The organism is Allobosea sp. TBD101, from assembly GCF_059817965.1.
Genome location: NZ_CM187543.1, coordinates 4,387,948 through 4,443,609, shown reverse-complemented (window position 1 = coordinate 4,443,609; position 55,662 = coordinate 4,387,948). Strand labels below are relative to the sequence as shown.

General features: G+C 66.4%; 54 protein-coding genes and 1 tRNA gene (2 of these 55 cut by a window edge). 43 read left to right on the top strand and 12 right to left on the bottom strand.

Going from position 1 to position 55,662, the window contains the following annotated elements:
• The 5 genes from AC6RIC_RS21650 to AC6RIC_RS21630 all read left to right on the top strand — a co-directional run.
• Window positions 1-823: the 3' portion of a carbohydrate ABC transporter permease gene (locus AC6RIC_RS21650; protein ID WP_454659041.1), read on the top strand. 53 nt of this gene lie to the left of the window's left edge; the window shows 823 of its 876 coding nt (coding positions 54-876); the start codon falls outside the window, past its left edge; it ends in the stop codon at window positions 821-823.
• On the top strand, window positions 820-1,656 hold the full coding sequence (locus AC6RIC_RS21645) for a carbohydrate ABC transporter permease (RefSeq protein ID WP_454658079.1): 837 nt from the start codon (window positions 820-822) through the stop codon (window positions 1,654-1,656). The genes AC6RIC_RS21650 and AC6RIC_RS21645 overlap by 4 nt, the downstream gene beginning before the upstream one ends.
• A gap of 226 nt (window positions 1,657-1,882) precedes the next feature.
• Window positions 1,883-2,851, top strand: coding sequence for a transaldolase (gene tal / locus AC6RIC_RS21640; protein WP_499733862.1), 969 nt, complete (start codon window positions 1,883-1,885; stop codon window positions 2,849-2,851).
• Between the two features lie 7 nt (window positions 2,852-2,858).
• Entirely contained in the window at window positions 2,859-3,569 is a 711-nt protein-coding gene (locus AC6RIC_RS21635) for an SDR family NAD(P)-dependent oxidoreductase (RefSeq protein ID WP_499733861.1), read from the top strand.
• A gap of 110 nt (window positions 3,570-3,679) precedes the next feature.
• Window positions 3,680-4,279 carry an HdeD family acid-resistance protein gene (locus tag AC6RIC_RS21630; protein WP_454658076.1) on the top strand — a complete coding sequence of 200 codons (600 nt, stop codon included), beginning with the start codon at window positions 3,680-3,682 and terminating at the stop codon, window positions 4,277-4,279.
• Between the two features lie 13 nt (window positions 4,280-4,292).
• On the opposite strand, the gene AC6RIC_RS21625 is transcribed toward AC6RIC_RS21630, so the two are convergent.
• The 5 genes from AC6RIC_RS21625 to amaB form a co-directional block, all read right to left on the bottom strand.
• Window positions 4,293-4,787 (bottom strand): hypothetical protein, encoded by a 495-nt coding sequence (locus AC6RIC_RS21625; RefSeq protein WP_499733860.1) that lies wholly within the window; start codon window positions 4,785-4,787, stop codon window positions 4,293-4,295.
• Between the two features lie 95 nt (window positions 4,788-4,882).
• On the bottom strand, window positions 4,883-6,559 hold the full coding sequence (locus AC6RIC_RS21620) for a thiamine pyrophosphate-binding protein (protein WP_499733859.1): 1,677 nt from the start codon (window positions 6,557-6,559) through the stop codon (window positions 4,883-4,885).
• On the bottom strand, window positions 6,552-7,742 hold the full coding sequence (locus AC6RIC_RS21615; RefSeq protein ID WP_499733858.1) for a CaiB/BaiF CoA transferase family protein: 1,191 nt from the start codon (window positions 7,740-7,742) through the stop codon (window positions 6,552-6,554). Before AC6RIC_RS21615 ends, AC6RIC_RS21620 begins: the two co-directional genes overlap by 8 nt.
• 142 nt (window positions 7,743-7,884) lie before the next feature.
• Window positions 7,885-9,081, bottom strand: a complete 1,197-nt coding sequence (locus tag AC6RIC_RS21610) for an acyl-CoA dehydrogenase (protein WP_454658072.1) — start codon at window positions 9,079-9,081, stop codon at window positions 7,885-7,887.
• A 150-nt stretch (window positions 9,082-9,231) separates the two neighbouring features.
• Window positions 9,232-10,752, bottom strand: coding sequence for an L-piperidine-6-carboxylate dehydrogenase (gene amaB, locus AC6RIC_RS21605; RefSeq protein WP_499733857.1), 1,521 nt, complete (start codon window positions 10,750-10,752; stop codon window positions 9,232-9,234).
• A gap of 165 nt (window positions 10,753-10,917) precedes the next feature.
• On the opposite strand from amaB, the gene AC6RIC_RS21600 reads away from it, so the two are divergent.
• From AC6RIC_RS21600 to AC6RIC_RS21590, 3 genes are all read left to right on the top strand, one after another.
• Window positions 10,918-11,832 carry a LysR family transcriptional regulator gene (locus tag AC6RIC_RS21600; RefSeq protein WP_454658070.1) on the top strand — a complete coding sequence of 305 codons (915 nt, stop codon included), beginning with the start codon at window positions 10,918-10,920 and terminating at the stop codon, window positions 11,830-11,832.
• 93 nt (window positions 11,833-11,925) lie between these two features.
• The gene (locus AC6RIC_RS21595) at window positions 11,926-13,149 is read left to right on the top strand and encodes an NAD(P)/FAD-dependent oxidoreductase (RefSeq protein WP_499733856.1); all 1,224 of its coding nucleotides are present in this window, start codon (window positions 11,926-11,928) and stop codon (window positions 13,147-13,149) included.
• Window positions 13,150-13,162: 13 nt separating this feature from the next.
• On the top strand, window positions 13,163-13,669 hold the full coding sequence (locus AC6RIC_RS21590) for a DinB family protein (RefSeq protein ID WP_499733855.1): 507 nt from the start codon (window positions 13,163-13,165) through the stop codon (window positions 13,667-13,669).
• Here the strand turns inward: AC6RIC_RS21590 and AC6RIC_RS21585 are convergent.
• Window positions 13,666-14,223: a GNAT family acetyltransferase gene (locus AC6RIC_RS21585; protein ID WP_499733854.1), complete on the bottom strand. Its 558-nt coding sequence runs from the start codon at window positions 14,221-14,223 to the stop codon at window positions 13,666-13,668. The genes AC6RIC_RS21590 and AC6RIC_RS21585 overlap by 4 nt on opposite strands.
• Before the next feature lie 175 nt (window positions 14,224-14,398).
• On the opposite strand from AC6RIC_RS21585, the gene AC6RIC_RS21580 reads away from it, so the two are divergent.
• From AC6RIC_RS21580 to AC6RIC_RS21565, 4 genes are all read left to right on the top strand, one after another.
• Entirely contained in the window at window positions 14,399-15,031 is a 633-nt protein-coding gene (locus AC6RIC_RS21580) for a LysE family translocator (protein WP_499733853.1), read from the top strand.
• Between the two features lie 9 nt (window positions 15,032-15,040).
• Entirely contained in the window at window positions 15,041-15,607 is a 567-nt protein-coding gene (locus AC6RIC_RS21575) for a chromate transporter (protein ID WP_499733852.1), read from the top strand.
• Window positions 15,607-16,146, top strand: coding sequence for a chromate transporter (locus tag AC6RIC_RS21570; protein WP_499733851.1), 540 nt, complete (start codon window positions 15,607-15,609; stop codon window positions 16,144-16,146). Before AC6RIC_RS21575 ends, AC6RIC_RS21570 begins: the two co-directional genes overlap by 1 nt.
• Before the next feature lie 140 nt (window positions 16,147-16,286).
• Window positions 16,287-17,495: a M20 family metallopeptidase gene (locus tag AC6RIC_RS21565; protein WP_499733850.1), complete on the top strand. Its 1,209-nt coding sequence runs from the start codon at window positions 16,287-16,289 to the stop codon at window positions 17,493-17,495.
• 189 nt (window positions 17,496-17,684) lie between these two features.
• Here AC6RIC_RS21565 and AC6RIC_RS21560 read toward each other — a convergent pair whose 3' ends face one another.
• Both AC6RIC_RS21560 and otsB read right to left on the bottom strand, forming a co-directional pair.
• Complete coding sequence (locus AC6RIC_RS21560; RefSeq protein ID WP_499733849.1) at window positions 17,685-19,526, bottom strand: glycoside hydrolase family 15 protein; 1,842 nt, start codon at window positions 19,524-19,526, stop codon at window positions 17,685-17,687.
• Between the two features lie 6 nt (window positions 19,527-19,532).
• Window positions 19,533-20,324: a trehalose-phosphatase gene (gene otsB / locus AC6RIC_RS21555; protein ID WP_499733848.1), complete on the bottom strand. Its 792-nt coding sequence runs from the start codon at window positions 20,322-20,324 to the stop codon at window positions 19,533-19,535.
• A 290-nt stretch (window positions 20,325-20,614) separates the two neighbouring features.
• Between otsB and AC6RIC_RS21550 the strand changes: the two genes are divergently transcribed.
• The 6 genes from AC6RIC_RS21550 to AC6RIC_RS21525 all read left to right on the top strand — a co-directional run bounded on the left by AC6RIC_RS21550 (window position 20,615) and on the right by AC6RIC_RS21525 (window position 28,395).
• Window positions 20,615-22,180, top strand: a complete 1,566-nt coding sequence (locus AC6RIC_RS21550) for an alpha,alpha-trehalose-phosphate synthase (UDP-forming) (protein WP_499733847.1) — start codon at window positions 20,615-20,617, stop codon at window positions 22,178-22,180.
• A gap of 182 nt (window positions 22,181-22,362) precedes the next feature.
• Window positions 22,363-24,630: a phosphoenolpyruvate--protein phosphotransferase gene (ptsP, locus tag AC6RIC_RS21545; protein WP_454658058.1), complete on the top strand. Its 2,268-nt coding sequence runs from the start codon at window positions 22,363-22,365 to the stop codon at window positions 24,628-24,630.
• 58 nt (window positions 24,631-24,688) lie between these two features.
• Window positions 24,689-25,774 carry a peptide chain release factor 1 gene (prfA, locus tag AC6RIC_RS21540; protein ID WP_454658057.1) on the top strand — a complete coding sequence of 362 codons (1,086 nt, stop codon included), beginning with the start codon at window positions 24,689-24,691 and terminating at the stop codon, window positions 25,772-25,774.
• Between the two features lie 74 nt (window positions 25,775-25,848).
• Complete coding sequence (locus AC6RIC_RS21535; RefSeq protein ID WP_454658056.1) at window positions 25,849-26,097, top strand: hypothetical protein; 249 nt, start codon at window positions 25,849-25,851, stop codon at window positions 26,095-26,097.
• Between the two features lie 65 nt (window positions 26,098-26,162).
• Entirely contained in the window at window positions 26,163-27,002 is an 840-nt protein-coding gene (prmC, locus tag AC6RIC_RS21530; RefSeq protein ID WP_499733846.1) for a peptide chain release factor N(5)-glutamine methyltransferase, read from the top strand.
• A gap of 379 nt (window positions 27,003-27,381) precedes the next feature.
• Entirely contained in the window at window positions 27,382-28,395 is a 1,014-nt protein-coding gene (locus tag AC6RIC_RS21525) for a DUF4167 domain-containing protein (RefSeq protein ID WP_499733845.1), read from the top strand.
• Between the two features lie 70 nt (window positions 28,396-28,465).
• Here the strand turns inward: AC6RIC_RS21525 and AC6RIC_RS21520 are convergent, their stop codons facing one another.
• Window positions 28,466-29,251 (bottom strand): MOSC domain-containing protein, encoded by a 786-nt coding sequence (locus AC6RIC_RS21520; RefSeq protein ID WP_499733844.1) that lies wholly within the window; start codon window positions 29,249-29,251, stop codon window positions 28,466-28,468.
• An 80-nt stretch (window positions 29,252-29,331) separates the two neighbouring features.
• Window positions 29,332-29,649, bottom strand: a complete 318-nt coding sequence (locus AC6RIC_RS21515) for a DUF2293 domain-containing protein (RefSeq protein ID WP_454658052.1) — start codon at window positions 29,647-29,649, stop codon at window positions 29,332-29,334.
• Window positions 29,650-29,823: 174 nt separating this feature from the next.
• On the opposite strand from AC6RIC_RS21515, the gene clpB reads away from it, so the two are divergent.
• Complete coding sequence (gene clpB, locus AC6RIC_RS21510) at window positions 29,824-32,442, top strand: ATP-dependent chaperone ClpB (protein ID WP_499733843.1); 2,619 nt, start codon at window positions 29,824-29,826, stop codon at window positions 32,440-32,442.
• Window positions 32,443-32,579: 137 nt separating this feature from the next.
• Here clpB and metW read toward each other — a convergent pair whose 3' ends face one another.
• Window positions 32,580-33,206 carry a methionine biosynthesis protein MetW gene (gene metW / locus AC6RIC_RS21505; RefSeq protein WP_454658050.1) on the bottom strand — a complete coding sequence of 209 codons (627 nt, stop codon included), beginning with the start codon at window positions 33,204-33,206 and terminating at the stop codon, window positions 32,580-32,582.
• Between the two features lie 180 nt (window positions 33,207-33,386).
• On the bottom strand, window positions 33,387-34,556 hold the full coding sequence (metX, locus tag AC6RIC_RS21500) for a homoserine O-acetyltransferase MetX (RefSeq protein ID WP_454658049.1): 1,170 nt from the start codon (window positions 34,554-34,556) through the stop codon (window positions 33,387-33,389).
• Window positions 34,557-34,726: 170 nt separating this feature from the next.
• Between metX and AC6RIC_RS21495 the strand changes: the two genes are divergently transcribed.
• The 24 genes from AC6RIC_RS21495 to ureG form a co-directional block, all read left to right on the top strand.
• Window positions 34,727-35,560 carry a chorismate mutase gene (locus AC6RIC_RS21495; RefSeq protein ID WP_454658048.1) on the top strand — a complete coding sequence of 278 codons (834 nt, stop codon included), beginning with the start codon at window positions 34,727-34,729 and terminating at the stop codon, window positions 35,558-35,560.
• A gap of 27 nt (window positions 35,561-35,587) precedes the next feature.
• Window positions 35,588-36,688: a histidinol-phosphate transaminase gene (hisC, locus tag AC6RIC_RS21490; RefSeq protein ID WP_454659040.1), complete on the top strand. Its 1,101-nt coding sequence runs from the start codon at window positions 35,588-35,590 to the stop codon at window positions 36,686-36,688.
• A gap of 5 nt (window positions 36,689-36,693) precedes the next feature.
• A complete protein-coding gene (locus AC6RIC_RS21485; RefSeq protein ID WP_499733842.1) occupies window positions 36,694-37,632 on the top strand; it encodes a prephenate/arogenate dehydrogenase family protein in 939 nt (312 codons plus the stop codon).
• 91 nt (window positions 37,633-37,723) lie between these two features.
• Window positions 37,724-37,799: transfer RNA gene (locus AC6RIC_RS21480), tRNA-Thr, on the top strand.
• 360 nt (window positions 37,800-38,159) lie between these two features.
• Window positions 38,160-38,549: a c-type cytochrome gene (locus AC6RIC_RS21475; RefSeq protein WP_454658046.1), complete on the top strand. Its 390-nt coding sequence runs from the start codon at window positions 38,160-38,162 to the stop codon at window positions 38,547-38,549.
• 430 nt (window positions 38,550-38,979) lie between these two features.
• Window positions 38,980-39,795, top strand: coding sequence for a cytochrome c oxidase subunit II (locus tag AC6RIC_RS21470; RefSeq protein WP_454658045.1), 816 nt, complete (start codon window positions 38,980-38,982; stop codon window positions 39,793-39,795).
• Window positions 39,796-39,857: 62 nt separating this feature from the next.
• Window positions 39,858-41,633 (top strand): cbb3-type cytochrome c oxidase subunit I, encoded by a 1,776-nt coding sequence (locus tag AC6RIC_RS21465; RefSeq protein ID WP_499733841.1) that lies wholly within the window; start codon window positions 39,858-39,860, stop codon window positions 41,631-41,633.
• Complete coding sequence (locus AC6RIC_RS21460) at window positions 41,630-42,352, top strand: cytochrome c oxidase subunit 3 (protein ID WP_499733840.1); 723 nt, start codon at window positions 41,630-41,632, stop codon at window positions 42,350-42,352. Before AC6RIC_RS21465 ends, AC6RIC_RS21460 begins: the two co-directional genes overlap by 4 nt.
• A gap of 15 nt (window positions 42,353-42,367) precedes the next feature.
• Complete coding sequence (locus AC6RIC_RS21455; RefSeq protein WP_499733839.1) at window positions 42,368-43,090, top strand: heme-copper oxidase subunit III family protein; 723 nt, start codon at window positions 42,368-42,370, stop codon at window positions 43,088-43,090.
• 7 nt (window positions 43,091-43,097) lie between these two features.
• Complete coding sequence (locus AC6RIC_RS21450) at window positions 43,098-43,433, top strand: cytochrome C oxidase subunit IV family protein (RefSeq protein ID WP_499733838.1); 336 nt, start codon at window positions 43,098-43,100, stop codon at window positions 43,431-43,433.
• A gap of 131 nt (window positions 43,434-43,564) precedes the next feature.
• On the top strand, window positions 43,565-44,128 hold the full coding sequence (locus AC6RIC_RS21445; protein WP_499733837.1) for a PRC-barrel domain-containing protein: 564 nt from the start codon (window positions 43,565-43,567) through the stop codon (window positions 44,126-44,128).
• Window positions 44,129-44,595: 467 nt separating this feature from the next.
• The gene (urtA, locus tag AC6RIC_RS21440; RefSeq protein ID WP_499733836.1) at window positions 44,596-45,891 is read left to right on the top strand and encodes an urea ABC transporter substrate-binding protein; all 1,296 of its coding nucleotides are present in this window, start codon (window positions 44,596-44,598) and stop codon (window positions 45,889-45,891) included.
• A gap of 108 nt (window positions 45,892-45,999) precedes the next feature.
• Window positions 46,000-47,601, top strand: coding sequence for an urea ABC transporter permease subunit UrtB (gene urtB, locus AC6RIC_RS21435; protein ID WP_499733835.1), 1,602 nt, complete (start codon window positions 46,000-46,002; stop codon window positions 47,599-47,601).
• Window positions 47,598-48,737, top strand: a complete 1,140-nt coding sequence (urtC, locus tag AC6RIC_RS21430; protein WP_499733834.1) for an urea ABC transporter permease subunit UrtC — start codon at window positions 47,598-47,600, stop codon at window positions 48,735-48,737. The genes urtB and urtC overlap by 4 nt, the downstream gene beginning before the upstream one ends.
• A 5-nt stretch (window positions 48,738-48,742) precedes the next feature.
• Entirely contained in the window at window positions 48,743-49,507 is a 765-nt protein-coding gene (urtD, locus tag AC6RIC_RS21425; protein WP_499733833.1) for an urea ABC transporter ATP-binding protein UrtD, read from the top strand.
• A 185-nt stretch (window positions 49,508-49,692) separates the two neighbouring features.
• On the top strand, window positions 49,693-50,388 hold the full coding sequence (gene urtE / locus AC6RIC_RS21420; RefSeq protein ID WP_499733832.1) for an urea ABC transporter ATP-binding subunit UrtE: 696 nt from the start codon (window positions 49,693-49,695) through the stop codon (window positions 50,386-50,388).
• Window positions 50,389-50,435: 47 nt separating this feature from the next.
• On the top strand, window positions 50,436-51,272 hold the full coding sequence (locus tag AC6RIC_RS21415) for an urease accessory protein UreD (RefSeq protein WP_499733831.1): 837 nt from the start codon (window positions 50,436-50,438) through the stop codon (window positions 51,270-51,272).
• Window positions 51,273-51,280: 8 nt separating this feature from the next.
• On the top strand, window positions 51,281-51,583 hold the full coding sequence (locus AC6RIC_RS21410) for an urease subunit gamma (RefSeq protein WP_499733830.1): 303 nt from the start codon (window positions 51,281-51,283) through the stop codon (window positions 51,581-51,583).
• 14 nt (window positions 51,584-51,597) lie between these two features.
• Window positions 51,598-52,179 (top strand): HupE/UreJ family protein, encoded by a 582-nt coding sequence (locus tag AC6RIC_RS21405; protein ID WP_499733829.1) that lies wholly within the window; start codon window positions 51,598-51,600, stop codon window positions 52,177-52,179.
• A 4-nt stretch (window positions 52,180-52,183) separates the two neighbouring features.
• Window positions 52,184-52,489, top strand: coding sequence for an urease subunit beta (locus AC6RIC_RS21400; RefSeq protein WP_499733828.1), 306 nt, complete (start codon window positions 52,184-52,186; stop codon window positions 52,487-52,489).
• Window positions 52,489-54,201, top strand: a complete 1,713-nt coding sequence (gene ureC / locus AC6RIC_RS21395; RefSeq protein WP_499733827.1) for an urease subunit alpha — start codon at window positions 52,489-52,491, stop codon at window positions 54,199-54,201. The genes AC6RIC_RS21400 and ureC overlap by 1 nt, the downstream gene beginning before the upstream one ends.
• Before the next feature lie 14 nt (window positions 54,202-54,215).
• Window positions 54,216-54,713, top strand: a complete 498-nt coding sequence (locus AC6RIC_RS21390; protein WP_499733826.1) for an urease accessory protein UreE — start codon at window positions 54,216-54,218, stop codon at window positions 54,711-54,713.
• The gene (locus AC6RIC_RS21385; protein ID WP_499736641.1) at window positions 54,685-55,365 is read left to right on the top strand and encodes an urease accessory protein UreF; all 681 of its coding nucleotides are present in this window, start codon (window positions 54,685-54,687) and stop codon (window positions 55,363-55,365) included. Before AC6RIC_RS21390 ends, AC6RIC_RS21385 begins: the two co-directional genes overlap by 29 nt.
• Window positions 55,362-55,662, top strand: partial view of an urease accessory protein UreG gene (ureG, locus tag AC6RIC_RS21380; RefSeq protein WP_454658028.1) — the beginning only. It continues 320 nt past the right edge of the window; 301 of the gene's 621 nt are visible here — the first part of the coding sequence; its start codon is at window positions 55,362-55,364; its stop codon lies beyond the right edge, outside the window. The genes AC6RIC_RS21385 and ureG overlap by 4 nt, the downstream gene beginning before the upstream one ends.

The window sequence follows — 55,662 nt, the reverse complement described above, 5'->3', positions numbered from 1 at the left end:
CCGCGCGATGTGGGGGGCGATCATGCTGGCGCCCTATGTGCTCGTCTTCGCCGTCATGGTGGTCTATCCGGTGGCCTATGGCCTCTGGCTCGGCCTCAACTGGAATTCCTACCGGGCGCTCTTCGCCGACCCGATCTTCATCCGCACCGTCGTCAACACGATCATCTTCCTGTTCGTGGCGGTGAACCTGAAATTCCTGATCGCGCTCATGCTGTCGGGTTTCTTCGTGCAGCAGCGGCCCTGGATCCGCATCGTGCTGGTGCTGTTCATCCTGCCCTGGGCGGTGCCGTCGATCCCGACCATCCTGTCCTTCCGGGTGATGCTGAATCCCGAGAACGGCATGCTGAACCAGCAGCTCTTCCAGTGGTTCGGCATCATGGAAGGACCGGGCTGGCTCACCGATCCCACGCTCGCCTTCATCTCATCGATCTTCGTCCATATCTGGAAGTCGCTGCCGTTCTGGACACTGATCCTGATCACCGGCCGGCTCGCCATCGCGCAGGACTTGTATGAGGCCGCGAGCGTCGACGGCGCCAATCGCTGGCAACAGTTCCGCTTCATCACCTGGCCGTCGCTGGCGACGCTCTACGTCACCTCGACCATGCTCTCGATGATCTGGACGCTGGGCGACTTCAACAGCGTCTACCTGCTCACGGGCGGCGGGCCGGGCGATCTCAACCACGTGCTGGCGACGCTCGGCATCCGCTACATGCGCAACAACAATCTCGATCTCGGCATCGCCTCGATCATCGTCGCCATGCCGCTGATCCTGCCGATGGTCTTCGTGATGGTGAAGCGCCTGTCGAAGGGGCCGGACGCATGAAGAAGTTCCTCGACGAAGGTAAGCTGCTCCTGATCGCGGTCCCCGTCCTGGTCTGGACGCTGCTGCCGATCTATCACCTCTTCGTGCTCTCGATTTCCAACCAGGAATCGATGCTGGCCGGCAAGCTCTGGCCCGACCAGCCGACGCTGCAGAACTTCCAGATCGTCTTCGCCCAGCAGCACTACTACCTGCACAATTTCTGGCGGCAGATGTTCAACAGCTTCTTCATCGCGGTGGCGACGGGGCTGATCACACTCTTCGTCGCGACCTTCGCGGCCTTCGCCATCGCGCGCCTCAAGGTCAGGGGCGGGCGCACCATGATGAACCTCGCGCTGGCGACCTACCTGATCCCGGCCGCCTTCCTCGCCATCCCCATGTACAAGGCGATGGGCTCCTACGGCCTCCTCAACACGCAGGCCTCGCTGATCCTGGCCATGGTCGCGCTGGCTTCGCCCTATGCGATCTGGGTGCTGAAGCAGGCCTCCGACAAATTGCCGAAGGAGCTCGACGAGGCCGCGGTGATGGACGGCGCCACCTCGATCCAGCTCTTCCGGCTGGTCTACCTGCCGCTGATGAAGCCTTCGATGGTGGTGATCGGCATCTACGCGCTGCTGCTCGCCTGGAACGAGTATCTCTACGCCTTCCTGCTGCTCTCCTCGGAGAAGGCGGTTCCGCTGGCGGTGGGCCTCGGCCTCTTCCTCTCGGCCGACGACGCGCCCTGGAACCTGCTGATGGCGGCGGGCCTGCTCTATGCCATCCCGCCGGCGGTGATCTACTACCTGTTCCGCAAGAACATGGTCGGTGGGCTGACTTCGGGCGCGGTGAAGAGCTAAGGCTGGCGGCGTCCTGCCGTCTTCATCACCGTCATGCTCGCCCTTGTGGCGAGCATCCACGTCTTGACCCCGCCCTCAATCAGCGAAGACGTGGATGGCCGGCACGAGGCCGACCATGACGGGAGCCGAGGCGCATGGCCGAATTGCTTCATTGCTCTCGCAATGGCGCTGAACAGGCGTCACAGTGAATGCGTTACGACAAGAAGAAATGCCGAGGATTGATTTGATGACCGCCTCCAAGCTCGACCAGCTCCGCCAGATGACCACCGTCGTCGCCGACACCGGCGACATCGAGGCCGTGCGTCGCCTGAAGCCTGTCGATTGCACCACCAATCCGACCCTGATCCTGAAGGCGGTGGAGACGCCGGCCTATGCCCATATCGTCGACGAGGCGATCGGCTGGGGCAAGAAGCAGGGCGGCAGTGAGAAGGCGGTCCATGCCGTCTGCGACCGCCTTGCCGTGAGCTTCGGCACGGAGCTGACCAAGATCGTCCCCGGCCGCGTCTCGACCGAGGTCGATGCCGATCTCTCCTTCGACACGGCCGCGACCATCGAGAAGGCGCGCGCCGTCATCGCCGCCTACAAGGAGCGCGGCGTCGAGAAGGATCGCATCCTCATCAAGATCGCCTCGACCTGGGAGGGGCTGCAGGCCGCCAAGGTGCTGCAGGCCGAGGGCATCGACTGCAACCTGACCCTGCTCTTCGCGCTGCCGCAGGCGGTTGCGGCGGCCGAGGCCAACGCCTTCCTGATCTCGCCCTTCGTCGGCCGCATCCTCGACTGGCACGTCAAGGCCGGCGGCGGCCCCTACACCGCCGAGACCGATCCCGGCGTCGTCTCGGTCAAGAGCATCTACGCCTATTACAAGGCCTTCGGCATCAAGACGGTCGTGATGGGCGCCTCCTTCCGCAACACCGGCGAGATCGAGGCGCTGGCCGGCTGCGACCGCCTGACCATCGGGCCTGGCCTGCTCGACGAGCTCGCCGCCGCGACCGGCGACCTGCCGCGCCGCCTCTCGCCCGCCTCCTCGCCGCAGATGGAAGCGGGCGGCAGCCGGAAGCTCGGCTTCGACGAGAAGGCCTTCCGCTTTGCCATGAACGAGGATGCGATGGGCACGGAGAAGCTGGCCGAAGGCATCCGCGGCTTCGTCAAGGACCTGCGCGGCCTGCGTAAGCTCGTCACCGCGAAGCTCGGCTGACCCCGCCATGGCAGAGCGGCGGATCGCCGTCGTCACCGGCGGCGCCAAGGGTATCGGCGCCGCGGTAGCCGAGCGGCTGGAGCAGGACGGCCTCGTTCCCGTCGTCTGGGATATCGTGGCGCCCGCAACGGCCGGGCGCCTGCATCTCGCCTGCGACGTCTCCGACGAGAACTCGGTCACTCAGGCCTTGGCCGCAACCGAGCGCGAGCACGGTCCCATCGCCGTGCTCGTCAACAATGCCGGTTTGACCGGCCCCTCGACCACGGTCGCGGAGACGCCGCTGGCGCAATGGCAGAAGGTGCAGGCGATCAACCTGACCGGCACCTTCCTCTGCTCGCAGGCGGTAGCCGATGTGATGATACCGCGCGGCCATGGCCGCATCGTCAACATCGCCTCGCTCGCCGGCAAGGAGGGCACGCCGACGCTCTCGGCCTACAGCGCCGCCAAGGCCGGCGTCATCGCCTTCACCAAGGCGCATGGCAAGGAACTCGCCGGCACCGGCGTTCTCGTCAACGCGGTCGCGCCGGCCGCGGTCGAGACCGAGCTGCTCCAGCAGATGAGTGCGGAGACGGTCGCGACGATGATCGGCAAGAGCCCGCTGAAGCGGCTCGGGACGGTCGATGAGTTGGCCGAGCTTGTCGCCTGGCTCGCGAGCGCGCGCTGCAGCTTCTCGACCGGCGCGGTCTTCGATCTCTCGGGCGGTCGCGCCACCTACTGACGGCGCGCCTTGCGGTAGATCATTGACGCGGCCTGCGCGCGGGCTTCTGATAGCGGTCTGCACTGACGAGGCCGCCACGGCTGTCGCGGCCCGCCCAACCGGAGTCGGCCATGACCACGCCTGCAGAATCCGCGCCCCGTCCGGGCTCCTCGCTCGCCACCCATCTCGTCCCGCTCCGGCGCAATTCGGGCTGGCTGATGGCGGCCGGCATCGCCCTCGTTATCCTCGGCATCGTCGGGCTCGGTGCTGTCGCGATGCTCAGCCTCGCCAGCGCGATCTGGTTCGGGGCGATGATCCTCGTCGGCGGCGTCGTCGTGCTGATCGACGCCTTCCGGCATCAGGGCTGGAAGAGCCGCGTGCTGCACATTCTCATCGGCCTGCTCTATGTCGCGGTCGGCCTGATGACCTTCGCCAATCCGCTTCTCGCCACGGCCTCGCTGACGCTGCTGGCCGGCGCTGCCCTGGTCGCGACCGGCGTGTTGCGCCTGGTCGTCGCCTTCCAGAACCGGGAGCTGCCGGCTTGGCGATGGCTGGCACTGTCGGGTGCGCTGTCGCTGCTGCTCGGTGGCATGATCCTGGCGCAATGGCCGGGCTCGAGCGTCTGGGTGCTCGGCACCTTCTTCGCGATCGAGCTGATCTTCCAGGGCTGGGCTGCGATCGCGCTGGCGCGTGCGATCCGCTCGACCTTCGACGGCGTGAAATCGCGCTGAATTCGGCTGCGGCCTACTCGGCCGCTTCGGCCGTAACAGCCGGCTTGGCCGGCGTGCTGAGGTCGTTGAAGCGGGCCCGCCCGCCGGCTGCTGCCGACTGCAATTGCTGTTTCCAGCCCTTGGAATCGCTGCCGCCGAGCGCGACAAAATCGGCGGCGCGCGAGGCATCGGCATCACGGCCCTGATAAACCAGCACGCCGCGGGCCGTGACGACGATATCGCCGCGCCGCAGCGTCGGGTCCTTCAGATACCACTGCTTGTCGGCCTGGGGATCGAGCTGGACGACGGGCGGTTTGGGCTTCGAGGACGCCTCCGGCGCCCGCGCACGCGGCGCCCGCACGCGCGGCTCGTCGTCATATTCGTAGATCGGAGAGGCCCGCAGACGCGGCCCGCCACCGAACAGCGCGCGAGCGAGATCGTCGAACAGGCCGGCAGCTTCCGCCGCAGGCGCGGCCGCCATAAGGAGCGCCGCCGCGAGTCCGAACCGCGCCATCCCGTTGCGTGCCATCGCCTTGCCCTCCGCTACCATCAGCTCAACGCTCAATGGTCGCGAAAGGTTCGGTTCAGGTTCACGGACGAGGTTAAGATTCTCGTCCGGGGCGTTTACTTTTTAGCTTGAGCCGCGAAAGCCTCGGCACGGATCGTCGAGAGCGACTTCGCCGGGGTGATCGCCTCGGGATCGAGCAGGCAGTGGATGATCGCGGGCTTGCCGCTCTTCACCGCGCGCTCGAAGGCCGGCGCGAATTCCGAGGTCTTCTCGACGCGCTCGCCATGGCCGCCGAAGGCCTTGGCATAGGCCGCGAAATCCGGGTTCTTCAGCGTCGTCGCCGAGACGCGGCCGGGATATTCGCGCTCCTGATGCATGCGGATCGTGCCGTACATGCCGTTGTCGACGACGACGACGATGACGGGAAGGTCGTATTGCACGGCCGTCGCGAAATCCTGGCCGTTCATCAGGAAGCAGCCGTCGCCCGCAAAGGCGATCACCGTTCTGTCCGGGAAAATCCGCTTGGCGCCGATCGCGGCCGGCACGCCATAGCCCATCGAGCCGCAGGTCGGCGCGAGCTGCGTCGCGAATTTGTTGAAGCGGTGGAAGCGGTGCACCCAGGTCGCGTAATTGCCGGCGCCGTTGCACATGATGGCGTCGTCGGGGAGTTGGCTGCGCAGCCAGCGCACCATCTCGCCGGGGTGGAACTCGCCGGGCACGGGCGCCGGCTGCTCGCTCCAGGCGATATAGGCTTCATGCGCGGCAGCGCCAGCGCCCTTCCAGGCGGGAGCCTTGGGCGGCTCGATCGCCTCGAGCGCGGCGCAGAAGCCGGCGGGCGAAGCATTGATCGCCAGCGTCGGGCGGTAGACCCGGCCAAGCTCTTCCGGATCGGCATGGACATGGACCAGCGGCCGGCCCGGATTGGGAATGCCGAACAGCGTGTAGGACTGGCTCGGCATCTCCGAGAGACGCCCGCCGACCAGCAGGACGAGGTCGCTCTCCTTGATGCGGGCGAGCAGCTTCGGGTTCGGGCCGATGCCGAGATCCCCGGCGAAGTTCGCATGATCGGCCGAGAACAGCATCTGCCGGCGGAACGAGACTGCGACCGGCAGGTCGAAGCGCTCGGCGAAGGCCTGGAAATCGGCGATCGCCTCCGGGCTCCAGCGCGAGCCGCCGAGGATCGCGATCGGCGACTTCGCTGCGGCGAGGCGCTTGGCGAGATCGGCCATCTGCGCCGGGGCAGGGTGCTGCTCGGTGATCTGATAGGGCTCGGCGTCGGCGACGTCGGCGAGGTCGGTCAGCACGTCCTCGGGCAGCGCGATCACGACCGGGCCGGGGCGGCCGGAGGTCGCGACATGGAAGGCGCGGCTGATGATCTCCGGGATGCGCGCGGCATCGTCGATCTCGGTCGCCCATTTGGTCATGGTGCCGAAGACGGCGCGGTAGTCGAGCTCCTGGAAGGCCTCGCGCTCGCGCATGCTGCCGTCGATCTGGCCGACGAAGAGGATCAGCGGCGTCGAATCCTGGTCGGCGATATGGATGCCGGGCGAGGCGTTGGTGGCGCCGGGGCCGCGCGTCACGAAGCAGATGCCGGGCTTGCCGGTGAGCTTGCCGGCGGCTTCCGCCATCATGCAGGCGCCGCCTTCGGCGCGGCAGATGGTGACCTTCATCGAGGCGTCGTGCAGCGCGTCGAGCACGGCGAGATAGCTCTCGCCCGGCACGCAGAAGGCGTCGGTGGCGCCGTGGATCAGAAGCTGGTCGACGAGGATCTGCCCGCCAGTGCGATTAGCCATGCTGCGGCCCTCCCCAGGCCGGGTCGTTCAAGATGTCGTCTGCGTGCTCGCCGAGCCGGGGGCTCGGCCGCCCGGCCACCTGTCGCACGCCGTTCATCACGATCGGCGAGGCGACGGTCGGAATGCTGCCCGCTTTCGCCGCTGCGCTCGGCAGATCGACCTTGACGCCGCGCGCGACGATCTGCGGGTCGGCGAAGACCTCGGCGATATCGTTGATCGGGCCGGCGGGCACACCGACCTTCTCCAGCCCGGCGAGCAGATCGGCCTTGGCATGGCGCTGGCAGAGCAGATGCAGCTTCGCCGTCAGCGCGACGCGGTTCTTCACGCGCGACTTGTTGTCGAGATAGTCGGGATGGTCGGCCAGCGCCGGCTCGCCCAGCACCTCGCAGAGCTTGCGCCACTGCCCGTCATTGCCGGTCGCGATGATGATATGGCCGTCGGCGACCGGGAACACGTCATAGGGCACGATGTTCGGATGGGCGTTGCCGAGCCGCGGCGGCGGGTTGCCGCCGACCAGATAGTTCATCGCCTGGTTGCCGAGCACCGCGACCTGCGAGTCGAGCAAAGCGAGATCGAGCGTCGCGCCCTCGCCGGTGGCGTCGCGCTGGCGCAAAGCCGAGAGGATGCCGACCGAGGCATAGAGCCCGGTATAGATGTCGGCGACGGCATAGCCCGCCTTCATCGGCGCGCCCGCAGGCTCGCCGGTGATCGACATCGCTCCGCCCATCCCCTGGACGAGAAAGTCGTAGCCGGCGCGCGGCGCATAGGGGCCGTCCTGCCCGAAGCCGGTGACCGAACAATAGATCAGCCGCGGGAATTCCTTGCGCAGCGAGGCCGCGTCGAGCCCGTATTTCGAGAGGCCGCCGACCTTGAAGTTCTCGATCACGACGTCAGCGTGGGCGGCGAGACGCCTGACCAATGCCTGCCCCTCGGCTGTGCGGAAATCGGCGGTGATCGAACGCTTGCCACGGTTGGCGGCGTGGAAATAGGCGGCGGAGAGATGTTCGTCGCCGGTACCTTCGACGAAGGGCGGGCCCCATTTGCGGGTGTCGTCGCCCTCGGGCGCCTCGACCTTGACGACATCGGCGCCGAGATCGGCCAGGAGCTGGCCGATCCAGGGACCTGCGAGGATGCGCGCCAGTTCGAGGACGCGCAGGCCGGTAAGCGGTGGGGTCGAAGTCATCAGGCTCGATCCGCGCCGTCATCCCGGCCGGAGCGAAGCGGAGAGCCGGGATCCATGCCTGACCGCCAAACGGCGATGTTCCAGCATGGATCCCGGGTCGACCTGCGGTCGCCCGGGATGACGCGGAGGGGGGTGGTAGGGCTCAGAAGAACGCCTGCAGGCCGGTGATCGCGCGGCCGAGGATCAGCGCGTGGACGTCATGCGTGCCCTCGTAGGTGTTCACCGTCTCGAGGTTCGCCGCGTGGCGCATCACCTGATACTCGATCTGGATGCCGTTGCCGCCGTGCATGTCGCGGGCCTGGCGGGCGATGTCGAGCGCCTTGCCGCAATTGTTGCGCTTGACCAGCGAGATCATCTCCGGGGCCATCTTGCCGTCGTCGAGCAGGCGCCCGACGCGCAAGCTACCCTGCAAGCCGAGGGTGATCTCGGTCAGCATGTCCGCGAGCTTCTTCTGGTAGAGCTGCGTCTGGGCCAGCGGCTTGTTGAACTGCTTGCGGTCGAGCCCGTACTGGCGCGCGCGGTGGAAGCAATCCTCGGCGGCACCCATCACGCCCCAGGAGATGCCGTAGCGGGCGCGGTTGAGGCAGCCAAACGGGCCGGAGAGCCCCGAGACGTTCGGCAGCAGGTTCTCTTCGGGAACGATGACGCCGTCCATGACGACCTCGCCGGTGATCGAGGCGCGCAGTGAAAGCTTGCCACCGATCTTCGGCGCGGAGAGGCCCTTCATGCCCTTGTCGAGGATGAAGCCGCGGATCTGGTTGTCATGCGCAGCCGATTTCGCCCAGACGACGAAGACGTCGGCGATCGGCGAGTTCGAGATCCACATCTTGGATCCCGTCAGCTTGTAGCCGTCGGCGACCTTCTCGGCGCGGGTCTTCATGCCGCCAGGGTCGGAGCCGGCATCCGGCTCGGTGAGGCCGAAGCAGCCGACCCATTCGCCGGAGCCCAGCTTCGGCAGGTACTTCTTGCGCTGCTCCTCGCTGCCATAGGCATAGATCGGGTACATTACCAGCGAGGACTGCACCGACATCATCGAGCGGTAGCCGGAGTCGATGCGCTCGACCTCGCGGGCGACGAGCCCGTAGGAGACGTAGTTGGCGCCGGCGCAGCCGTATTCCTCGGGGACGGTGACGCCGAGCAGGCCGAGCTCGCCCATTTCATTGAAGATCGAACGATCGGTCTTCTCGTCGAGATAGGCGTCATGGATGCGGGGAGCGAGCTTCTCCTGCGCATAGGCGCGGGCCGTGTCGCGGATCAGCCGCTCGTCCTCGTTCAGCTGCTCGTCGAGCAGATAGGCATCGTCCCAGGTGAACTTCGCGAGCTTGTGGCTGCCGGCCATGGTGTTCGTCTCCCTTGAACCTGTTGCGATGTCATCCCGGGCGACCGGAGGGAGACCCGGGATCCATTCCTGAACGGTTCAGGCATGGATCCCGGCTCTGCGCTTCGCTCCGGCCGGGATGACGGCGCGGATGTTGTTAGATCCTACCGATCACGCATCCACGTCGAAGCTGACGCCCTGCGCCAGCGGCAGGGTGGTGCCGTAATTCAGCGTGTTGGTGGCGCGGCGCATATAGGCCTTCCAGGCATCCGATCCGGCCTCGCGGCCGCCGCCGGTCTCCTTCTCGCCGCCGAACGCGCCGCCGATCTCGGCGCCCGAAGGGCCGATATTGACGTTGGCGATGCCGCAATCCGAACCCTCGTCCGAGACGAAGAGTTCGGCCTCGCGCATGTTCAGCGTGAAGATCGAGGAGGACAGGCCGGCGCCGACGGCGTTCTGGATCGCGATCGCCTCGTCGATGGACGAGTACTTCATGACATAGAGGATGGGCGCGAAGGTCTCGCGCTCGACCGGGCCGCACTGCCTGGGCATCTCGACCAGCGCAGGGCGGACATAGAAGCCACCAGCGCCGACATCGACTTTCTCGCCGCCATGAACCTTGCCGCCCTCGGCCTTGGCCTCGGAGAGCGCCTTCTGCATGCCCTGATAGGCGGCCTCGTCGACCAGCGGGCCGACCAGCACGCCGGCCTCGCGGGGATCGCCGATCTTCACGGAGCCGTAGACCTTGGCGAGCTTCGGCACGAGCGCGTCATAGACGCTTTCATGCACGATCAGGCGGCGCAGCGTGGTGCAGCGCTGGCCGGCGGTGCCCATCGCCGCGAAGGCGATGCCGCGCAGCGCGAGGTCGAGATCGGCCGAGGGGGCGACGATCGCGGCGTTGTTGCCGCCGAGCTCGAGGATGGCGCGGGCGAAGCGCGCTGCCAGCTTCTGGCCGACTTCCTTGCCCATGCGGGTCGAGCCCGTGGCCGAGACGACCGGAACGCGATGGTCCTGGACCAGGATGTCGCCGAGCTCGCGGCCGCCGACCAGTACCTCGGAGAGGCCGATCGGAGCTTCCGGCCCGAAGCGCTTCATCGTCTTCTCGACGATGGCCTGCACAGCGAGCGCGGTGAGCGGGGTCTTCTCGGAGGGCTTCCAGACGACGCTGTCGCCGCAGACGAAGGCGAGCGCCGCGTTCCAGCACCAGACCGCGACCGGGAAGTTGAAGGCCGAGATCACGCCCACGACGCCGATCGGATGCCAGGTCTCCATCATGCGATGGTTCGGGCGCTCGGTGGCGATGGTCAGGCCGTAGAGCTGGCGCGACAGGCCGACGGCGAAGTCGCAGATGTCGATCATCTCCTGGACCTCGCCGAGGCCCTCGGAAGTGACCTTGCCGGCTTCGAGCGTCACCAGCAGGCCGAGGTCGGTCTTGGCGGCGCGCAGCTCCTCGCCGAGCAGGCGGACGAACTCGCCGCGGCGCGGCGCCGGCACCTTGCGCCAGGCGAGATAGGCGGACTGGGCCCGGCCGATCGCGGCCTCGGCCTCGGCCGGCGAGGTCTCGCGCAGGGTCACGACGGTCTCACCGGTGATCGGCGAGCCGGCCGAGAGGCCGGCATCGGCATAGGCGCTTTCAGAGACGCCGAGGCGCTTGAGCAGGGCGAGCGTGTCTTTCGGCAGGGATGTGGCCATCTGTGTCTTCCAGCGGTCGCGAGCGGGAGCCAAAGGGCGCGTGCCCTAGGGCGCATGACATAAAAGCGCGGTAACCGGAGGCCGCCGCGCTTGAGGCCGGAACAATGCCCTCTTTCATGGCGTGACGGCAACCGATATGTTCTCACCACTTGATGAGAATTTTTCATGGATGATGCGCTCGTTCCCGGCCGCTTGTCGGTGCCCTCGCTCTCCGCGCTCGCCGCCTTCGAGGCGGCGGCCCGGCATGGCAGTTTCACGCGTGCGGCAGAGGAGCTGAACCTGACGCAGGGCGCGGTCAGCCGGCAGGTCGCGCATCTCGAAAAGGTGCTCGGCGTCAGCCTGTTCGAGCGGGTCAAGAAGCGTGTCAGCCTGACGGCGGCCGGCGCGGCCTATGCCAACGACATCCGCGACGGCCTGTCCCGGCTCGCGGCGGCGACCGTCTCCGCCATGGCCTTTCGCGGTGCGGCCGGCGTGCTCAATCTCGCGACCCTGCCGACCTTCGGCACGCGCTGGCTGATCCCGCGCCTGCCGCGCTTCACCGAGGCCCATCCCGGCATCACCATCAATTTCACCACGCGGCTCGTACCCTTTGACTTCGCCCGCGAGCCGGTCGATGCCGCCGTGCATTTCGGTGCCGAGAACTGGCCGGGCGCGCGGCTTCACCGTCTGATGGGCGAGGAGGTCGTACCCGTCGCCGCGCCCTCGCTGCTGGCGCGCGCCGGCATCACCGAGGCGGCCGACATGCTGCGGGCGCCGCTGCTCCAGCAATCGACACGGCCCCGCGCCTGGGCGAACTGGCTCGAACAGCAGGGGCTGGCGCCGGAGCGCGCCCTGATGGGGCCGCGCTTCGAGCAGTTCGCCATGATCGCGCAGGCCGCTGTCGCGGGGCTCGGACTTGCGATCGTGCCGCGCTTCCTGGTCGAGGAGGAGTTGCGTTCCGGCGCGCTGGTCATCCCGATCGACCGGCCGGTGACCGGCAAGGAGGGCTACTATCTCGTCTATCCCGAGGAGAAGGCCAATCTGCCGACCGTCATCGCCTTCCGCGACTGGCTGCTCGGGGAATGCGCGCCGTCGGGCTAAGCCGCCTCTCGACAAGCGCCTCGCGCTCGTTCATTCATGCGCGAAATTCACCAACCCGGCTTTTCCAGCGAAGCCGGCTGCGCGAGGCCTGCCATGCCGCCCGTCTCCGAAAGCGCCGATGTCGTGATCTGCGGTGGGGCCGCGATCGGCTCCTCCGTCGCCTATCATCTGGCCGCCGATCCCGGCTTCACCGGCAAGGTCGTGGTGATCGAGAAGGACCCGACCTATCGCTTCTCGGCCTCCGCGCTCTCGGCCGCCTCGATCCGCCAGCAGTTCTCCAGCGCGGTGAATATCCGCATCTCGCTCTTCGGCATCGATTTCCTGCGCAATATCGGGAAGCATCTCGCTGTCGATGGCGAGGTTCCGGCCATCGACCTGCATGAGGGCGGTTATCTCTATCTCGCCAGCGAGGCCGGCGCGCCGATCCTCGAAGCCAACCAGAAGCTGCAAGCCTCCGAGGGCGCCGATATCGCGCTCTACGACCCCGCGACGCTGAAGCAGCGCTTCCCCTGGCTCAGTACGGATGATCTCGCCTGCGGCACCTTCGGCGTCAGCGGGGAGGGCTGGTTCGATGGCTGGGCGCTGCTCCAGGCGTTCCGCAAGAAGGCGCGCAGCCTCGGCGTCGAGTACCGGCAGGGCGAGGTTGCCGGCTATGTCACGGAAGGCGGCCGCGTCACTGCGGTCGAACTCGCCGATGGCAGCCGCATCGCCTGCGGCGCCGTCGTCAACGCCAGCGGCACCCATGGCGCCAAGCTCGCGGCGACGGCGGGCGTTTCGATCCCCGTGAAGTCGATGAAGCGCTATGTCTTCTCCTTCACCTGCAAGGGCGATGTCGACGGCTGCCCGCTCCTGATCGACACGACCGGCGCCTGGTGCCGGCAGGAGGGCAAGCGCACGGCGGAAGGTCAGCTCTTCATCGGCAGCTGCTCGCCCCTGACGCCGGAGCAGGATGTCGAATGGATCGAGAACGACCCCGCCGCCGAGGATGTCGACTGGGGCTTCTTCGAGGAGGTGGTGTGGCCCTCGCTCGCCACCCGCATCCCGGCCTTCGAGCAGATCAAGCCCGGCCGCGCCTGGGCCGGCCCCTACGACATGTGCGGGCTCGACCATAACGCGATCATCGGCCCGGCGGTGGGGATGCCCAATCTCTATCTCGCCAATGGCTTCTCCGGCCACGGTCTGCAGCAATCGCCCGCGGTCGGGCGTGGGCTTGCCGAGCATATCGCGCATGGCCGCTATCGCTCGCTCGACCTTGCCGATCTCGGCCACGAGCGCGTCGTTGCGAACCGGCCGCTCAAGGAGGCCAACGTCATCTGACGAGGAGGCCGCCATGATCGATCCGGCTTTCGTCCAGACCATGGCCCGCTACAATGCCTGGCAGAACCGCAGCCTGATGGCGGCGGCGGACGGATTGACCGACGAAGCCCGCAAGCTCGATCGCGGAGCCTTCTTCAAGTCGATCCACGGCACCTTCAACCATATCCTCTGGGCCGACGAGACCTGGCTCAGCCGCCTCATCGGCAGCGAGAAGCCGTCTGTCGGCGGTCGCGACTCGGCGGTCTATTTCGAGGGTTGGGCGCAGTTCTGCGCGCGGCGCCGCATGCGCGACCAGGCCATTCTCGACTGGGCGGAGACCGTCACGGCAGATTGGCTGCGCGGCACGCTGATCTGGTACTCGGGCGCTGCCGGTCGCGAGATGGGCAAGCCGCGCGCCTTCGCACTGGTCCATTTTTTCAATCACCAGACCCATCATCGCGGCCAGATCCACGCCATGCTCACGGCGGCCGGTGTGAAGCCTGACGATACCGATCTCTTCCTCGTCGACGAACCGCGCTAGGCAGGGTCCGCAGCGGGAGAGGCATTCCGGCGTTTGGAGCGCGGGATCGGCTTGTAAGCCACGATCGGGCGATCATTGATTTCGTCGCCCTCATCGTCTTCCCGATCCGGCGGCACGGCTGCGGTGGCGTTCTGGCTGAGCTTCTGGAACAGGCCGAGCCCGATCAGGGCCAATACGGCGAGCAGCATCAGCAAGCCGGGATAGACGACATCGCCCATCGTTTCGCGCGAGGTCTTGGCGATCAGCACCAGCGATTCCAGCGAAAGCGCCACGATCATGATCGACATGAACTTGGTCAGCGATCCCCGCGCTTCGGCCGGGCGGCGCATCTCGCGGTCGGCGATGACCTCCTCCTCGAACAGGAACTTGCCTACATCGGCGACCGCCACCGCGATGATCACGAGGCCGATCCCGTCGAGCATCGTGTCGAGCGCACCCTCGCCGGTCCAGAAGCCCTGCGACGTCCGCCAGACCGCGACGCCGATCAGCACGATCGAAGCACCCAGCAGCGCGAAGGCGATGACCGTGTAGAGAACCCGGCTGAACAGCGTCATGTCTTCCCCCCATCCGCTTGCAGGAGACAACCGCCGGCGAAGCGGCGGGTTCCGTCGCGGCAATGCCGGGAGTACGCGGCGCAGCAACGGCTTGCATGGCCGCTCCCATGGCGCAGCCGATTGCCGGCTATCGCGATCCATGGTCCAAGCGCTGAGTTCCGCCGGAGCGCTTCACATGCCCGAGACGACGACCCTCATCACCTTCTCGCTGATCGCGCTCGGCATGGTGCTGACGCCCGGCCCAAACATGATCTACCTGATTTCGCGCTCGATCGCGCAGGGCAGGGGCGCCGGCCTGATTTCGCTCGGCGGCGTGATCCTCGGCTTCTTCGTCTACATGTTCTGCGCCGCCTTCGGCATCACCGCGCTGCTCTTCGCCGTGCCCTATGCCTATGACGTGCTCAGGCTCGGCGGCGCGGCCTATCTGCTCTGGCTCGCCTGGCAGGCGGTGCGGCCGGGCGGCAGCTCGCCCTTCCATGTCCGCGATTTGCCCCATGACGGGCCGCGCAAGCTCTTCGCCATGGGCTTCCTGACCAGCCTGCTCAATCCGAAGATCGCGATGTTCTATCTCGCGCTGCTGCCGCAGTTCATCGATCCGACCGCCGGCAACGTGCTGACCCAGTCGGTCGTGCTCGGCTTCGTCCAGATCGCGATCAGCGGCAGCGTCAACGCCCTCATCGCGACGGCCGCCGGCAGCATCGCGCTGTTCTTGCGGACGCGACCCTTCTGGTCGTTGGTACAGCGCTGGATCATGGGGACGGTGCTCGCCGGCTTTGCGCTGCGGATGGCGATGGAATCGCGGCGCTAGCAAGTCCGGATGTCGACCCTCGAAACCGCATCGGAAGCCCCTCGACCGAGTCTGACGGACCTGTTCACCGGCTTCCTCAAGATCGGGTTGATGGGCTTCGGCGGCGTCGGGCCGATCGCGCGCCATATCATCGTCACCGAGCGCAACTGGCTCGACGATCGCGGCTATGCCGAATTGATGGGCATCTGCCAGGCGCTGCCCGGCGCCAACACGGTCAATGCGGCGGTGATGCTCGGCGACCGCTTCAGGGGCGGGATCGGTGCCCTGACCTGCGTCTTCGCGCTGATGGCGATGCCGCTCCTTTGCCTCGTCGGGCTCGCCAATGTCTATGGCGCGGTCTCCGGCCACCCGCTGGCACAGATCGCGTTGACCGGCGCGGCTGCCAGTGCCGCCGGGCTCATTCTTGGAACGGCGCTACGGCTGCTGACCAAGGCCGGCCTCGCGCGCTGGGCCTGGGTCATGGCTGCGGCCGCCTTCGTCGCGGTCGGCCTGCTGCGGCTGCCCATGCTGCCGACCCTGCTGGTGCTGGTGCCGCTCGGTCTGGCCGCGGCGACGCTGGGAGCAAGGCGGGCCTGATGGAGCGCGGCGTCTTCTTCCAGCTGATTGTCACCTTTGGCACGATCTCGTTGATGGCGATCGGCGGCGCCAATGCGGTGGTGCCGGAAATCCATCGCCAGGTCGTCGAGATCCTCGGCTGGATGGATGCGCCGACCTTCGCGCGTCTCTTCGCCATCGCGCAGACGGCGCCCGGCCCCAACATCATGCTCGGCAGCATCATCGGCTGGCATGTCGCCGGAACAGTCGGCCTCCTGGTCGCGACGACCGCGCTGCTGCTGCCCTCTTGCCTGCTGGCGCTTGCCTCCAGCCGCGGGCTACAGCGCTTCGGCGGGCATCGCGTAGTTCGGACCATGACGCTGGCGCTGGTGCCGATCGCGCTCGGCCTGATGCTCGCGAGCGGCGTGGTCGCGACGCTGGCCGCCGATGCCGGTCTCGTCGGCTATGCGATCACGGCCGCGACGGCGCTGGTGACCTATCGTTCCAAGGTCAATCCGCTGGTGCCGATGGCGGCTGGCACGTTCGTGTATGTCCTCGCCTGGTGGGCCGGCATCGCCTGAGTTTTCAAGCCGGTCGTCATGCGCCGTCGAGGCCATGCACCGTATGAATGGCATGGCCGTCGTCGTCTGCCGTTGCCGCCGCCGGCAATGGCGATAAGCTCACCCGCATTGTCCCATCCGGAACGAATGCGAGTGAAGCGATGAGCGCCCTGACCCCCGAGGAGAAGAAGGTCACCGAGTGGCTGGCGAGCCGCAAGGAAGGCATGGTCGCGCTGCTGCGCGAACTGGTCGACACCGACTCGGGCTCCTACGACAAGGCTGGTGTCGATCGCGCCGGTGAGGTCGTCGCGCGCTTCCACAAGGCGAACGGCCTCGAGGTCGAGATCGTGCCGGATAGCCGCTTCGGCGACGCCGTTCGGGCGCGCCTGCCCAACCCGGCGGCCAACGACCAGCGCCCGGTCATGCTGCTCGGCCATCGCGACACCGTCTTCCCACAGGGCGAGCCGACGCGCCGGCCCTTCACCATCAAGGGCGGCCGCGCCTATGGCCCGGGTGTCGCCGACATGAAGGCGGGCGTGATGATCTCGGCCTTCGTCGCCGCGGCTTTCGCCGAATGCGGCGGCCTCGCCGCGCCGCTCCTGATGCTGACGACCAGCGACGAGGAGATCGGCTCGCCATCCTCTCGCCCGGTCATCGAGGCTGCCGCACGTGAGTCGCGCTGCGTCTTCAATGCCGAGCCCAGCCGCCTGCCGGCCGGCACCGATTTCGCGAAGGACCAGAAGCAGTCGGTTACCAGCGGCCGCAAGGGTGGAGTCTTCATGCGGGCCGAGTTCACCGGCAAGCCGGCCCATTCCGGCGCGAACTACGAGAAAGGCGCCTCGGCCATTGTCGATCTCGGCCACAAGATCCCGAAGCTGCAGGGCCTGACCGATCTGGAGAAGGGCATCACCGTCAATGTCGGCCTGATCGGCGGTGGCCAGACCGTCAACACCATCGCGCCCAGCGCCTGGTGCGAGATTGACCTGCGCTATGTCACCGCCGCCCAGCGCGACGAGATGGTCGGCAAGATCAAGGCGATCATCGAAGCGCCCGAGGTGGCCGGCACCAGCGCCGTGCTCTCGATCAAGGGCGAGTTCCTGCCGCTGGAGCGCTCCTCGGAATCGGCTGCGCTCTACGACACCTATCGCGAGGCGGCCGCCGCCTTCGGCATCGGCGTCACCGCAGAGTTCACCGGCGGCTGCGCCGATTCCGGCTTCACCGCCGCGCAGGGCACCCCGACCTTGTGCAGCGTCGGCCCGATCGGCGGCATGGCCCATACCCCGGACGAATTCCTCGAGGTCGAGAGCATCGTCCCGGCGGCGCAGGTGCTCGCGCTGGCGGTGATGCGCGCGGCCGCCAGGGTGGAGTGAGGGCAGACTGCTTTTGCCGGGCACGCCATATCCCCTCTCCCCTTGCGGGAGAGGGTTAGGGTGAGGGGTCTCGCGACGCCGATCGTGAGCCGAACATCCTACTGGCAAGTTCGGCGCGCGCCCTCATCCGTCAGCGCTTCGCGCTGCCACCTTCTCCCGCAAGGGGAGAAGGGCGGGTGCCCTCGGACCTCAGAACGCCTCTTCCCAGTCGCGGCTCAACCGCATCGCGCAGTTGATGAGGCCGACATGCGAATAGGTCTGCGGGAAATTCCCCCAGAGCTCGCCGGTCTTCAGGTCGGCATCCTCCGAGAGCAGGCCGAAGCTGTTGCGTCGCTGCAGGATGCGTCCGAACAGCTCCTTCGCCTCCTCGCTGCGCCCGATCGCGTTGAGCGCATCGACATACCAGAAGGCGCAGATCAGGAAGCCGGTATGCATGTAGCCGAAATCGTCCTGCGTGGCGTAGCGCAGCAGTAGGTCGCCGCGCTTCAGATCGCGGCCGATCGCCTCGACGGTCGCGACGAAGCGGGCATCGTCCGGCTTGACGAAGCCGAGCTCGGCCAGCAGCAGCAGGGTGGCGTCGAGGTCTTCTCCGCCGAAGGTCGAGACGAAATGCCCCTTCGTCTCGTTCCAGATCTGCTCGGCGATGGTGGCCTTCAGGCGCTTGGCCTCACCCTTCCAGAATTCCTTGCGATCGGCGCGCCCGAGCGTGCCGGCGATGCGGGCAAGCCGGTCGCAGGCCGTCCAGCACATTACGCTGGAGAAGGAATGCACGGCCTCCTTCTCGCGCAGTTCCCAGGGGCCGGCATCGGGCTTGTCGAAATAGGCGATGGCGAGTTCGCCCATGCGTTCGAGCTGTCCGAACAAGGCCTCCTTGCCCGGCTGAATCAGGCGCCGGTCGAAGAAGGAATGTGTCGCCGCCAGCACGACCGCTCCGTAGCCATCGTTCTGGATCTGCGTCGCCGCACCGTTGCCGAATCGCACCGGCTTGTGTCCGCGATAGCCTGACAGGTTGCGGGCCTCGAACTCGGTGAGCGAGCCGCCGCGCGTGATCGGATAGAGCGGCGGCAGGTGCTCGGCGCCGCTTTCGGAGAAGGTGTCGACGATATTGGTGATGAAGCTGAGATAATCCTCCATCGTCCGCGTCGTGCCGAGTCGGTTCAGCGCATGGACGACGAAATAGGCGTCGCGCAGCCAGCAATAGCGATAATCCCAGTTGCGCTGCGTCCCCGGCGCTTCCGGGATCGAGGTCGTGAGTGCCGCGACGATCGCGCCGGTCTCCTCGAAGGAACAGAGCTTCAGCGTGATTGCGGCCCGGATCACCTCCTTCTGGTACTCGAAGGGGATCGAGAGCGAGCGCACCCAGTCGCGCCAGTAATCGGTGGTCTTGTCGAGGAATTCGCGCGAGGTCGTCTCGATCTCGGCGCGCAACGCCTCGTCCGAGCCGATGAAGAAGGAATAGGATTGGTCGACGGCGAAGGGCGTGCCTTCGACGACATAGGAGAGCGGCGCATTGGTCGTCAGCCGGATCGTCTGGTCGGCGCCGACATAGCGGACATGGTTGGAGCCGCGCGTGATCTCGTCGGGCTCCTCGCCGATGCCGAGGCAAGGCTTGACCAGTACGCGGATGCGCGGCCGGCCGGAGACGCGGCGAACGCGGCGCACCAGCTGCGGCGGTCGAAAGAAGCGCTCGTAGCGCACGAAGCGCGGTGCGAAGTCGAGGATCTCGATCGCATTGCCCTGATCGTCGGAGAGCACGGAGGAGAGGATCGCGGTGTTGTCGAGATAGCCCTGCTCGCAACGGGTCATGCCGACGAGTTCGATGCCGAAGAACCCCTTTTCAGGCTCGTCGTCGCCGTCTTCGCCCCGGTTGTCGATCAGCGAGCAGAACACAGGGTCGCGGTCGAAGCGCGGGAAGCAGCCCCAGACGATGCGGGCGCGGCGGTCGATGAGAGCGGCGATCGAGCAATTGCCGATCACGCCGAGGTCGAGCGAGGCGGAGTGATGCCCCGCGGTCGAGGTCGTAACGGTCATGGTCGGTCAGTCCTGCTTGAAGCTGGCAGCGGAAAGATGGCCGCTTTCGGCGGCTTCGAGAAGGATGTGCCGGAGCGCTGTCGGTGAGGCGAGCCGGCAGGTGGCATGGCTCTCGCGATCCGCGCCGATGCGCACGGAGACGCCGCCCATCGCATTGACGGCCTCGAACCCGCCCTCGTCGGTGATGTCGTCGCCGATGAAGACCGGCTGGCGGCCGGCATAGGTCGGCGTCGCCATCAGCCAGGCGATGGCGCTGCCCTTGCTGGCGCCGGCCGGCACGAGTTCCGCGACGGCCTTGCCTTCCTGCAGGCGCATGCCCGGCCCCATCCGCGCGGCGATGCCACGGATCAAGACCAGGGCCTCTTCCTCCAGCGCGGGGGCTAGGCGCCAGTGCAGCGCGCCGGAGATGCGCTTGTCCTCGACGATGATGCCGACATGGCTGTTGGCGAAGCGGACGAGATCGCGCAGCGCCGCGCGCATGCCTTCATGGGTGTCGGCCTGCGAGCGGATTTCGCCGTCGGCGCGGATCTGGGCGCCGTGCAGTCCGGCGATGTCGAAGCGGTGCGGGGCCAGCATCTCGTCGAGAAAGCCGATCGGGCGCCCCGAGACGAGCGCCAGCGCGCCGCCGAGCTGCGCGCGCAGCACGGTCAGTGCCGGAGCCACCCGCCGGTCGAGATGGACATCCTCCGGCGAGGGGGCGATTTCCACCAGCGTTCCGTCAAAGTCGAGGAACAGAGCGATTTCGCGATCCGCGGAATCGATCTCGTGAGAGCCTGTGGCGATGTGGGGTTCGATCAAGGTCGTCATCATCTCGTATTTGGGCAGAGAAGGAGGCAGAAGAGCGGCCGCGCAGCCAGGGATATCCTTTCCTGTCTTATCGAATGGTCGTCGCCGTGTCGAAAATTGGGGTCGAGGGGTTGTCTCGATCTGTCGAAAGCCTACCATGGTTGTCACGATTTCACCGCACGGCTGCCATCGCGCTGCCATGTGACCGCGTCCGCACCACGGAAACATTACGCTTTCGGAAGCGTTCTGTTCCTGCCGCCGATGGCGAAATGCGGGCGGCCCCTGTCGGAGAATGCTCGTCCATGCGCCTTGTCGTCGTTTCCAACCGGGTCACGATTCCCGATCGTCATGAAAAGGTGATGGCAGGCGGACTGGCAGTCGCCTTGCGCGAGGCGCTGGAGCAGCGGGGCGGCCTGTGGTTCGGCTGGAGCGGGGCTGTGAGCGAGGGCGCTCCGACGCAGATCCGGCAGGTCGAACACGGCAATGTCACCTATGCCGTGACCGATCTCAGCGAGGCCGAGCGCCAGAGCTATTATCTCGGTTTCTCGAACCGGGCGCTCTGGCCGCTGATGCATTACCGGCTCGGCCTCACCGAGTTCCAGCGCAGCGATTACACGGGCTATCTCGGCGTCAACCGCCGCTTCGCCCGTGCGCTCGCAGGGCTGATCAAGCCCGACGACCTCATCTGGATCCACGATTACCACCTGATCCCGCTGGCGGCGGAGCTGCGCCGGCGCGGCATCACCAACCGGATCGGCTATTTCCATCACATCCCCTGGCCGGCGGCCGATGTCATCGGCGCCTTGCCCTTCAGCGCGACCCTGATCCGCACCATGGCCGCCTATGACCTCGTCGGCATGCAGACCGAAGGCGACGCCCGCAACCTGATCGGCGGGCTGGTTTCGCTCTGCGGCGCCCGCTCGGACGGACAACGCGTCAAGCTGGGCACGCGTGAGACTTCCGTGCAGACCTTTCCGATCGGAATCGATGTCGAGGGCTTCCGCAAGCTCGCTGCCGCTTCCGTGCGCCAGGCGGCGACACCCTTGCGCGCTACGCGGGAATCGCTCGGCGAACGCAAGCTCGTCATCGGCGTCGACCGGCTCGATTATTCCAAGGGCATCGTGCAGCGCCTGGAAGCCTTCGGGGAGTTCCTGCGCGACCATCCCGAGGAGCGTGGCCGCGTCAGCCTGTTGCAGATCGCACCGCCCTCGCGCAGCGATGTCCCGGAATATGCCGATCTCGACCGTCAATCCGACGAGGTTGCCGGGCGCCTCAACGCCCAGCTCGGCGAGTTCGACTGGACGCCGATCCGCGTGGTCAAGAAGGCCTATTCGCGCAAGGCGCTGGCCGGCTTCTATCGCCGCGCCCAGGTCGGGTTGGTCACGCCGATGCGCGACGGCATGAATCTCGTCGCCAAGGAATACATCGCGGCGCAGGACCCGGCCGATCCCGGCGTGCTCGTGCTCTCGCGCTTTGCCGGCGCCGCCCAGCAGATGGGCGAGGCGCTGATCGTCAATCCCTTCGATTCCCATGAGGTGGCGGAGGCGATCCGCACCGCGCTCGCCATGCCGAAGACCGAGCGCATCCGCCGCTTCGAGCGCCTCTATGCCGTCATCGCCGCGACCGATATCGACTGGTGGACGCGCCAATATCTCGCGGCATTGGCGGGAGAGGGCGCAGCCAGCGACGCTGCGGCCGTCGAGGGAACACGCAAGGAGCCGCGCCCCGGCGCGCGGCGGGCCAACCGGAACGAGGCATCGGCCGCGTCATCGGCGCCTCCGGAAGCCGGTGTACGCAAGATGTCGGCAGGATCGCGCCGGAAGCGGAGCGCTGCGACAGGCTCTTATCTCGCCCTGGTGCGACCTTGAGACTTGGCACTTGGGTCAGGGAAACGACCGAATTCTTGGGGTGATGCTGCGTGCCCCGTTCGCGGCCCTTGCCGAATAAGGTCTTTGGTCGCTAGAAGGCAGCAGGGTCGGAGCGGGCGACTCAGGTCTGGACAGGCATCGTATCGTCGATGGCTGAGGAGGCGGGCGGAGGGCTGAGATCGATGCGAGGCGCTCTCGGAGGACCGGGCGTTCTGTTGCGCCGTCTCCGCGAGGTCATGGCGGCTTCGATCAGCCCGCAGGAGCGGCTGGACCGGCTCGTCGTGCTGATCGCCGGCAATCTCGTCGCCGAAGTCTGCTCGGTCTACGTCCTGCGCGAGGACGGCTCGCTTGAACTCTACGCCACCGAAGGCCTCAACCGCGAGGCGGTCCACCTCACCACCATGCGAGCTGGCGAGGGCCTCGTCGGCCTGATCGCGAGCGAGGCCGAGCCGCTGGCGCTGTCGGATGCGCAGGCGCATCCCTCCTTCTCCTACCGTCCGGAGACGGGCGAAGAGGTCTATCGCTCCTTCCTCGGTGTGCCGATCCTGCGCGGCGGCGCTGTGATGGGCGTGCTCGTCATCCAGAACCGGGCGACGCGGCTCTACTCCGAAGACGAGATCGAGACGCTCCAGACCACCGCCATGCTGATGGCGGAGATGATCGCGGCCGGCGGCCTGAAGTCGCTGGCGGCGCCGGGCGCTTCGATCGGCCTCGACCGGCCGATCCACGGGGTCGGCGTGGCGCTGGCCGATGGTGTCGGCCTCGGCCATGTCGTGCTGCACGAGCCGCGCGTCGCGATCACCAATCTCATCGCCGAGAATCCGGCGGCCGAGGTCGGCCGTCTCGAAGCCGCGATCGGCGAGATGCGCGCCTCGATCGACGAGCTGGTCGAGCGCGGCGACGTCGCCCATACCGGCGAGCATCGCGACGTGCTCGAGACCTTCCGCATGTTCGCCCACGACCAGGGCTGGCTGCGCCGCATGCGCGAGGTCGTGCTGACGGGCCTCACCGCCGAGGCGGCGGTCGAGCGCGTCCAGTCCGACACGCGCGCCAAGATGCTGCGCCAGACCGACCCCTATCTGCGCGAGCGGCTGCATGATCTCGACGATCTCGCCAACCGTCTGCTGCGCACGCTGGTCGGCAAGGCGAACGGCGTCGCCCGCGAGAACCTGCCGGAGAACGCCATCCTCGTCGCCCGCTCGATGGGGCCGGCGGCGCTGCTGGACTACGACCGCGCCCATCTGCGCGGGCTCGTGCTGGAAGAGGGCGGGCCGACCAGCCATATCGCCATCGTCGCGCGCGCGCTCGGCATTCCCGCCGTCGGCGAGGTCGTCAACGCGACGGCGCTGGTCGAGGCGGGCGATGCCATCATCGTCGACGGTCAGGCCGGCGAAGTGCAAATCCGCCCGCAGCCCGACGTCGAGAACGCCTACAAGGACAAGGCTCGGCTGCGCGCCCGCAAGCAGAAGCAGTACCAGAAGCTCAAGGAACTCCCGGCGATCACCCGCGACGGGGTCGACATCACCTTGCAGATCAATGCGGGCCTGATCGTCGACATGCCGAATATCGAGGCGACGGCCGCCTCCGGGATCGGCCTGTTCCGCACCGAATTGCAGTTCATGGTGGCGCAGCACATGCCGACCACCGCCGAGCAGCAGGCGCTCTATGCTGCCGTTCTGGAGGCCGCGGCGGAATTGCCCGTCACCTTCCGCACGCTCGATATCGGCGGCGACAAGGTGCTGCCCTACATGGAGCGGGTCGAGGAGGAAAACCCGGCGCTCGGCTGGCGCGCGATCCGCATCGGCCTCGACAAGCCGCGGCTGCTGCGGGCGCAGGTGCGTGCGATGTTGCGGGCCGGCGCCGGCCGCGACCTCAAGATCATGCTGCCGATGGTCGCGACCACCGAGGAATTCCGCCGCGCCCGCATGATCATCCGCCGCGAGCAGGTGATGCTGGAGAAGCAGGGCGTCACGCCGCCGCGCGACCTGCGCGTCGGGGTCATGGTCGAAGTGCCCTCGCTGCTCTTCGAATTGCCCGAGATCGCCCGCGAGGCCGATTTCCTTTCGATCGGCACCAACGACCTCATGCAGTTCCTCTTCGCCGCCGATCGCGAGAACAAGCGCGTCGCCGATCGCTTCGATCCGCTCGGCGTCGGCCCGCTTCGCGCCCTCCGGCGCATCATCGAGGCGGCGGCCGAGACCGGCTGCCCTGTCACCGTCTGCGGCGAGATGGGTGGCAAGCCGCTGGAGACGATGGCCCTGATCGGGCTGGGCTATCGCGGCTTCTCGATGTCGGCGGCCTCGATCGGGCCGGTGAAGGCGATGCTGCGCGCGCTCGATACGGGCAAGCTGCGCGAGCGCATGGACTGGATGCTCGCCTCGCCGGAAGGTGCCACCAGTCTGCGCTCGCAGCTCGCTGCCTTCGCGACCGAGTTCAAGGTCCCGGTCTAGCGACGCTCAAGCTCGCCGTCCGCTGCCGCTTTTCCCTTTCGTTTCACGAGTTCATTGAATGTCCCTCCAGCTTCCCCAGGATCGTCTCGACGTCATCGTGGCGCGCCATGCCGCCGCAACCGACGAGATCAACCATGCGACCGAGGCGGCGCGCACCGTCGAGCTCGCCAAGGAACTGGCGGAGCTCGATCCGGTGGTCGCAGCGATCGCCTCCTGGCGGCAGGCGCAGGTCTCGCTGGAAGAAGCGGAGGCTCTGATCGCCGATCCCGCGACCGATGCCGAATTCCGCGACCTCGCCTATGAGGAGCGCGACACGGCCCGCGCCGAGATCGAGGCGCGCGCCCGCGAGATCCTCGTGGCCCTGCTGCCGAAGGATGCCGCCGATGAGCGCGGCGTCATCCTCGAGATCCGGGCCGGCACCGGCGGCGACGAGGCCTCGCTCTTCGCCGGCGACCTCCTGCGCATGTACCAGCGCCATGCCGCCCAGAAGGGCTGGAGCGTCGATATCCTCTCCGAGAGCGAGGGGACGATGGGGGGCTACAAGGAGGTCATCGCCGAAATCAACGGCCGCGGCGTCTATGCCAGGCTCAAATTCGAATCCGGCGTCCACCGCGTCCAGCGCGTGCCGGATACCGAGGCGAGCGGGCGTATCCACACCTCCGCCGCGACGGTCGCGACGCTGCCGCTGGCCACTGATGTCGACATTGTCCTCAACGAGGCCGATATCCGCACCGACACGTTGCGCTCGGGCGGTGCCGGCGGCCAGCACGTCAACAAGACGGAATCGGCGGTGCGCCTCACCCATATCCCGACCAATACCGTCGTGCTGGTCCAGGACGAGCGCTCCCAACACAAGAACAAGGCGCGCGCCTACGAGCTGCTGCGCGCCAAGCTCTTCGACATGGAGCGCCTGCGCATCGATTCCGAGCGCTCGGCGGACCGGCGTTCGCAGGTCGGGTCGGGCGATCGCTCCGAGCGAATCCGCACCTATAATTTCCCGCAGGGACGCGTCACCGACCACCGGATCAACCTGACGCTCTACAAACTCGATGAGATGATGCAGGGTCTCGTTCTCGATGAGATCATCGACGCGCTGACCGCCGAGCATCAGGCGAAGCTGCTGGCGGCCGAGGGTATGGCGTGAGGCGGGCGCGATGAAACCAAAAGTCCCGTCCCGCGTTGATCAGGTATCGACACCAGCGAAGGGGGGACCCTCTCATGATCAAGATGTTCTCGACGATGGCGGTGACCGGGCTGATGGCGCTGGCGATGAGCGGCGTCTCGCAGGCTCAGGAGCGCACCTTCCGCAAGATGACCTCGGGTCAGCCGGCGGCGCTGCAGGGCGCGATGACGCAGTCTCAGGCGCGCAAGGCGTGCCAGATGGAGATGGGCAGGACCCGCGAAAGCAAGGCCGCGATCAACAAGAAGATGAAGACCTGCATGGACCTGAAGATGAACGGCAACTAGCCGCCGCTTCGGGGATTGCGGAGCCCGCCATGGGCTTCGCTGGAAACGCACGAGGGGAGGGCGCCGTGCCGACCGTCAGGGAGGCGCGGCGTCGCCTTGCGCAGAGACTCCTGCGCGCTGGCTCGCCCAGTCCCGGTCTCGATGCGCGATTGCTGGTCGAAGGCAGTCTGGGCGCTGAAAACCCGGACCCGGATCTGGTTCTGCCCGGCGAAGCTCTGACGCGGCTGGAAGGGTTCGCTGTGCGCCGCATCGCCGGCGAGCCGGTCTGGCGCATCCTCGGCGAACGCGAGTTCTGGGGGCTGCCTTTCCGCCTCTCGCCGGCAACGCTGGAACCGCGCCCCGATAGCGAGACGATCGTCGAGACGGCTCTTGCCCAGCTCGCCGGGCGTCGCGAGGAGGCGCTGAAGCTGCTCGATCTCGGGACCGGCACCGGTTGCCTGCTGATCGCGCTCCTCAGTGAGTTGCCGCAGGCGCAGGGGCTCGGCATCGACCTGTCCGAAGAGGCCTGCCGGACGGCCGCCGGCAACGCCGCTCTCAATGGCGTCGATGGCCGGGCGATGTTCCGGCAAGGCAGCTGGACGGAGGGGTTGACCGGCCCCTTCGACGTCATCGTCTCGAACCCGCCCTATATCCCATCGGCCGAGATCGCGACGCTGTCCGTCGAAGTCCGTGAGCACGACCCCCTGCTTGCTCTCGATGGCGGTGCTGACGGGCTCGGTCCCTACCGTCTGTTCGCGTCATCCCTCCCGCCCTTGCTTGCGCCCGGCGGCATCATCGTCTTTGAGATCGGAGCAGGGCAGGGGCCGGATGTCGTGGCGCTGATGCGGCAGGGCAGCTTCGAATTCCGCGGCAGCCGCAACGATCTGGGGGGGCATGAGCGGGCATTGATCTTCACGCTCGCTTGATAATGCACAGGCTTTTGGTCGATTTCGCTTGGAGAAGCAGCCAAAAGCAGCTATGCAGCATCCAGCCGAAGCTGGTGGCGTCAGAGCCGGGCCTCTGGGCAGTTCCCGATCGTACAGGATTTGCTCGAGTTCGGCATCGTTTGCAGGCGTGTTCCTGAAGCGGTGCAGCTGACAACCGGATGGAGCCCCGAAGGCGCGTGGCGCCGATCGGCTCATGGGGTTGAAACCCCTTTTTGGAAAAGAGCGCGTGAAGACCAGGAACGGCGTATCGCCCCTTCAGGTCACCTTCGTCCGACACAGCGTCGCAACCCGCTGTGCATCGCAGCGCGCATGACGGCACCACGGTTGCTTTGAACACAGAAGCGCGAGACAGACGCGAATGAGACCAGGTCAGAACCGGCGTATGCGCGGCCGCAACAATAGCGGCGGCGGCAACAACAACGGCAATCGCAAATCTCCGAACCCGTTGCAGCGTAGCTACGAGTCCAACGGTCCGGACGTCAAGGTTCGCGGTACGGCGCAACATGTCGCCGAGAAGTACCTGCAGCTCGCGCGGGATGCTCAGTCTTCGGGCGATACCGTCGCTGCCGAGAGCTATTTCCAGTACGCCGAGCATTACTACCGCATCCTGCTTGCGGCGCAGGAGCAGATGGCTCAGCAGTTTGGCCATTCCTTCCCGCCGAATCGCGCCTTCGTCGAAGATGCGGACGAGGGCGAGGAAGAGGGCGACGAGGACGGTCAGTCCTTCCAGCCCGGCACCGGCCCGCAGCCGGAGATGCGCGCCAACGGCTATCCCAACAACAATGGCTATAACGGCCATGGCGGCGGCCAGCGCCCCGAGGGCGAGGGCGGCGACGGCCAGCAGCAGGGCGGCCAGCGCTTCGACCGCAACAACCGTCGCGAGCGTTTCAACAACGATCGCAACAACAATAACAACGAGCGCCGTTTCGATCGTCAGGATCGTGGCGAGCGTCGCTTCGACCGTAACGCCGAAGGCGGCCAGGGCGCTCCCGGCGGCTATGCGCCGCGCCCCGATGCCCCACGTTCCGACATTCCGGTCAGCGAAGGCGGCGCCGTTGAGGCTGCTCCCGAGCAGGCTCAGGCAGAGCGTCGCCCGGAGCGGGCCGAACGCCCCCAGCGCGAGCGCCGTCCGCGCCGTGAGCGCGAGGTCGAGGCCGATGCCGGCGATGACGTCGCCGCCGCGCTGCCGTCCTTCCTGACCAACCCCGTGCGTGTCCCCGCGCCGGAGCCGGTCGAGGCCCCCACCGAGCCGGTTGCCGCTCCGGCGGACCCGGCTGCGGATGACGCTGCGCCGAAGCGCACCCGTCGTCGCCGCTCGCCCCGCGAGGTCATGGACGCGCTGGGCTCGGAGACGGATAACTCGGCCGAGTAATCCGTCTCCGGCATCAGGCATTGGATATGGAAAAGGGCCCTCTCGGGCCCTTTTTCTTTATCTGCGCGGATCAGGCGATGCCAAGTTCGACCGGCGCATCCGCCACGGCCAGGCTGTCGCCTTCGACCAGGGCGCCGTCCGCGAGGATGCGGCAATAGATCCCGCAATCGACATGGCCATAGTTCTTCATCAGCGCCTTCGGAATCTGCATGTCGCGCGTGCCGGTGTCGGGGTCGACATTGGTCGCCGCGCAGCGCTCGATCCGCTTGATCACCTGCAGGCGCAGGCCGCCGGGGCCCGTGAGCTCGCGGTCGACGAGGTCGTTCTCCGCCCAGGGCGCGAGCCCGCTGACCATCAGGTTGCCGCGGAAGCGCAGCGGATCGACCGGCTGCCCGAGGCGCCCTTCGAGATCGGCGACGCTGGCGAGGTTGATGATCGAGACGAAGCCGGAGCGCGAATCGGTGAAACGATAGGTCGGGGGCGCCGTCAGCAGCTTCGGCTCGCCGCGCAATTCCTCGGGCATGAAGCCGGAGAAGAAGCTGGTAATCGCGGCATGGCCCTCGTCGCTGGCGGTCGCCGCGCGCAGCACCTCCTGCCCGCCCTCATGAATGACGAGATCGCCGCTGGCATCGTCATAGCGGGTCTTCAGCCGCGCCAGCGACTCGTTGCGCATCAGCATCAGGTACTTGATCTTGGGCTGGTGCACGGGCTCGGCCGCATCGAAGCCGGAGGGGCCGTTCTCGATGGCGAAGAGCCGGTCGCCCGGGAAGAAGCCACCGACCGGCAATGCCGCCCGCTTCAGCCGTTCCGGCGAGAGGCCCTTCACGGGGTAGCGGTAGAGCGTTTCGATGCGCATGGTGGGTCTCGTTCAAGCAAGGTCGCGGACCATAGCCTTGTCGGCTGGTCCTGACAGATCAAATCTTGTATCTGTTTCGATCAATCGGATGCGTCGTCTTCGCCATCGCTGACAGAGCGCTGACAGCCCCAGCCGGCGAGAATGGCGTCGGTGTCCCCCGCGACGAAGAAGCGGGCGGCATCGCGGTCGTAACCCTCGCCCAGCAGGCGCTCGTAATCGGTATGGACGTGTCGAACATGGCTACCCAGCGCGAGCCAGAGCGCCGTCGAGGGCGGAAGGTCCTTCATGTGGCGCCGCTCCGCCAGCGTCACCACGGCCTCGGCGTCGGAGAGCGGAATGCCCGGCGCCAGCGCCCTCAACGCTTTCCGAATCGCCTGCTGTCGCTTGGTCCCGGCCATGCCCGATCTGCGCCTGCGGCTTGCGCCAGGTCAATTCTGGGTCAAGCCTCTTCCGTTGCGTGAAAGTCACACTATCTTGGAGGGCGAGGGGCGGCCCATTGCGGCGCTCCATCTTGATGAAAGGCAGCAGGTTCACGTTGCTACGGGGCGTGGCCCGCGGGCGGAGATAGCTGAATGAATATCGAGAAATATACGGATCGGGCGAAGGGTTTCCTCCAGGCGGCACAGACGATCGCCTTGCGCGAGGGCAACCAGCAGTTCACCCCCGAGCATCTTCTGAAGGCGCTGCTCGACGACAATGAAGGCATGGCGGCCGGTCTGATCGACCGGGCGGGCGGCCAGTCGCGCGTCGCGCTGCAGCTCGTCGACCAGGCCTTGGCCAAGCTCCCGAAGGTTTCGGGCGGCTCGGGCGGCCTCAACCTGACGCCGGGTCTCGCGCGCGTCTTCGACACCGCCGAGAAGGCGGCCGAGAAGGCCGGCGACTCGTTCGTCACGGTCGAGCGGCTCTTGCTCGCGCTCGCGGTCGAGAAGGACAGCGAGGCCGGCAAGGCGCTCTCCAAGGCGGGCGTGACGCCGCAGGCGCTGAATGCCGCGATCGAAGCGATCCGCAAGGGCCGCACCGCCGATTCGGCTAGCGCCGAGCAGGCCTATGACGCGCTGAAGAAATACGCCCGCGACCTCACCGCCGCGGCGCGTGAGGGCAAGCTCGACCCGGTCATCGGCCGCGACGAGGAGATCCGTCGCACCATCCAGGTGCTGTCGCGCCGGACCAAGAACAATCCCGTCCTGATCGGTGAGCCCGGCGTCGGCAAGACCGCCATCGCCGAAGGCCTCGCGCTACGCATCGTCAATGGCGACGTGCCCGAGAGTCTGAAGGACAAGGAATTGCTCGCGCTCGACATGGGCTCGCTCATCGCCGGCGCGAAATATCGCGGCGAGTTCGAGGAGCGGCTGAAGGCTGTGCTGACCGAGGTCTCGTCCTCGGATGGCGGCGTTATCCTGTTCATCGACGAGATGCATACCCTCGTCGGCGCCGGCAAGACCGACGGCGCGATGGATGCGTCGAACCTGCTGAAGCCCGCTCTGGCGCGCGGCGAACTGCACTGCGTTGGCGCGACCACGCTCGACGAGTACCGCAAATATGTCGAGAAGGACGCGGCTTTGGCGCGGCGCTTCCAGCCCGTCTTCGTCGAGGAGCCGACGGTCGAGGACACCATCTCGATCCTGCGCGGTCTCAAGGAGAAGTACGAGCAGCATCACCGCGTCCGCATCACGGATTCGGCGCTGGTCTCGGCCGCGACCCTGTCGAACCGCTACATCACCGACCGCTTCCTGCCGGACAAGGCGATCGATCTCGTCGACGAGGCCGGAGCACGCCTGCGCATGCAGGTCGATTCCAAGCCCGAGGAGCTGGATTCGATCGACCGCGAGATCGTCCGTCTCAAGATCGAGCAGGAGGCGCTCAAGAAGGAGAGCGATGCCGGCTCGAAGGAGCGGCTGAAGCGACTTGAATCCGAACTGGCCGACCTCGAGACGCGCTCCGACACCATCACCACCAAGTGGAAGGCCGAGAAGGACAAGCTGGGCGCAGCCGCGGAGATCAAGACCAAGCTCGACAACGCTCGCAACGAGCTCGCCCAGGCGCAGCGCAAGGGCGAGTACCAGCGCGCGGGCGAGCTCGCCTATGGCGAGATCCCTGGGCTCGAGAAGCGTCTGGCCGAGATCGAGGAGAAGGGCGACGATGCCGGCATGGTCGAGGAGGCGGTGACGCCTGATCACGTCGCCGCCGTCGTCTCCCGCTGGACCGGCGTGCCGGTCGACCGGATGCTCGAAGGCGAGAAGGAGAAGCTGCTCCGCATGGAGGAGGTTCTCGGTGCTCGCGTCGTCGGGCAGAAGGAAGCGGTGGAGGCGGTCTCGACCGCGGTCCGTCGCGCCCGTGCCGGCCTTCAGGACCCGAACCGTCCGATCGGCTCGTTCATGTTCCTCGGCCCCACAGGCGTCGGCAAGACCGAGCTGACCAAGGCGCTGGCCTCGTTCCTGTTCGACGACGACACCGCGCTCGTGCGCATCGACATGTCCGAGTACATGGAGAAGCACTCGGTCGCCCGACTGATCGGCGCGCCTCCCGGCTATGTCGGCTATGAGGAGGGCGGGGCGCTGACGGAAGCCGTGCGGCGCCGGCCCTATCAGGTCGTGCTGTTCGACGAGGTTGAGAAGGCGCATCCGGACGTGTTCAACGTCCTGCTGCAGGTGCTCGACGACGGCCGCCTGACCGATGGCCAGGGCCGCACCGTCGATTTCCGCAACGTGCTGATCATCATGACCTCGAATCTCGGTTCGGAGTTCCTGGTGAACCAGCCCGAGGGGCAGGACAGCGACGCGGTTCGCGACGAGGTCATGGGCGTGGTCCGCCACGCCTTCCGACCCGAGTTCCTGAACCGGATCGACGACATCATCCTGTTCCATCGCCTCAGGCGGAAGGACATGGACGCGATCGTCGATATCCAGATGGCCCGGCTGCAGAAGCTGCTGACCGACCGCAAGATCACGCTCGAGCTCTCGAAGGAGGCGCGCGAGTGGCTGGCGGACAAGGGTTACGACCCGGCCTATGGCGCGCGCCCGCTGAAGCGCGTGATCCAGAAGTCGGTGCAGGACCCGCTGGCCGAGGCGATCCTCGCGGGCGACATCGTCGATGGCGAGGATGTGCCGATCACCGTCGGCCCGGGTTCGCTGATGCTGGGGGCCGTTCCCGGCGTGAAGGAGAAGCGGCCGGCTGGCGTGGCGTTGAACTGATAGTTGGGAGCGCCGCCTTCGGGCGGCGCTTTTTCGTCATGGTCGGGCTTGTCCCGACCATCCACGTCTTCGCATGTCGAGGACGGTGTTCAAGGCGTGGATGCTCGCCACAAGGGCGAGCATGACGGGTCAGTCCCTCACCCCCGCTTGAGCAGAAATACCGCCTGCGCGCCGAACAGGTTCCAGAACCACCAGGGCGCGTTGACACCGACCCGTCCGCCGGCGGCGTCGAGCGCCACCGCACGCTCCTTCTTGGCGCCGATCTGGTCGCAAAGCGCCACGAAGTCCCGGATCGTGCAGAAATGGATGTTGGGCGTGTCCCACCAGGCATAGGGCAGGGAGTCGGTCACCGGCATCCGCCCCTGGAAGAATACCTGCGAGCGCATCCGCCAATGCCCGAAATTCGGGAAGGAGACGATGGCGTGCCGGCCGATGCGCAGCATCTGCTCCAGAACGAGGCGCGGATTGCGCGTCGCCTGGATCGTCTGGGAGAGGATGACGTAGTCGAATGAGTCGTCCGGGTAGTCGCCGAGGTCGGTATCGGCGTCACCCTGGATCACTGAAAGCCCGCGCGCGACGCAATCGGCCACGCCCTCCCGCGATAATTCGATACCCCGCGCATCGACCTGGCGGCTCTCGGCCAGCAGCGCGAGCAGGGCGCCGTCGCCGCAGCCGACATCGAGCACGCGCGTGCCGGGCTGCACCATCTCGGCGACGAGCCGGAGGTCGATGCGGTTGGTCTGGTTGGTGTCGGGGAGGGTCATGATAGGCAGCTCGTCATGCTCAGGCTCGCCCCTTGTCATTCCGGGGCTTCGCTGAGCGAAGAACCCGGAACCCACGACTGGGCTCTGTCTCACGTCTTTGCAGCTCGATCGGGCTCACCCGGTCGTGGGTTCCGGGTTCGACCCTGCGGGCCGCCCCGGAATGACAAGGGGCGGTGTTCATCAAAGCCCCCGTGCCCGGGCCGCCGCGCCGATGAAGCCGCGCGTCGTGGCGAAGAGATTGGGCTCTTCCAGCAGGAAGGCGTCGTGCCCCTTGTCGCTCTCCAGCTCGACGAAGGAGACCGAGGCGCCGGCCGCATTGAGCGCATGCACGATTGCGCGCGAATCCGCCGTCGGGAACAGCCAGTCCGAGGTGAAGGAGGCCACGCAGAAGCGCGTCTTGGTGCCGGTGAAGGCGCGCGCCAGCACGCCGTCATGGTCGGCGGCGAGGTCGAAATAATCCATCGCGCGCGTCACATAGAGGTAGGAATTGGCGTCGAAGCGCTCGACGAAGCTCAAGCCCTGATGGCGCAGATAGCTCTCGACCTGAAAGTCGGCGTCGAAGGAGAAGGTCGGCGCCGCCCGGTCCTGCAATTTGCGGCCGAACTTGCGATGCAGCGCCTGCTCCGAGAGGTAGGTGATATGCGCGCCCATCCGCGCGACCGACAATCCCTTCGCCGGGCGCGTGCCCTCTTCGAGATAGCGCCCCTGCCGCCATTCGGGGTCGGCCATCACCGCCTGCCGGCCGACCTCGTGGAAGGCGATGTTCTGGGCCGAATGCTTGGCGCCGGTCGCCAGTGGCAGAGCCGAGAACACGCGGTTGGGATAGCTCGCCGCCCATTGCAGCACCTGCATGCCGCCCATTGAACCGCCGGCGACGCAGAACAGCGTCTCGATGCCCAACGAGTCGACCAGCGCGGCCTGCGCTCGCACCATGTCGCGGATGGTGACGACCGGGAAGGACAGGCCCCAGGGCTTGCCCGTCGCCGGATTGGTCGAGGCCGGCCCGGTCGTGCCGGTGCAGCCGCCGATGACATTGGCGCAGATCACGAAGAAGCGGTCTGTGTCGATCGGTTTGCCTGGCCCGATCATCGCCGTCCACCAGCCGCCCTTGCCGGTGATCGGATTGCGGCTCGCGACATACTGGTCGCCAGTCAGGGCGTGGCAGACCAGAATGGCGTTCGATTTGTCGGCATTCAGCTCGCCGTAGGTCTGGTAGGCGATCTGCCAGTGGTCGAGCACGACGCCGCAATCCATCAGCAGCGGCGTATCAGGGCCGAAGCGCGCGACCGGGCTGGAGGGCTCGTTCGCCTCCTTCTGCGGATCGGCCAGGCTAGGGGAGAGATCGCTCATGTCGTCCGCTTCGGCAGTAGGATTTGTCTTGCCGGTCCAGGCGTTCGGAAAATCGAACTCTAGCGATGCCGTGTCGGCGCGTCGCTGTCAACGCGGGACTGCGCAGCCGGCTTTGCCAAGGCGTTGCGGGAGCGCTAAGGAGCGTGGCCTTGCCGGAAAGCGCGTTGCCCATGACCGAAGCCGCCCCGACCACCCTCGCCGACCTGCGCGCCGGGATCGATCGCATCGACAGCGAGATGCACGCGCTCCTGATGGAGCGTTCGCAGATTATCGAGACGCTGATCTCGATCAAGAAGACGCAGGCCTCCGGCTCCGCCTTCCGCCCCGGCCGCGAGGCCGATATCATGAAGCGGCTCGCGCTCAGCCATAAGGGCCTGCTGCCGCTCGACACGGTCGAGAGCGTCTGGCGCATCATCATCGCGACCTTCACCTATGTGCAGGCGAACTACTCGGTTCACGCCGACACCTCCGGCGGCGACCCGGCGATGCGCGATTCCGCCCGCTTCCATTTCGGTTTCACTGTGCCCTACATTCCGCATGAGGATGCGCGTTCGGTCATCCACGCGGTGGCGGAGTCGGCCGGCGATCTCGGCATCTTCCGCATGGACCAGGGCGCCAGCGCCGGCATCTGGTGGCGCGACCTGATCGGGGCGGATGCCCCCAAGATCATCGCGCGGCTGCCCTTCGTCGAACGGCCGAACCATCCCGCGGGAACCCCGGTCTATTGCATCGCCAAGCCGCTGGCGGATGCCGCCGTGCGCGAGATCGTGCTCTATGCCGCCCGCGTCGAGCGCTGGTCCGAGAACCTGCGACACGGCCTCGCCGAGCATCTGGCTGAGGTCTCGGCTTCCGCCGCCGACGGCTCGCATCTCTCGCTTCTGGTCGCGGCCTCCGGCGAGGTCGACCAGGCCGCGATCCGCCAGGCGCTCGTGCCGGCAGGCCTCAGCGACTTCGCCGAGGTCGGCAGTCACGCCGCCCGCTTCTCCGTCAAATCCGCCCGCTGAACGGGCTGGCTTCCTGCTGCAAGGTCAATCGTCATGGCGACCCGTCCCGTCCCGCGTCCCGGCGTCCTCGATATCGAGGCCTATGTCCCCGGCAAATCCGCCGCGCCCGCCGGCGTGAAGCTGCACAAGCTCTCGTCCAACGAGACCCCGCTCGGCCCGAGCCCGAAGGCCATCGCCGCCTTCGAAGGCCTCGCCGCCAAGCTGGAGCTCTATCCGGACGGCACGTCGACCAAGCTCAAGCAGGCGATCGCCGGTCGCTACGGTCTGGATCCGGCGCGGATCATCTGCGGCAACGGCTCGGATGAGCTGCTGGAGCTCGTCACCAAAGCCTATCTCGGCGCGGGCGACGAGGGCATCTACAGCCAGTACGGCTTCCTGGTTTACCGCATCGCCATCCTCGCCATGGGCGGCAAGCCGGTCATCGTGCCCGAGAAGAACTACACCGCCGATGTCGACGGCATCCTGGCGGCGGTGACGCCGAAGACCAAGATCGTCTTCCTCGCCAATCCCAACAACCCGACCGGCACCTATCTGCCCTTCGACGAGGTCAAGCGCCTGCAGGCCGGCCTGCCGCCGCATGTCCTGCTCGTCCTCGATGCGGCCTATGCCGAATATGTCCGCCGCAACGACTACGCCTCCGGCATCGAGCTCGTTGCCGAGAGCGAGAATGTCGTGATGACCCGCACTTTCTCGAAGATCTACGGCCTCGCCAATCTGCGCATCGGCTGGATGTATGCGCCGGCCCATATCATCGATGCGCTCGAACGCATCCGCGGGCCCTTCAACGTCAACGGCGCTGCGATCGAGGCCGGCGCCGCCGCCGTTACCGACGAGGCGCACGTTGCTGCCGCGCTCGAGCACAACGAGAAATGGCTCGCCTGGACCACGACGGAGCTGGAGAAGCTCGGCCTGACCGTGACGCCCTCGGTCGGCAATTTCGTGCTGATCCACTTCACCAAGACGGCCGGCAAGACCGCCAAGGAGGCCGACGCCTTCCTGACCCAGCGCGGCCTCATCCTGCGCGCCGTCGGCGGCTATGGCCTGCCGGACGCGCTGCGCATGACCATCGGCTCCGAGGAGGCGAACCGCCTCGTCGTCGCCGCGCTCGCCGACTTTCTCAAGGCGTGACCGAGATGGCGGAAAGCTTCGCGCCGCGCCGTTCTGAGCCGGTCTTCGCCCGCCTCGCCATCATCGGCATTGGGTTGATCGGCTCCTCGATCGCGCGCGCGGCGAAGGAGCTGAACCTCGCCGGTACGATCGTGCTGGCCGATCGCGACGAAGCCGTCCGCAGGCGGGCGCGCGAGCTGGGTCTCGGCCATGCCGTTGCGGAGACGGCGGCGGAAGCGGCTGTCGATGCCGACCACATCATCCTCTGCGTTCCTGTCGGCGCCTGCGGCCCTGTCGCGGCCGAGATTGCCAGCGAGCTGAAGCAGGGCGCGATCGTCTCCGATGTCGGCTCGGTCAAGGGCTCGGTCGTCGACGCTGTCCTGCCCCATCTGCCCGAGGGCGTTGCCTTCGTGCCCGCCCATCCGGTGGCGGGCACGGAGAATTCCGGTCCCGATGCCGGCTTTCCGAGCCTCTTCCTCAATCGCTGGTGCATCCTGACCCCGCCTGAGGGTACGGACGCGGCGGCCATCGCGAAAACCCGCCAGTTCTGGGAGGGGATGGGCGCGCTGGTCGAGGTGATGAGCGCGCAGCATCATGATCTCGTGCTCGCGGTCACCAGCCATCTGCCGCATCTCATCGCCTACAACATTGTCGGCACGGCCGAAGACCTGGAGGCGGTGACGCAGTCCGAGGTGATCAAGTTCTCGGCCGGCGGCTTCCGCGATTTCACCCGTATCGCGGCGTCGGACCCGACGATGTGGCGCGACGTCTTCCTGCACAACAAGGAAGCCGTGCTGGAGATGCTCGGCCGTTTCAACGAGGATCTGGCGCTGCTCACCCGCGCTATCCGCTACGGCGACGGCGAGACTCTGCACAAGCACTTCACCCGCACCCGTGCCATCCGCCGCGGCATCGTCGCGCTCGGCCAGGAGAAGCCGGAGACGGAGAAGCTGCGCAAGGATTGACGGCTGCCGTGTGCAGCCGCGTCGAGACGGTGTGCATGACGGTGAGTTTGGCTTGCCAAGCCATCCGCCTGCTGGTACAGCGCCACCCGTTGCCGCTTTAGCTCAGCTGGTAGAGCACCTCATTCGTAATGAGGGGGTCGGGGGTTCGAATCCCTCAAGCGGCACCATCCAACCGCTTTGGTTGTTGATTCTCCTCGCTAGTTTCGATCTGAAGCCGCCCGCAGCGAGGCGCGGACGGCCGTCTTTCACTTCATCGAGCTTTTACGACCCGTCACGCCGCCATTCGACGTTGGGCTGCCTCTCGCTCATCGAATACGAAAGGAGGCGTCGCGAGCTGCTCTGATCCGCCCCAGCCATGAACAGTCCACGGAAACGGGGCAACTCCGACTCGGAGCTTCAGGTCTTCCCAGAAGATCGCCCCGGATTGGAGCAAGACCGGCAATGGTGTAAGAATATCGTGAAAGTCTGTGCGGCTCGGCCGTGGACTGTCGGATCGGGTCGCATCCAAATTCGAAGGAGAGCCTTCGATGCTGCGCTGGACCTTGATGGCCTCGTTGATGTTTGCGGCTCTGTCCCACCCGGCCCAAGCGGTCGGCGATCCTGCTGCCGGTGAGAAGATTTTCCAGAGGTGCCGCGCCTGCCACCAGATTGGGGAGGCGGCCAAGAACGCGGTGGGGCCGAAACTGAACGGCCTTATCGGCCGGCCGGCGGGATCGATCGAGGGCTACAGCTATTCAGCCGCTAACAAGAACTCTGGCATCCTGTGGGATGAGCTCACCTTCAGGGACTACATCAAGGCGCCGCAGGTAAAGATCCCGAACACCAAGATGGTGTTTCCAGGCCTCAAGGTCGAGCAGGAGATCGACGACATCGTCGCCTTCCTCAAGCAGTTTGATGCAGACGGAAAGAAAAAATAACCGGGTCGGCGTTCGAATGCAGCTGTTCCGGCGATGGCCTGCGATGCGGGATCGATTGACAACTCCCGCGAGCAGGATGACAACATGATGCGAAGGGCTGAAGGCTTGAAGTTCCTGCAGCCCGGCTGAAAGCTTTTGCATCAGATTCGACGTGTGGTCGTCCAGGCGAACCCAGGGTTCGGCGATGGCGAACAGGAAGCAAAACTTGCAGCCCGAAGGCGCGCTCGCCCGAGCCCGCGCCCCGCAGCGGTCATGTGCCGCAAGCGATGCCTTCAGCCGCGTTCGTTTTGAGCTGGGGCCCGATCCATCGCGGGCCGCGACACTGTTCCCATGCCGAAAGGGAGTTCGTCCACGTAGCGCATGACGCATGCCATGCGCCGCGACATGGCTTGGTTCCTGTTCACGCTGCCCTCGCCAGGAGGAAAGAGGGATGGGCATCGCAATCGTCTTGGTTCTCGTCGTGATCGGCTCGGTCGCCTTCCACTTCCTGAGTCCGTGGTGGTGGACGCCGATCGCCTCCAACTGGCGCTACATCGACGACACCATCATCGTCACGTTCTGGATCACCGGCGTCGTCTTCGCGGCCGTCGTGCTGTTCATGGCCTATTGCGTGCTCCGGTTCCGCCATCGTGAGGGCAACCGCGCCGCCTACGAACCCGAGAACAAGCGGCTGGAATGGTGGCTCGCGATCGGCACCGGTATCGGCGTCGCGGCAATGCTCGCACCCGGCCTCGTCGTCTGGAAGCAGTTCGTGACGGTGCCCGGCGATGCCGCGACCGTCGAGATCGTCGGTCAGCAATGGCAATGGAGCTACCGTCTGCCGGGGGCCGATGGCCGGCTCGGCGCGACCGACGCCGCCCATGTCACCCCGGAGAATCCGCTCGGCCTTGCCCCGAACGATCCGTACGGGCAGGACGACGTCATCATTCAGGGTGATCAGCTCCATCTCCCGCTCGGCAAGCCGGTAAAGCTCCTGCTGCGCTCGCTCGACGTGCTGCACAATTTCTACGTGCCGGAGTTCCGCGCCAAGATGGACATGATCCCGGGCGTCGTCACCTATTACTGGCTGACCCCGACCCGCACCGGCACGTTCGAAGCGCTTTGCGCCGAGCTCTGCAGCACCGGCCACGCCTTCATGCGCGGCGGCGTCGTGGTCGAGCCGGGCAGCAACTACCAGGCCTGGCTGCAGCAACAGAAAACCTTCGCCCAACTGCAGGCGCCGTCCAGGGCGCAGGCGAGGAATTAGGAAGGGGCGGGATCGGCCCTCAACGGGCCGCCCGATCCGACGAGGAGCGGAAGGATGCCCTGATGGCGGATGTGGCGCATGGCGTGGCAGGCCCGGCTCCGGTGGCGGAGCACGACGATGTCGAGCTCTATCACCCGAGGAGCTGGATCACGAAATACGTCTTCTCGCAGGACGCCAAGGTCATCGCCATCCAGTATGCGCTGACGGCGCTGGCAATTGGGCTGGTCGCGCTCGTGCTGTCCTGGCTGATGCGGATGCAGCTCGCCTTCCCCGGCCTGCTGAGCTTCATCGACGCCGAGCGCTACTATCAGCTCATCACCATGCACGGGATGATCATGGTGATCTATCTGCTGACCGCGCTCTTCCTCGGCGGCTTCGGCAACTACCTGATCCCGCTGATGCTCGGCGCGCGGGACATGGTCTTTCCCTATGTGAACATGCTGAGCTTCTGGATCTATTTCCTCGCGGTCATGGTCCTGGTCGCCGGTTTCTTCGTTCCGGGCGGGCCGACCGGCGCGGGCTGGACGCTCTACCCGCCCCAGGCGATCCTCGCCAGCACGCCCGGTCAGCAATGGGGCATCGTCATCATGCTGGCCTCGCTGATGCTCTTCATCATCGGCTTCACCATGGGCGGGCTGAACTATGTCGTGACCGTGCTGCAGGGGCGCTGCAGGGGCATGACCTTGATGCGGATGCCGCTGACGATCTGGGGCATCTTCACGGCGACGGTGATGGCGCTGCTCGCCTTCCCGGCGCTGTTCGTCGGCGCGGTGATGATGACGCTCGACCGGCTGATCGGCACGAGCTTTTTCATGCCCTCGATCATCGCGATGGGCGAGCGGCTGGCCTATCGTGGCGGCAGCCCGATCCTGTTTCAGCACCTGTTCTGGTTCTTCGGCCATCCGGAGGTCTACATCGTCGCGCTGCCGGCCTTCGGTATCGTCTCCGACCTGATCAGCACCCACGCCCGCAAGAACATCTTCGGCTATCGCATGATGGTCTGGGCGCTGGTCGCGATCGGGGCGCTGAGCTTCGTGGTCTGGGCGCACCACATGTATGTCAGCGGCATGCACCCGGCCTTCGGGTTCTTCTTCGCCACGACGACGCTGATCATCGCCATCCCCACCGCGATCAAGGTCTACAACTGGATCCTGACGCTCTGGCGCGGCGATATCCACCTGACGCCGCCGATGCTGTTCGCGCTCGGCTTCATCGTCACCTTCGTCAATGGCGGGTTGACCGGGCTCTTCCTCGGCAATGTCGTGGTCGACGTGCCGCTCTCCGACACCATGTTCGTCGTCGCGCATTTTCACATGGTGATGGGGGTCGCGCCGATCCTCGTCGTCTTCGGCGCGATCTATCACTGGTATCCGAAGATCACCGGCCGCATGCTCAACACCGCGCTCGGCAAGCTGCACTTCTGGATCACCTTCCTCGGCGCCTACGCGATCTTCTTTCCGATGCACTATATTGGGCTGATGGGGGTGCCCCGGCGCTATTACGAGATGGGCGCGATGAGCTTCGTGCCGCCGTCGACCGTGGACCTCAATATCTTCATCACGGTGGTCGCGCTGATCGTCGGCGCGGCGCAGCTCGTCTTCCTGTTCAACCTGTTCTGGAGCCTGAGGCGCGGCGAGTCCTCCGGCGGCAATCCCTGGCGCGCGACGACGCTGGAATGGCAGACGCCGCAGACGCCGCCCGCCCATGGCAACTGGGGCAAGGAGCTGCCGGTGGTCTACCGCTGGGCCTATGACTACAGCGTGCCCGGCGCGGCGCAGGATTTCCTGCCGCAGAACCAACCGCCCGAGCCCGGCGTGACAGAGGGGGCGCGGTCATGATCGTGATCGTCGCCTTCATGGTCGTCCTGGCGGGCTTTGCCGGCTGGTGGCTCCTGCACCAGGGGCTCGCCACGAAGCCCTGGCTGGAAGTGGGCATCCCGCAGGCGACGGACTGGCACGCCCCGGCGTGGCGCCCCATCGCCAAGCTCGGCCTCGCCGCCTTCCTCACTGTGGCCGGCTCGCTTTTCGCGCTGTTGGTCAGCGCCTATTTCATGCGGATGGGCATGGCCGATTGGCGCACGCTGCCGATGCCGGTGGTGCTGTGGTTCAGCACGGGTCTGCTGATGCTGAGCAGCCTCGCGCTGCAGACCACGGTCGCAGCCGCACGTCGCGGCGAGCTCGACGGCATTCGCTCCGGCCTGCTCGCGGCGGGGGTATCGGCGCTGGCCTTTCTCGCCGGCCAGCTGCTGGCCTGGCGCGAACTTGCCGACACCGGCTATTTCACCGCGTCGAACCCGGCCGGCGCCTTCTTTTGTCTGGTCACCGCGATCCATGGCCTGCACATGCTCGGCGGGCTGGTCGCGCTCTGCCGCGTCACGACGAGAGCCTTCGTCGTTCCGTTGGGCAGCACGCCACAGGCGATCGGCGCCTTGCGGCTCGGTGTCGAGCTCTGCGCCACCTATTGGCATTTCATGCTCGCGGTCTGGCTCGTGCTGTTTGCCGTGATGATGCGCTGGACGGACGAGCTGATCGCGATCTGCCGGGGGCTGCTGAGTTAAGCGAGGTTGCGAGCGATGAACGAGGTCCTGCCCTCCGCCGCACATAAAGAGGCCGCCGCCTCCGCCGGCCTGCCCAGCCTCGTCTCGGACTGGTCGTCTGACCGGCGGGCTTTCAAGGACGTCTCCTGGGGGAAGGCCATGATGTGGGTCTTCCTGCTCAGCGACACCTTCGTCTTCGCGACCTTCCTGATCTCCTACATGACCGCGCGGATATCGACGACCATAGCCTGGCCCAACCCGAGCGAGGTCTTCGCGCTCGAGGTCGCCGGCCACCATTTCCCGCTCCTGCTGATCGCGATCATGACCTTCGTCCTGATCAGCAGCAGCGGCACGATGGCGATGGCGGTCAATTTCGGCTACCGCCGCGACCGCCGGAAGACGGCGATCCTGCTATTGCTGACCGCCCTGCTGGGCGCCGCCTTCGTCGGCATGCAGGCCTTCGAATGGTCCAAGCTGATCTCGGAAGGCGTCCGGCCCTGGGGCAACCCCTGGGGCGCGGAGCAGTTCGGCGCGAGCTTCTTCATGATCACCGGCTTCCACGGCACTCACGTCACGATCGGCGTGATCTTCCTGCTCATCATCGCCCGCAAGGTCTGGCGCAGCGATTTCGACGATGGCCGGCGCGGCTTCTTCACCAGCCGCAGGGGCCATTACGAGATCGTCGAGATCACGGGGCTCTACTGGCACTTCGTCGATCTCGTCTGGGTCTTCATCTTCGCGCTGTTCTATCTCTGGTGAGGTCGCCATGGCACAGGCAGAAGCTCATACCGATGCTCGGCAGCATCCGATCAGGCTCTATCTTGTCGTCTGGGGCTGGCTGTTCATCCTCAGCGCCTGCTCCTACCTGGTCGATTATTTCGGCCTTGTCGGCTACCTGCGCTGGTCGCTGATCCTGACCTTCATGATGCTGAAAGCAGGCCTGATCGTCGCAGTCTTCATGCACATGGCCTGGGAGCGGCTGGCGCTGACCTATGCGATCCTCGTCCCGCCGCTGGTGCTCTTGGTTTTCGCCGGGATCATGGTCTTCGAGTCGGAGCACACGCTGTTCACCCGGGTCTTCTACTTCGCGGCCGGTTCATGACGGGCGATCCGGGGGCTCCCGACCGCTGAGCGTGCCGGCGTTTGGGGGGGCGAGGAGGCAATGGCTTGCGCGACAGGACCAGCCCCATGAACGGCAGGCCGCAGGCTTCGATCCGGCAAAGGGAGGCACTGATGAGAACCTACTGCTTGTTCCAGGCCGCGAGCTCCCCTGACCTGCGCGCCTTCGCCGAGGAGCGTACTGGCGGCAGATTGCCTACGGGGCTTGGGCCGTGGACTCTCGTGCGAGAGATCCAGCCCAATGAGGAGTGGGCCATCCCCGTCAGCAGGGCGGTCGTGGCGGCCGGCATCCTCGAGAACGGCTTTTATCTCTGGGGGCCCGCTGAGCGACCGGCTGTGCCGCATCTGATCATCGAAAGTGATCGTGTCGAAGGGACTGCCGTATTTGACCTCAAATATGATCAGATCGGCACCATCAAGCGGCTGTTGATCGAGAAGGTCAGTGGCCGTGTCGTCTTCGTCGACGTGACATTCGGGGGCTTTCTTGGCATCGGCAGCCACCACGTTACGATCCCATGGGACAAGCTCACCTACGACAAGGAGCTGGAGGGTTATCGCACCGACCTCACTGAGGCCCAGATCCGGGGCGCCGCGATCCTCTACGGGGGCAAAGGCGTTTTGCCGGACCAGAAGCGCCAGCAGGAAATGAGCGACTACTGGAACGACGCTCCCAACTGAGCGGTCCGAATGCGGCTTGAGGCTGCCTTCGGAGGTCTCGCTATAACCCCAGTCCCCGCTTCCGGGCGGGCATCCGCCGTCTGATTGCGGTATCTTCCCGGTTTTCAGTGACCGTCGCGGCCGCCTCGAAAGGGCGGCTTTTTGTTTGGCTTGATCCGGATTTGCGCTGTTGCCGTTCAGCGGCCGGCTACGCTGCTTACGAGAATCTCGGAGTATCTGCCTAGAATGAGGTCAATTTAGTCCTTCTTGCGTATGGTGCTCAGAAAATAGGCGTATCTAAGCCGCTACGACGAGGCCGGCGCTATCATCGCGGGCGCTCGATTGCTCTTCGCATCCCTTGAAAAGGCCATCTGATCCCGCGAACGGCGCTGTCGGAGGTGTTGGCACACCGCTTGCGAAGCTTGGGGACATGGGCCGCACGGTCCGTCGGCGTCGAGGGGGCGCCGTCAACAACAATCCTTCGGGAGATGGCCGTGAACAGCAACCGTCGTGAATTCCTCGGCACCGCTCTGGCCGGTGCCGCCTTCCTCGGCTCCTCCCGCCTGCCGGCGGTGGCGCAGCAGGACACCATCAAGGTCGGCATCCTTCACTCGCTCTCGGGCACGATGGCGATCTCCGAGACGACGCTGAAGGACGTCATGCTCATGCTCATCGAAGAGCAGAACAAGAAGGGCGGTCTCCTCGGCAAGAAGCTGGAGGCTGTCGTCGTCGATCCCGCCTCGAACTGGCCGCTCTTCGCCGAGAAGGCGCGCGAGCTGATCACCAAGGACAAGGTCGCGGCGACCTTCGGCTGCTGGACCTCGGTATCGCGCAAGTCGGTGCTGCCGGTCTTCAAGGAGCTCAACAACATCCTGTTCTACCCCGTCCAGTACGAGGGCGAGGAGAGTGAGCGCAACGTCTTCTATACGGGCGCGGCGCCGAACCAGCAGGCGATCCCCGCCGTCGACTATCTCGCCAAGGAAGAGAAGGTCGAGCGCTGGGTGCTGGCCGGCACGGACTATGTCTATCCGCGCACGACCAACAAGATTCTCGAGGCGTATCTGAAGTCCAAGGGCGTGAAGCCCGAGGACATCATGGTCAACTACACGCCCTTCGGTCATTCCGACTGGCAGACCATCGTCTCCGACATCAAGAAGTTCGGCTCGGCCGGCAAGAAGACGGCGGTGGTCTCGACCATCAACGGCGACGCCAACGTGCCCTTCTACAAGGAGCTCGGCAACCAGGGCATCAAGGCGACCGACATCCCGGTCGTCGCCTTCTCGGTCGGCGAGGAGGAGCTTGCCGGCATCGACACTAAGCCGCTCGTCGGCCATCTCGCCGCCTGGAACTACTTCCAGTCGATCAAGACGCCGGAGAACGAGGCTTTCATCAAGCAGTGGCAGGCCTTCACCAAGAACCCGAAGCGCGTCACCAACGACCCGATGGAAGCCCATGTCGTCGGCTTCGCGATGTGGGTGAAGGCGGTTCAGAAGGCCGGGACCGTCGATCCCGACAAGGTCATCGACGCGCTGCCCGGCATCGAGGCGCCGAACCTCACCGGCGGCATCTCGAAGATGCTCCCGAACCACCACATCACCAAGCCGGTCTTCATCGGCGAGATCAAGGACGACGGCCAGTTCGAGGTGGTCTGGAAGACCGCGGGCCTCGTTCCCGGAGATGCCTGGTCGAAGGAGCTCGACGGCTCGAAGGATCTCGTCGGCGACTGGGTCGAGAAGAAATGCGGCAATTTCAACGTCAAGACCGGCAAGTGCGGCGCCGTCTGAGGTCATGAGGGGGAGGGGCGGCACGGGAAACATCCCGGCCGCCCTTCATTCGCCGCTACGCGGCGCGGCTTTTCCAGGCAATCACCAGCCGACAAGTGAACCGGATCGATGCCGATCTTCCACCGCCTGAAGCATGCGCTCGTCATTCTCGTCGCGCTGGTCGCCGCCTCGTTCGCGTCGATCGCGCAGACCGCAGACGAAGCCTTCACGCGGCTGGCGGCAGACAGCTATTCCGACACGTCCCGCGCCATCGAGATACTGGTCTCGACCGCTCACCCCAATGCCGCGCTGATCGTCGAAGCCTTGAGCGACGGGCGCCTGCTCGCCGGTCCCGGCGGTGTTGCAGTCAAGACGGCGGCAGGTAGCTTCGTCGATGCGAAGACGGGCGCTGCACTCGCAGCCGCTCCTGCCGATGTGAAGCCCGTTCGCCTGAATAATGCCGTCCGTCGCGCGGCACAGGCCGCGCTCGGCGGTCTCGGCCTGCTCAATCCCGATCCGGCGAAGCGCGTGGCTGCGGCCGAAGCGGTGTTCAAGTCCCGCGATGCCGGCCTGCTGCCGATCGTCGAGGCCGCGATCGGCAAGGAAACCAATCCCCGCGCGCTTGCTGCCCTGCGCCAGGCCCAGGCCGCGATCCTGATCGCCAAGCCGGACACGCAGCCCCTTGATCGGCACGCCGCGATCGAGGTTCTGCGCGAGCGGGGCGATCAGGACGCCCTCGCGACGTTGCGCGCCCTACCGGGCGACGCGACGCCGGCCCTCAAGGAAGCGCAGGCCAAGGCGATCACCGCCATCGAAGGCCGTTTGAAGCTCTGGGCCGCCGCTCAGAACCTCTGGTACGGGCTCTCGCTTGGCTCGGTGTTGCTGCTCGCCGCTATCGGCCTCGCCATCACCTTCGGCGTCATGGGCGTCATCAACATGGCTCATGGCGAGATGGTCATGCTCGGCGCCTACACCACCTTCGTGGTGCAGGAGGTGATCCGCTCCAATGCGCCCTGGCTGTTCGACTGGTCGCTGGCGATTGCGCTGCCGGCCGCCTTCATCGTTGCCGGGGCGGTCGGCATCGCCATCGAGCGCGGCGTCATCCGCTTCCTCTATGGCCGTCCGCTGGAGACGCTGCTCGCGACCTGGGGCATCAGCCTGATCCTGCAGCAGGCGGTGCGCACCGCCTTCGGCCCGACCAATCGCGAGGTCGGCGCACCCTCCTTCATGTCGGGCGCCTTCGAACTCGGCGGCCTGGCGATCACCTATAACCGGCTCTGGATCATCGTCTTTGCCGCGCTGGTCTTCGCGACCCTGCTCGCCATTTTGAAGCTGACGCCGATGGGCTTGCAGATGCGCGCCGTCACGCAGAACCGGCGCATGGCCTCCGCCATGGGCATCCGCACCGGCCGCATCGACGCGCTGACCTTCGGCCTCGGCTCTGGCGTTGCGGGGCTCGCCGGCGTCGCGCTCTCGCAGATCGACAATGTCAGTCCCAATCTCGGTCAGAGCTACATCATCGATAGCTTCATGGTCGTGGTCTTCGGCGGCGTCGGCAATCTCTGGGGCACGCTGGTCGGTGCCATGACGCTCGGCATCGCCAACAAGCTGCTCGAACCCTATGCCGGTGCGGTGCTCGGCAAGATCGCGCTGCTTGTCTGCATCATCCTCTTCATCCAGAAGCGCCCGCGCGGTCTGTTCGCGCTCAAGGGGCGGGCGGTGGAAGCATGATCACCCGCTTCCTCCTCCAGAACATGGACCGGCGGGGCGGTATCTTCCTCGCGATCCTGCTGGGCTTGGCCGTGCTGGTGCCGCTCTCGAACCTGCTGCTGCCGGTATCCTCGCCCTTCCATGTCCCGACCTCGACCATGTCGCTCTGGGGCAAATATCTCTGCTACGCGCTGCTGGCGGTCTCGCTCGATCTCGTCTGGGGCTATTGCGGCATCCTGAGCCTCGGCCACGGCGCCTTCTTCGCGCTCGGCGGCTACGCCATGGGCCTCTATCTGATGCGCCAGATCGGCTCGCGCGGCGTCTACGGCAATCCGATCCTGCCGGATTTCATGGTCTTCCTGAACTGGCAGGAGCTGCCTTGGTACTGGTGGGGCTTCTCATCCTTTCCCTTCGCCATGCTGATGGTGCTGGCGGTGCCCGGCCTGCTCGCCTTCGTCTTCGGCTGGTTCGCTTTTCGCTCGCGCGTCACCGGCGTCTACCTCTCGATCATCACGCAGGCGCTGACCTATGCGCTGCTGCTCGCCTTCTTCCGCAACGACATGGGCTTCGGGGGCAATAACGGCCTGACTGATTTCAAGGACATCCTCGGCTTCAACATCCAGGCCCAGACGACACGCGCTGCTCTGTTTGCCATGACCTGCGTCATGCTGGCGGCCGGTTTCCTGATCGCGCGCGGCATCGTCGTCTCGAAGCTCGGCAAGGTCGTGATCGCGATCCGCGACGCGGAATCCCGCACGCGCTTCCTCGGCTACCGGGTCGACCGCTTCAAGCTCTTCGTCTTCACCGTCTCGGCCTGCATGGCGGGCGTGGCCGGCGCGCTTTACGTGCCGCAGGTCGGGATCATCAATCCCAGCGAATTCGCTCCGGCCAACTCGATCGAGACCGTGATCTGGGTCGCTGTCGGCGGGCGCGGCACGCTGGTCGGCGCGGCGCTCGGCGCCGTCGTGGTCAACTGGGCGAAGACGATGTTCACCTCCGGCTTCATGGCGCCGTACTGGCTCTTCGCGCTCGGTGGGCTCTTCGTCGTCGTCACGCTCTTCCTGCCCAAGGGCATTCTGGGCACGGCCGAGGCCTTGTGGGCACGCCGCCGCAAGCGCGATGCAACGCCGGCCGCCGAGCCGGCCCCGGCGGAGTGAAGGCGATGAACGCTCCCGTGCCCGGCGCGCTGACCTCCTCGCTGCTCTATCTCGACGGCGTCAGCGTTTCCTTCGACGGCTTCAAGGCGATCCGCGGCCTGTCGCTCACCATCGAGCCCGGCGAAATGCGCGCCATCATCGGCCCGAACGGCGCCGGCAAGACCACGATGATGGACATCATCACCGGCAAGACGAAGCCGGACGTCGGCACGGTGATGTTCGGCGGCACCGTCGACCTGACCAAGCTCGACGAGGCCGCGATCGCCAATCTCGGCATCGGCCGCAAGTTCCAGAAGCCGACCGTCTTCGACAGCCACACGATCGAGGACAACATCCTGCTCGCCCTGAAGTTGAAGCGCACGGTGGCTAAGACGCTGTTCTGGAAGACGGAAGCACCGCAGCAAAAGCGCATCGACGACATCCTCGGCATCATCCGTCTCGCCGACAAGCGCGACCGGCTGGCGGGTTCGCTCTCGCATGGCCAGAAGCAGTGGCTGGAGATCGGCATGCTGCTGGCCCAGGATCCCAGGCTCCTGCTCGTCGACGAGCCCGCCGCCGGCATGACCGACGGCGAGACGGCGCAGACGGCCGTGCTGCTCAAGGAGATCGCACGGGATCATTCGGTGATCGTCGTCGAGCACGACATGGGCTTCATCCGCGAACTCGGCGTGAAGGTCACGGTGCTGCATGAGGGTTCGGTGCTGGCAGAAGGCCCGCTCGACCATGTCAGCGCCAATGAGCGCGTCGTCGAAGTCTATCTGGGGCGGTAAGGGATGATCGTAACACTCGCCTTGCTCCTCCTCCGTCATCCCGGACAAGCAGCGCAGCGGCGCCGATCCGGGATCCATGCCAGAGCGTTGCCAATGAAGGTTCCGGCATGGATCCTGGGTCTGCGCTTCGCTCCGCCCGGGATGACCCGCGCTTTTTCCTGCAAGATCAGGGTGGAGGCGACACGATGCTGACCGTCGACGCCATCAACCTGCATTACGGTGCCGCCCAGGCGCTGCGCCGCGTCTCCGTTACGGCCGAGACCGGCAAGGTCACCTGCGTGATGGGCCGCAACGGCGTCGGCAAGACCTCGCTGATGCGCGCCATCGTCGGCCATCAGCCGATTTCCGGCGGCCATATCCGCCTCGACGGAGAGGACATCTCGGCCCTGCGCAGCGAGGATCGCGCGCGGGCCGGCATCGCCTATGTGCCGCAGGGGCGGGAGGTATTCCCGCTCCTGACGGTGAAGGAGAATCTGGAGACCGGCTTCGCGCCGCTGAAGCGCAAGGAGCGCTTCGTCCCGGATGAACTCTTCGACCTGTTCCCCGTGCTGAAGACCATGCTGGGCCGGCGCGGCGGAGACCTCTCGGGTGGCCAGCAGCAGCAACTCGCGATTGCGCGGGCGCTGGTCACCCGACCCAGGCTGCTGGTGCTGGACGAGCCGACCGAGGGCATTCAGCCCTCGATCATCAAGGATATCGGCCGCGCAATCGACTATCTCCGCCAGAAGGGCGGCATGGCGATCGTGCTGGTCGAGCAGTATTTCGACTTCGCCTGCGATCTCGCCGACACGATGTTCGTGATGGACCGTGGTGAGGTCGTGCTGTCGGGGCCGATGAGCGAACTCGACGGCGCGCAGGTTCAGCGCTTGATTCAGGTCTAGATGCAGCGTTTTCTGCAAACCCTGCTGCATGCGAAGCGGCCCTGACGATGCTGGCGATTGACGATCTCCAGAACTCCGTGACGGCGCGGATGCAGCGCGCCCATGGACGGGCGAGCGTGAGCTTCCGCTCGCGCGATGGCCAAACCTGCCTTGATCGGCTGTTCCAGGAGGGCTGCGCTAAGCTGCGCTTCCCGCGACCGCTCGGAACCGACGATCCGCAGGCGATCATCATCAACACGGCGGGCGGGCTGACCGGGGGAGACCGCTTCGGTGCCGAGGTGACCCTCGCTGCCGGCGCCGCGGCCGCCGTCACCACTCAGGCCTGCGAACGCATCTACCGCTCGACCGGGGCGGATGCCGCCGTAACCAACCGCCTGCGGCTTGCGGCCGACGCCCGGCTCGCCTGGCTGCCGCAAGAGACCATCCTGTTCGACGGAGGGCGCCTGTCCCGTTCGCTCGATGTCGATCTCGCCGATGATGCCGAGTTGGTCGCCGTCGAGGCCGTGCTCTTCGGCCGGCAGGCGATGGGCGAGACCTTGCATAGCGGCCATCTGCACGACCGCTGGCGCATTCGCCGCGACGGCCGACTGCTCTTTGCCGACGATCTGCGCGTCGGGGGCAATATCGCGGCCCGGCTCGCACCGCAGCCCGCCATGGCCGGCTGCCGCGCCATGGCGACGGTGTTGTTTGCCGGAGCCGCGCCCGAGCGCTTTCTCGATCAGGCCCGATCCATCATTGGACCCAACGGCGGCGCCAGCGCCTGGAACGGCAAGTTTCTCGCACGTCTGGTCGAGGAGACCGGGCTCGCGCTCCGGCGACGGCTGGAGCCGCTGCTCACCCTTCTCCTGGGCGGCCGGCCGCTGCCCAAGGTCTGGCAACTCTAGAGGCTCTCATGAACCTGACACCGCGCGAGAAGGACAAGCTCCTGATCTCCATGGCGGCCATGGTCGCCCGGCGCCGGCTCGAGCGCGGGGTGAAGCTCAACCACCCCGAGGCCATCGCCCTGATCTCCGATTTCGTCGTCGAGGGCGCACGCGATGGCCGCAGCGTCGCCGATCTGATGGAGGCGGGCGCCCATGTCGTGACCCGCGCGCAGGTCATGGAGGGCATCGCCGAGATGATCCACGACGTGCAGGTCGAAGCCACCTTTCCGGACGGCACCAAGCTCGTCACCGTCCACGAACCCATCCGTTGAAGCCGGAGGCCGCCATGAAGAGATTGTCGATCGCCCTGATCCTGAGCGTCGGTGCGGCTAGCCCGGCCTTCGCGCATCTCAACCCGGCCGAGCACGGCTCCTTTGCCGCCGGCTTCTCGCATCCGCTTTTCGGGGCCGACCATATCCTGGCGATGGTCGGCGTCGGCCTCTGGGCCTTCCTCGTCGGCGGGCGTGCCGTCTGGATGATCCCCACGGCCTTCGTTGTCACGATGATGCTCGGCTTCGTGGCAGCGCTCGCCAGCATCGGTCTACCCTTCGTCGAGCCGGCGATCGCGGCCTCCGTCGTGGTGCTCGGCCTGCTGGCGCTGGTCGCGCTGCAGGTCCCGGTGGTCGTCGGTATGGCCGTGGTTGGATTCTTCGCGCTGTTCCATGGCTATGCCCATGGCGGCGAGCTCGGCGAGGCGACGAGCCTGTCCTTCATGGTCGGCTTCGCGCTGGCGACCGCGCTGCTGCATGCCGTCGGCATCGGTATCGGGCTTGCCGGCAACGCGCTCTCGCATCGCGGCCGGGTTGCTGCACGGATTGCTGGCGGCCTGACCGCGCTCGGCGGGCTCTGGCTGGTCGCGGGAGCCTGAGGCGATGATCCCCGGAGAGGTCTTTCCCGCCGTGGGTGACATCATCCTCAACGCGGGGGCGGAGCAGGTTACGCTGCTCGTCGCCAACACCGGCGACCGGCCGATCCAGGTTGGCTCGCACTATCATTTCTTCGAGACCAACGAGGCGCTCGATTTCGACCGTGCCGTCGCGCGGGGCATGCGGCTCGACATCGCCGCCGGCACCGCCGTGCGCTTCGAGCCCGGCCAGCAGCGCGAGGTCCGCCTCGTGCCGCTTGGCGGCGGGCGCGTCGTCTACGGCTTCCAGCAGAAGGTGATGGGGAAACTCTGATGCCGGCCAAGCTCTCCCACGCCGCTTACGCGCAGATGTACGGACCGACGGTCGGCGACCGCGTCCGCCTCGCCGATACCGATCTCATCATCGAGGTCGAGAAGGACTTCACGGTCTATGGCGAGGAGGTGAAGTTCGGCGGCGGCAAGGTCATCCGCGACGGCATGGGCCAGAGCCAGGCGAGCCGCGCCGAGGGCGCGGTCGATACCGTCATCACCAATGCGCTGATCGTCGATCACTGGGGCATCGTGAAAGCCGATGTCGGCCTGAAGGATGGGCGGATCGCCGCGATCGGCAAGGCCGGCAACCCGGATACACAACCCGGCGTCACCATCGTCATCGGCCCCGGTACCGAGGCGATCGCCGGCGAGGGCAAGATCCTCACCGCCGGCGGCGTCGACGCCCATATCCACTTCATCTGCCCGCAGCAGATCGACGAGGCGTTGATGTCCGGCGTCACCACCATGCTCGGCGGCGGCACCGGCCCGGCCCATGGCACGCTGGCGACGACCTGCACGCCCGGCCCCTGGCATCTCGGCCGGATGATCCAGTCCTTCGATGCGGTGCCGATCAACCTCGGCCTCTCCGGCAAGGGCAACGCGTCGAAGCCCGCCGCGCTGATCGAGATGATCGAGGGTGGCGCCTGCGCGCTGAAGCTCCATGAGGACTGGGGCACGACGCCGGCTGCGATCGACAACTGCCTCAGCGTTGCCGACGACCACGACGTTCAGGTGATGATCCACACGGACACGCTGAACGAAAGCGGCTTCGTCGAGGACACGGTCGCGGCCTTCAAGGGCCGCACCATCCATGCCTTCCACACGGAAGGGGCCGGCGGCGGCCATGCGCCGGATATCATCAAGGTCTGCGGCCTCAGGAACGTCATCCCGTCCTCGACCAATCCGACGCGGCCCTACACGCAGAACACCATCGCCGAGCATCTGGACATGCTGATGGTCTGCCATCACCTGTCGCCCTCGATACCCGAGGACATCGCCTTCGCCGAGAGCCGCATCCGCAAGGAAACGATCGCGGCCGAGGACATCCTGCACGATATCGGCGCCTTCTCGATCATCTCGTCGGACAGCCAGGCCATGGGCCGCGTTGGTGAGGTGCCGATCCGGACCTGGCAGACCGCCCACAAGATGAAGGTCCAGCGCGGGCGCCTGCCCGGCGAGAGCGGCGAGAACGATAATCTGCGCGTGCGCCGCTACATCGCGAAATACACGATCAATCCGGCGATCGCGCAGGGCCTGTCGAAGCATGTCGGCTCGATCGAGGTGGGAAAGCGCGCCGATCTCGTGCTCTGGAACCCCGCCTTCTTCGGGGTGAAGCCGGAGATGGTGCTGGTCGGCGGCATGATCGCGGCTGCCCCGATGGGCGATCCCAACGCCTCGATCCCTACGCCCCAGCCGATGCATTACCGGCCGATGTTCGGCGCCATGGGCCGCGCCCCTGCTGTCTCCTCCGTGACCTTCGTCAGCCGGGCGGCGATCGCCAAGGGCCTCAAGGAGAAGCTCGGCGTCGCCAAAGGCATGATCGCGGTCGAGAACACGCGCGGCGGCATCTCCAAGGCTTCGATGGTTCTCAACGACGCCACCCCGCATATGGAGGTCGACCCCGAGACCTACGAGGTGCGCGCCGATGGCGAGCTGCTGACCTGCGAGCCCGCGACCGTGCTGCCGATGGCGCAGCGCTATTTCCTGTTCTGATCCGAGGCTTGAGCATGCTCCGCGCCATTTCCCATAGCCACGGCGGTAGCGGCGTTCCGGCCGGCACGCTCCGGCTCGACCATGCCGCCCGCCACCTCCGCCGCAAGCTGGTGACGACCGATCAGGGCGAGGAGATCATGGTCGACCTGCCCGCGCCGGTGCTGTTCGCCGATGGCGATCGGCTCGTGCTCGACGATGGCCGCGCCGTCGCGATCCTCGCGGCGGAGGAGGAGCTTTACGAGGTGCTGCCGGGCACATGTCCGTTGCGTCATCTCGCCTGGCATCTGGGCAACCGCCATTTGCCGGCGCAGATCGACGAAACCAGCATCCTGATCCAGCGTGACCACGTCATCCGGGCGATGCTCGAAGGGCTCGGTGCCTCCGTTCGAGAAGTCGTCGCGCGCTTCCAGCCGGTGCATGGCGCCTATCATGCCAATGGGCATGATCACGGCCATGGCCACACGCATGGACATGGTCACGCACATGGCCACGACCATCATCATCATGACTGAGGCCGTCGCGCTCACGCGTCTGATGACATGGCTCTCTCCGGCCTTTCCGGTCGGAGCCTTCGCCTATAGCCATGGGCTGGAACGGGCGATCCATGACGGGCTGATCCGCGACCGCGCGAGCCTGTGCGAATGGCTGGAAACGCTGCTGGAGCGTGGCTCCGCTTGGAACGACGCCGTTCTTCTGGCCGAAGCTTGGCGCAACGTTGCGGCGGGTGAGAGCCTGAACGCCGTCGCCGAACTGGCCGACGCGATGTCCGGTTCGCGCGAGCGCCATATGGAGACGACCCTGCAAGGCAGCGCCTTCGTCGAGGCTATGACCGCCTGGGGCGGCGAGGCGGCAGGCGGGGAGGGGGGGCTCGCCTATCCGGTGGCCGTCGGGGCCGCCGCCGCGCGCCACTGCATCGGGCTCGCCGATGCGCTCACCGCCTATCTCCACGCCTTCGCCTCGAATCTCGTTCAGGCCTGCGTGCGACTGGTGCCGCTCGGCCAGCGCGACGGGGTGGCGACGCTCGCGGCGCTTGAACCCGTCATCCTGCGCACCGCCCAGCGCGCCGCCGTCTCGACCCTTGACGATCTCGGCTCCTGCACCATTCGCGCCGATATCCTCTCGATGAACCACGAAACGCAGTATTCAAGGGTCTTTCGCTCGTGAAATCCTCAAACGGTCCGCTCCGGGTCGGCATCGGCGGCCCGGTCGGCGTCGGCAAGACGACCCTCACCGAAAAGCTCTGCAAGGCGATGCGTGAGCGCTACTCCGTCGCCGTCGTCACCAACGACATCTTCACCAAGGAGGACGAGCTGATCCTCAACCGGCTGCAGGCGCTGCCGGAAGAGCGCATCATCGGCGTCGAGACCGGCGGCTGCCCGCATACTGCGATCCGCGAGGACGCCTCGATCAACCTCGCCGCCATCGCCGAGATGCGCCGCCGCTTTCCCGATCTCGACGTGG

Coding starts and splice junctions, on each gene's coding strand:
- AC6RIC_RS21575 (WP_499733852.1), top strand. CDS start 15,041: ATGTCGACCCTCGAAACCGCATCGGAAGCCCCTCGACCGAGTCTGACG.
- AC6RIC_RS21610 (WP_454658072.1), bottom strand. CDS start 9,081: ATGGCCGGCAGCCACAAGCTCGCGAAGTTCACCTGGGACGATGCCTAT.
- AC6RIC_RS21455 (WP_499733839.1), top strand. CDS start 42,368: ATGAACGAGGTCCTGCCCTCCGCCGCACATAAAGAGGCCGCCGCCTCC.
- urtE (WP_499733832.1), top strand. CDS start 49,693: ATGCTGACCGTCGACGCCATCAACCTGCATTACGGTGCCGCCCAGGCG.
- AC6RIC_RS21515 (WP_454658052.1), bottom strand. CDS start 29,649: ATGGCCGGGACCAAGCGACAGCAGGCGATTCGGAAAGCGTTGAGGGCG.
- AC6RIC_RS21625 (WP_499733860.1), bottom strand. CDS start 4,787: ATGGCACGCAACGGGATGGCGCGGTTCGGACTCGCGGCGGCGCTCCTT.
- AC6RIC_RS21560 (WP_499733849.1), bottom strand. CDS start 19,526: ATGACCGTTACGACCTCGACCGCGGGGCATCACTCCGCCTCGCTCGAC.
- AC6RIC_RS21570 (WP_499733851.1), top strand. CDS start 15,607: ATGGAGCGCGGCGTCTTCTTCCAGCTGATTGTCACCTTTGGCACGATC.
- AC6RIC_RS21580 (WP_499733853.1), top strand. CDS start 14,399: ATGCCCGAGACGACGACCCTCATCACCTTCTCGCTGATCGCGCTCGGC.
- urtB (WP_499733835.1), top strand. CDS start 46,000: ATGCCGATCTTCCACCGCCTGAAGCATGCGCTCGTCATTCTCGTCGCG.
- AC6RIC_RS21460 (WP_499733840.1), top strand. CDS start 41,630: ATGATCGTGATCGTCGCCTTCATGGTCGTCCTGGCGGGCTTTGCCGGC.
- AC6RIC_RS21400 (WP_499733828.1), top strand. CDS start 52,184: ATGATCCCCGGAGAGGTCTTTCCCGCCGTGGGTGACATCATCCTCAAC.
- AC6RIC_RS21525 (WP_499733845.1), top strand. CDS start 27,382: ATGAGACCAGGTCAGAACCGGCGTATGCGCGGCCGCAACAATAGCGGC.
- tal (WP_499733862.1), top strand. CDS start 1,883: ATGACCGCCTCCAAGCTCGACCAGCTCCGCCAGATGACCACCGTCGTC.
- AC6RIC_RS21600 (WP_454658070.1), top strand. CDS start 10,918: ATGGATGATGCGCTCGTTCCCGGCCGCTTGTCGGTGCCCTCGCTCTCC.
- AC6RIC_RS21645 (WP_454658079.1), top strand. CDS start 820: ATGAAGAAGTTCCTCGACGAAGGTAAGCTGCTCCTGATCGCGGTCCCC.
- AC6RIC_RS21565 (WP_499733850.1), top strand. CDS start 16,287: ATGAGCGCCCTGACCCCCGAGGAGAAGAAGGTCACCGAGTGGCTGGCG.
- amaB (WP_499733857.1), bottom strand. CDS start 10,752: ATGGCCACATCCCTGCCGAAAGACACGCTCGCCCTGCTCAAGCGCCTC.
- AC6RIC_RS21635 (WP_499733861.1), top strand. CDS start 2,859: ATGGCAGAGCGGCGGATCGCCGTCGTCACCGGCGGCGCCAAGGGTATC.
- AC6RIC_RS21385 (WP_499736641.1), top strand. CDS start 54,685: ATGGCCACGACCATCATCATCATGACTGAGGCCGTCGCGCTCACGCGT.
- AC6RIC_RS21410 (WP_499733830.1), top strand. CDS start 51,281: ATGAACCTGACACCGCGCGAGAAGGACAAGCTCCTGATCTCCATGGCG.
- AC6RIC_RS21485 (WP_499733842.1), top strand. CDS start 36,694: ATGGCGGAAAGCTTCGCGCCGCGCCGTTCTGAGCCGGTCTTCGCCCGC.
- AC6RIC_RS21465 (WP_499733841.1), top strand. CDS start 39,858: ATGGCGGATGTGGCGCATGGCGTGGCAGGCCCGGCTCCGGTGGCGGAG.
- AC6RIC_RS21415 (WP_499733831.1), top strand. CDS start 50,436: ATGCTGGCGATTGACGATCTCCAGAACTCCGTGACGGCGCGGATGCAG.
- prfA (WP_454658057.1), top strand. CDS start 24,689: ATGTCCCTCCAGCTTCCCCAGGATCGTCTCGACGTCATCGTGGCGCGC.
- AC6RIC_RS21535 (WP_454658056.1), top strand. CDS start 25,849: ATGATCAAGATGTTCTCGACGATGGCGGTGACCGGGCTGATGGCGCTG.
- AC6RIC_RS21495 (WP_454658048.1), top strand. CDS start 34,727: ATGACCGAAGCCGCCCCGACCACCCTCGCCGACCTGCGCGCCGGGATC.
- AC6RIC_RS21520 (WP_499733844.1), bottom strand. CDS start 29,251: ATGCGCATCGAAACGCTCTACCGCTACCCCGTGAAGGGCCTCTCGCCG.
- AC6RIC_RS21590 (WP_499733855.1), top strand. CDS start 13,163: ATGATCGATCCGGCTTTCGTCCAGACCATGGCCCGCTACAATGCCTGG.
- ptsP (WP_454658058.1), top strand. CDS start 22,363: ATGCGAGGCGCTCTCGGAGGACCGGGCGTTCTGTTGCGCCGTCTCCGC.
- AC6RIC_RS21405 (WP_499733829.1), top strand. CDS start 51,598: ATGAAGAGATTGTCGATCGCCCTGATCCTGAGCGTCGGTGCGGCTAGC.
- AC6RIC_RS21470 (WP_454658045.1), top strand. CDS start 38,980: ATGGGCATCGCAATCGTCTTGGTTCTCGTCGTGATCGGCTCGGTCGCC.
- AC6RIC_RS21475 (WP_454658046.1), top strand. CDS start 38,160: ATGCTGCGCTGGACCTTGATGGCCTCGTTGATGTTTGCGGCTCTGTCC.
- urtC (WP_499733834.1), top strand. CDS start 47,598: ATGATCACCCGCTTCCTCCTCCAGAACATGGACCGGCGGGGCGGTATC.
- AC6RIC_RS21550 (WP_499733847.1), top strand. CDS start 20,615: ATGCGCCTTGTCGTCGTTTCCAACCGGGTCACGATTCCCGATCGTCAT.
- urtD (WP_499733833.1), top strand. CDS start 48,743: ATGAACGCTCCCGTGCCCGGCGCGCTGACCTCCTCGCTGCTCTATCTC.
- AC6RIC_RS21630 (WP_454658076.1), top strand. CDS start 3,680: ATGACCACGCCTGCAGAATCCGCGCCCCGTCCGGGCTCCTCGCTCGCC.
- AC6RIC_RS21390 (WP_499733826.1), top strand. CDS start 54,216: ATGCTCCGCGCCATTTCCCATAGCCACGGCGGTAGCGGCGTTCCGGCC.
- urtA (WP_499733836.1), top strand. CDS start 44,596: ATGGCCGTGAACAGCAACCGTCGTGAATTCCTCGGCACCGCTCTGGCC.
- ureC (WP_499733827.1), top strand. CDS start 52,489: ATGCCGGCCAAGCTCTCCCACGCCGCTTACGCGCAGATGTACGGACCG.
- metX (WP_454658049.1), bottom strand. CDS start 34,556: ATGAGCGATCTCTCCCCTAGCCTGGCCGATCCGCAGAAGGAGGCGAAC.
- clpB (WP_499733843.1), top strand. CDS start 29,824: ATGAATATCGAGAAATATACGGATCGGGCGAAGGGTTTCCTCCAGGCG.
- AC6RIC_RS21585 (WP_499733854.1), bottom strand. CDS start 14,223: ATGACGCTGTTCAGCCGGGTTCTCTACACGGTCATCGCCTTCGCGCTG.
- AC6RIC_RS21615 (WP_499733858.1), bottom strand. CDS start 7,742: ATGACTTCGACCCCACCGCTTACCGGCCTGCGCGTCCTCGAACTGGCG.
- AC6RIC_RS21450 (WP_499733838.1), top strand. CDS start 43,098: ATGGCACAGGCAGAAGCTCATACCGATGCTCGGCAGCATCCGATCAGG.
- AC6RIC_RS21620 (WP_499733859.1), bottom strand. CDS start 6,559: ATGGCTAATCGCACTGGCGGGCAGATCCTCGTCGACCAGCTTCTGATC.
- AC6RIC_RS21445 (WP_499733837.1), top strand. CDS start 43,565: ATGAGAACCTACTGCTTGTTCCAGGCCGCGAGCTCCCCTGACCTGCGC.
- AC6RIC_RS21595 (WP_499733856.1), top strand. CDS start 11,926: ATGCCGCCCGTCTCCGAAAGCGCCGATGTCGTGATCTGCGGTGGGGCC.
- metW (WP_454658050.1), bottom strand. CDS start 33,206: ATGACCCTCCCCGACACCAACCAGACCAACCGCATCGACCTCCGGCTC.